The 56,181-nt window shown below is 65.0% G+C and carries 50 protein-coding genes and 2 tRNA genes (1 of these 52 only partly in view); 38 read left to right on the top strand and 14 right to left on the bottom strand.

Features of this window, described 5'->3' with window-relative positions; all coding sequences use genetic code 11:
* Both ligA and E0702_RS14450 read left to right on the top strand, forming a co-directional pair.
* Positions 1–1,033 carry the 3' portion of an NAD-dependent DNA ligase LigA gene (ligA, locus tag E0702_RS14455; protein ID WP_132045055.1) on the top strand. The gene continues 1,037 nt to the left of window position 1, outside the view, so the window shows 1,033 of its 2,070 coding nt (coding positions 1,038–2,070); its start codon lies beyond the left edge, outside the window; the stop codon is at positions 1,031–1,033.
* On the top strand, positions 1,030–1,299 hold the full coding sequence (locus E0702_RS14450) for a YheU family protein (protein WP_132045053.1): 270 nt from the start codon (positions 1,030–1,032) through the stop codon (positions 1,297–1,299). The genes ligA and E0702_RS14450 overlap by 4 nt, the downstream gene beginning before the upstream one ends.
* Positions 1,300–1,371: 72 nt before the next feature.
* On the opposite strand, the gene mnmC is transcribed toward E0702_RS14450, so the two are convergent.
* Both mnmC and E0702_RS14440 read right to left on the bottom strand, forming a co-directional pair.
* Positions 1,372–3,387 (bottom strand): bifunctional tRNA (5-methylaminomethyl-2-thiouridine)(34)-methyltransferase MnmD/FAD-dependent 5-carboxymethylaminomethyl-2-thiouridine(34) oxidoreductase MnmC, encoded by a 2,016-nt coding sequence (mnmC, locus tag E0702_RS14445; RefSeq protein ID WP_132045051.1) that lies wholly within the window; start codon positions 3,385–3,387, stop codon positions 1,372–1,374.
* 157 nt (positions 3,388–3,544) lie between these two features.
* Positions 3,545–3,844, bottom strand: coding sequence for a YciI family protein (locus tag E0702_RS14440; protein WP_132045049.1), 300 nt, complete (start codon positions 3,842–3,844; stop codon positions 3,545–3,547).
* A gap of 110 nt (positions 3,845–3,954) precedes the next feature.
* Between E0702_RS14440 and E0702_RS14435 the strand changes: the two genes are divergently transcribed.
* Together E0702_RS14435 and E0702_RS14430 are read left to right on the top strand one after the other, a co-directional pair.
* Complete coding sequence (locus tag E0702_RS14435; RefSeq protein WP_132045047.1) at positions 3,955–4,860, top strand: PHP domain-containing protein; 906 nt, start codon at positions 3,955–3,957, stop codon at positions 4,858–4,860.
* Between the two features lie 2 nt (positions 4,861–4,862).
* Complete coding sequence (locus E0702_RS14430) at positions 4,863–5,486, top strand: L-threonylcarbamoyladenylate synthase (RefSeq protein WP_132045045.1); 624 nt, start codon at positions 4,863–4,865, stop codon at positions 5,484–5,486.
* Positions 5,487–5,496: 10 nt separating this feature from the next.
* On the opposite strand, the gene E0702_RS14425 is transcribed toward E0702_RS14430, so the two are convergent.
* The gene (locus tag E0702_RS14425; protein WP_132045043.1) at positions 5,497–6,435 is read right to left on the bottom strand and encodes an ion transporter; all 939 of its coding nucleotides are present in this window, start codon (positions 6,433–6,435) and stop codon (positions 5,497–5,499) included.
* Between the two features lie 23 nt (positions 6,436–6,458).
* Entirely contained in the window at positions 6,459–7,325 is an 867-nt protein-coding gene (locus E0702_RS14420; protein WP_132045041.1) for a CYTH domain-containing protein, read from the bottom strand.
* Positions 7,326–7,437: 112 nt separating this feature from the next.
* Here E0702_RS14420 and E0702_RS14415 point away from each other — a divergent pair, with 112 nt between their 5' ends.
* The 6 genes from E0702_RS14415 to glrR all read left to right on the top strand — a co-directional run bounded on the left by E0702_RS14415 (position 7,438) and on the right by glrR (position 15,335).
* The gene (locus E0702_RS14415) at positions 7,438–8,118 is read left to right on the top strand and encodes a TIGR00153 family protein (RefSeq protein ID WP_132045039.1); all 681 of its coding nucleotides are present in this window, start codon (positions 7,438–7,440) and stop codon (positions 8,116–8,118) included.
* A gap of 74 nt (positions 8,119–8,192) precedes the next feature.
* Positions 8,193–9,458, top strand: coding sequence for an inorganic phosphate transporter (locus tag E0702_RS14410; RefSeq protein ID WP_132045037.1), 1,266 nt, complete (start codon positions 8,193–8,195; stop codon positions 9,456–9,458).
* Positions 9,459–9,606: 148 nt separating this feature from the next.
* On the top strand, positions 9,607–10,920 hold the full coding sequence (gene argA / locus E0702_RS14405) for an amino-acid N-acetyltransferase (protein WP_132045035.1): 1,314 nt from the start codon (positions 9,607–9,609) through the stop codon (positions 10,918–10,920).
* 867 nt (positions 10,921–11,787) lie between these two features.
* Positions 11,788–13,332 (top strand): sensor histidine kinase, encoded by a 1,545-nt coding sequence (locus E0702_RS14400; RefSeq protein ID WP_240721768.1) that lies wholly within the window; start codon positions 11,788–11,790, stop codon positions 13,330–13,332.
* A 4-nt stretch (positions 13,333–13,336) separates the two neighbouring features.
* Positions 13,337–13,906 (top strand): hypothetical protein, encoded by a 570-nt coding sequence (locus E0702_RS14395; RefSeq protein ID WP_132045033.1) that lies wholly within the window; start codon positions 13,337–13,339, stop codon positions 13,904–13,906.
* Between the two features lie 58 nt (positions 13,907–13,964).
* A complete protein-coding gene (gene glrR, locus E0702_RS14390; protein ID WP_132045063.1) occupies positions 13,965–15,335 on the top strand; it encodes a two-component system response regulator GlrR in 1,371 nt (456 codons plus the stop codon).
* Between the two features lie 63 nt (positions 15,336–15,398).
* Here glrR and E0702_RS14385 read toward each other — a convergent pair whose 3' ends face one another.
* Both E0702_RS14385 and xseA read right to left on the bottom strand, forming a co-directional pair.
* Positions 15,399–16,055, bottom strand: a complete 657-nt coding sequence (locus E0702_RS14385) for a peroxiredoxin (RefSeq protein ID WP_132045031.1) — start codon at positions 16,053–16,055, stop codon at positions 15,399–15,401.
* Positions 16,056–16,197: 142 nt separating this feature from the next.
* Positions 16,198–17,568 (bottom strand): exodeoxyribonuclease VII large subunit, encoded by a 1,371-nt coding sequence (gene xseA / locus E0702_RS14380; protein ID WP_132045029.1) that lies wholly within the window; start codon positions 17,566–17,568, stop codon positions 16,198–16,200.
* A gap of 134 nt (positions 17,569–17,702) precedes the next feature.
* Between xseA and guaB the strand changes: the two genes are divergently transcribed.
* Complete coding sequence (gene guaB, locus E0702_RS14375) at positions 17,703–19,172, top strand: IMP dehydrogenase (protein ID WP_132045027.1); 1,470 nt, start codon at positions 17,703–17,705, stop codon at positions 19,170–19,172.
* A gap of 177 nt (positions 19,173–19,349) precedes the next feature.
* Positions 19,350–20,927 carry a glutamine-hydrolyzing GMP synthase gene (gene guaA, locus E0702_RS14370; RefSeq protein WP_132045025.1) on the top strand — a complete coding sequence of 526 codons (1,578 nt, stop codon included), beginning with the start codon at positions 19,350–19,352 and terminating at the stop codon, positions 20,925–20,927.
* A 330-nt stretch (positions 20,928–21,257) separates the two neighbouring features.
* On the opposite strand, the gene E0702_RS14365 is transcribed toward guaA, so the two are convergent.
* Complete coding sequence (locus E0702_RS14365; RefSeq protein ID WP_132045023.1) at positions 21,258–21,731, bottom strand: cupin domain-containing protein; 474 nt, start codon at positions 21,729–21,731, stop codon at positions 21,258–21,260.
* A gap of 20 nt (positions 21,732–21,751) precedes the next feature.
* Here E0702_RS14365 and E0702_RS14360 point away from each other — a divergent pair, with 20 nt between their 5' ends.
* The 3 genes from E0702_RS14360 to E0702_RS14350 all read left to right on the top strand — a co-directional run bounded on the left by E0702_RS14360 (position 21,752) and on the right by E0702_RS14350 (position 25,036).
* Complete coding sequence (locus E0702_RS14360) at positions 21,752–22,303, top strand: cytochrome P460 family protein (RefSeq protein ID WP_132045021.1); 552 nt, start codon at positions 21,752–21,754, stop codon at positions 22,301–22,303.
* Between the two features lie 384 nt (positions 22,304–22,687).
* Positions 22,688–23,551, top strand: coding sequence for a putative RNA methyltransferase (locus E0702_RS14355; RefSeq protein WP_132045019.1), 864 nt, complete (start codon positions 22,688–22,690; stop codon positions 23,549–23,551).
* A 198-nt stretch (positions 23,552–23,749) separates the two neighbouring features.
* Positions 23,750–25,036: a dicarboxylate/amino acid:cation symporter gene (locus E0702_RS14350; RefSeq protein ID WP_132045017.1), complete on the top strand. Its 1,287-nt coding sequence runs from the start codon at positions 23,750–23,752 to the stop codon at positions 25,034–25,036.
* A gap of 242 nt (positions 25,037–25,278) precedes the next feature.
* Here E0702_RS14350 and E0702_RS14345 read toward each other — a convergent pair whose 3' ends face one another.
* On the bottom strand, positions 25,279–25,482 hold the full coding sequence (locus tag E0702_RS14345; protein ID WP_027960243.1) for a cold-shock protein: 204 nt from the start codon (positions 25,480–25,482) through the stop codon (positions 25,279–25,281).
* 359 nt (positions 25,483–25,841) lie between these two features.
* On the opposite strand from E0702_RS14345, the gene E0702_RS14340 reads away from it, so the two are divergent.
* The 6 genes from E0702_RS14340 (at position 25,842) to nadA (ending at position 29,995) form a co-directional block, all read left to right on the top strand.
* Entirely contained in the window at positions 25,842–26,753 is a 912-nt protein-coding gene (locus E0702_RS14340) for a segregation and condensation protein A (protein ID WP_132045015.1), read from the top strand.
* A complete protein-coding gene (gene scpB, locus E0702_RS14335) occupies positions 26,750–27,613 on the top strand; it encodes an SMC-Scp complex subunit ScpB (protein ID WP_240721767.1) in 864 nt (287 codons plus the stop codon). The genes E0702_RS14340 and scpB overlap by 4 nt, the downstream gene beginning before the upstream one ends.
* Positions 27,610–28,461, top strand: a complete 852-nt coding sequence (gene rluB / locus E0702_RS14330; RefSeq protein WP_132045013.1) for a 23S rRNA pseudouridine(2605) synthase RluB — start codon at positions 27,610–27,612, stop codon at positions 28,459–28,461. The genes scpB and rluB overlap by 4 nt, the downstream gene beginning before the upstream one ends.
* Before the next feature lie 87 nt (positions 28,462–28,548).
* A tRNA-Lys gene (locus tag E0702_RS14325) sits at positions 28,549–28,624 on the top strand.
* 28 nt (positions 28,625–28,652) lie between these two features.
* Positions 28,653–28,728, top strand: a tRNA-Lys gene (locus tag E0702_RS14320).
* Between the two features lie 238 nt (positions 28,729–28,966).
* The gene (gene nadA, locus E0702_RS14315; RefSeq protein ID WP_132045011.1) at positions 28,967–29,995 is read left to right on the top strand and encodes a quinolinate synthase NadA; all 1,029 of its coding nucleotides are present in this window, start codon (positions 28,967–28,969) and stop codon (positions 29,993–29,995) included.
* A 1-nt stretch (position 29,996) separates the two neighbouring features.
* Here nadA and E0702_RS14310 read toward each other — a convergent pair whose 3' ends face one another.
* A complete protein-coding gene (locus tag E0702_RS14310) occupies positions 29,997–31,463 on the bottom strand; it encodes a M48 family metalloprotease (protein ID WP_132045009.1) in 1,467 nt (488 codons plus the stop codon).
* 134 nt (positions 31,464–31,597) lie between these two features.
* Between E0702_RS14310 and E0702_RS14305 the strand changes: the two genes are divergently transcribed.
* Both E0702_RS14305 and E0702_RS14300 read left to right on the top strand, forming a co-directional pair.
* Positions 31,598–31,846 (top strand): sulfurtransferase TusA family protein, encoded by a 249-nt coding sequence (locus tag E0702_RS14305; protein ID WP_132045007.1) that lies wholly within the window; start codon positions 31,598–31,600, stop codon positions 31,844–31,846.
* On the top strand, positions 31,843–32,943 hold the full coding sequence (locus E0702_RS14300; protein WP_132045005.1) for an AI-2E family transporter: 1,101 nt from the start codon (positions 31,843–31,845) through the stop codon (positions 32,941–32,943). Before E0702_RS14305 ends, E0702_RS14300 begins: the two co-directional genes overlap by 4 nt.
* Positions 32,944–32,971: 28 nt before the next feature.
* Here E0702_RS14300 and E0702_RS14295 read toward each other — a convergent pair whose 3' ends face one another.
* Positions 32,972–33,460 (bottom strand): peroxiredoxin, encoded by a 489-nt coding sequence (locus E0702_RS14295; protein WP_132045003.1) that lies wholly within the window; start codon positions 33,458–33,460, stop codon positions 32,972–32,974.
* Positions 33,461–33,684: 224 nt separating this feature from the next.
* Between E0702_RS14295 and dapA the strand changes: the two genes are divergently transcribed.
* From dapA to purC, 4 genes are read left to right on the top strand one after another with little or no spacing between them, the layout of a single operon-like run.
* Positions 33,685–34,569, top strand: coding sequence for a 4-hydroxy-tetrahydrodipicolinate synthase (dapA, locus tag E0702_RS14290; RefSeq protein ID WP_132045001.1), 885 nt, complete (start codon positions 33,685–33,687; stop codon positions 34,567–34,569).
* Positions 34,570–34,614: 45 nt separating this feature from the next.
* On the top strand, positions 34,615–35,580 hold the full coding sequence (locus E0702_RS14285; RefSeq protein ID WP_132044999.1) for a lipoprotein, NlpB: 966 nt from the start codon (positions 34,615–34,617) through the stop codon (positions 35,578–35,580).
* The gene (locus E0702_RS14280) at positions 35,580–36,383 is read left to right on the top strand and encodes an MBL fold metallo-hydrolase (RefSeq protein ID WP_132044997.1); all 804 of its coding nucleotides are present in this window, start codon (positions 35,580–35,582) and stop codon (positions 36,381–36,383) included. The genes E0702_RS14285 and E0702_RS14280 overlap by 1 nt, the downstream gene beginning before the upstream one ends.
* Before the next feature lie 40 nt (positions 36,384–36,423).
* Entirely contained in the window at positions 36,424–37,137 is a 714-nt protein-coding gene (gene purC / locus E0702_RS14275) for a phosphoribosylaminoimidazolesuccinocarboxamide synthase (protein WP_132044995.1), read from the top strand.
* Between the two features lie 52 nt (positions 37,138–37,189).
* Here purC and tsaA read toward each other — a convergent pair whose 3' ends face one another.
* Positions 37,190–37,915, bottom strand: coding sequence for a tRNA (N6-threonylcarbamoyladenosine(37)-N6)-methyltransferase TrmO (gene tsaA / locus E0702_RS14270; protein WP_132044993.1), 726 nt, complete (start codon positions 37,913–37,915; stop codon positions 37,190–37,192).
* A 103-nt stretch (positions 37,916–38,018) separates the two neighbouring features.
* Here tsaA and E0702_RS14265 point away from each other — a divergent pair, with 103 nt between their 5' ends.
* Positions 38,019–38,558, top strand: coding sequence for a GNAT family N-acetyltransferase (locus E0702_RS14265; protein ID WP_132044991.1), 540 nt, complete (start codon positions 38,019–38,021; stop codon positions 38,556–38,558).
* Here the strand turns inward: E0702_RS14265 and nadC are convergent.
* On the bottom strand, positions 38,555–39,415 hold the full coding sequence (nadC, locus tag E0702_RS14260) for a carboxylating nicotinate-nucleotide diphosphorylase (RefSeq protein WP_132045059.1): 861 nt from the start codon (positions 39,413–39,415) through the stop codon (positions 38,555–38,557). The genes E0702_RS14265 and nadC overlap by 4 nt on opposite strands.
* A 97-nt stretch (positions 39,416–39,512) precedes the next feature.
* Between nadC and ampD the strand changes: the two genes are divergently transcribed.
* The 6 genes from ampD (at position 39,513) to E0702_RS14230 (ending at position 47,861) form a co-directional block, all read left to right on the top strand.
* On the top strand, positions 39,513–40,094 hold the full coding sequence (ampD, locus tag E0702_RS14255; protein WP_132044989.1) for a 1,6-anhydro-N-acetylmuramyl-L-alanine amidase AmpD: 582 nt from the start codon (positions 39,513–39,515) through the stop codon (positions 40,092–40,094).
* A 322-nt stretch (positions 40,095–40,416) separates the two neighbouring features.
* Positions 40,417–43,095: a pyruvate dehydrogenase (acetyl-transferring), homodimeric type gene (gene aceE / locus E0702_RS14250; RefSeq protein WP_132044987.1), complete on the top strand. Its 2,679-nt coding sequence runs from the start codon at positions 40,417–40,419 to the stop codon at positions 43,093–43,095.
* A 58-nt stretch (positions 43,096–43,153) separates the two neighbouring features.
* Positions 43,154–45,157 carry a pyruvate dehydrogenase complex dihydrolipoyllysine-residue acetyltransferase gene (gene aceF, locus E0702_RS14245; protein ID WP_132044985.1) on the top strand — a complete coding sequence of 668 codons (2,004 nt, stop codon included), beginning with the start codon at positions 43,154–43,156 and terminating at the stop codon, positions 45,155–45,157.
* Positions 45,158–45,397: 240 nt separating this feature from the next.
* Positions 45,398–46,054 (top strand): adenylate kinase, encoded by a 657-nt coding sequence (gene adk, locus E0702_RS14240; protein ID WP_132044983.1) that lies wholly within the window; start codon positions 45,398–45,400, stop codon positions 46,052–46,054.
* A gap of 326 nt (positions 46,055–46,380) precedes the next feature.
* A complete protein-coding gene (gene tsaB, locus E0702_RS14235) occupies positions 46,381–47,100 on the top strand; it encodes a tRNA (adenosine(37)-N6)-threonylcarbamoyltransferase complex dimerization subunit type 1 TsaB (RefSeq protein ID WP_132044981.1) in 720 nt (239 codons plus the stop codon).
* Entirely contained in the window at positions 47,097–47,861 is a 765-nt protein-coding gene (locus E0702_RS14230; protein ID WP_132044979.1) for a class I SAM-dependent methyltransferase, read from the top strand. The genes tsaB and E0702_RS14230 overlap by 4 nt, the downstream gene beginning before the upstream one ends.
* On the opposite strand, the gene plsB is transcribed toward E0702_RS14230, so the two are convergent.
* A complete protein-coding gene (plsB, locus tag E0702_RS14225) occupies positions 47,862–50,312 on the bottom strand; it encodes a glycerol-3-phosphate 1-O-acyltransferase PlsB (RefSeq protein ID WP_165927535.1) in 2,451 nt (816 codons plus the stop codon). It lies immediately after the preceding gene.
* Between the two features lie 132 nt (positions 50,313–50,444).
* Between plsB and E0702_RS14220 the strand changes: the two genes are divergently transcribed.
* Entirely contained in the window at positions 50,445–51,566 is a 1,122-nt protein-coding gene (locus tag E0702_RS14220; protein ID WP_132044977.1) for a phospholipase D-like domain-containing protein, read from the top strand.
* Positions 51,567–51,732: 166 nt separating this feature from the next.
* On the opposite strand, the gene E0702_RS14215 is transcribed toward E0702_RS14220, so the two are convergent.
* Positions 51,733–52,386 carry a YecA/YgfB family protein gene (locus E0702_RS14215; RefSeq protein ID WP_132044975.1) on the bottom strand — a complete coding sequence of 218 codons (654 nt, stop codon included), beginning with the start codon at positions 52,384–52,386 and terminating at the stop codon, positions 51,733–51,735.
* A gap of 84 nt (positions 52,387–52,470) precedes the next feature.
* Here E0702_RS14215 and E0702_RS14210 point away from each other — a divergent pair, with 84 nt between their 5' ends.
* From E0702_RS14210 to E0702_RS14200, 3 genes are all read left to right on the top strand, one after another.
* The gene (locus E0702_RS14210; RefSeq protein ID WP_132044973.1) at positions 52,471–53,010 is read left to right on the top strand and encodes a SprT family zinc-dependent metalloprotease; all 540 of its coding nucleotides are present in this window, start codon (positions 52,471–52,473) and stop codon (positions 53,008–53,010) included.
* A gap of 182 nt (positions 53,011–53,192) precedes the next feature.
* Complete coding sequence (gene acs, locus E0702_RS14205; RefSeq protein ID WP_132044971.1) at positions 53,193–55,145, top strand: acetate--CoA ligase; 1,953 nt, start codon at positions 53,193–53,195, stop codon at positions 55,143–55,145.
* A gap of 201 nt (positions 55,146–55,346) precedes the next feature.
* Positions 55,347–56,009: a LuxR C-terminal-related transcriptional regulator gene (locus tag E0702_RS14200; protein WP_132044969.1), complete on the top strand. Its 663-nt coding sequence runs from the start codon at positions 55,347–55,349 to the stop codon at positions 56,007–56,009.
* Positions 56,010–56,181 lie beyond the last annotated feature (172 nt).

Genomic DNA, 56,181 nt, shown 5'->3' with positions numbered 1-56,181 from the left:
CCGCCTGGCGCCGGTCTCGGTGGCGGGAGTTACCGTCTCCAACGCCACCCTGCATAACGCCGACGAGATCGCCAGGCTCGGGGTGATGATCGGCGATACCGTCGTTATCCGGCGTGCCGGTGATGTCATCCCGCAGGTGGCACGGGTGATCGAGGAGAAGCGACCGGCGGATGCCTGTGCGATTGTCTTCCCCGAGCGCTGCCCGGTGTGCGATGCGCAGATCGAACGCCTGGAGAACGAGGCGGTGGCGCGCTGCTCCGGGGGGCTCTACTGCCCCGCCCAGCGCAAGGAGGCACTCAAGCATTTTGCCTCACGCCGGGCGCTGGATATCGATGGTCTCGGGGAGAAGCTGATCGATGGCCTGGTCGAGCGGGACTGGGTCGCCACCCCAGCGGACCTCTTTCGCCTGCAGGCCGAGACGCTGGCCACGCTTCCGCGCATGGGCAAGAAGTCCTCCGAGAACCTGGTCGCGGCCCTGGAGAGGGCCAAGGCGACGACCCTGACTCGCTTTATCTACGCCCTGGGCATCCGCGAGGTGGGCGAAGCCACCGCGGCCAGCCTCGCGCGGCATTTCGGCACCCTGGAGGCGCTGATGGCGGCTGAACGGGAGGCCCTGGAGGGAGTCGATGATGTCGGGCCCATCGTTGCCGCCCATGTCCACACCTTCTTTCGCCAGCCGCACAACCGCGCGACCATCGATGACCTGGTCGCCTGTGGTCTGCACTGGCAGGAGCAGGCCGTCGTCGAGCGTCCTCAGCCCCTGGTCGGGCAGACCTGGGTGCTGACCGGCACCCTGGAGAGCATGACCCGCGATCAGGGCAAGGAGCGCCTGCAGGCGTTGGGGGCCAAGGTGGCGGGCAGCGTGTCGAAGAAGACCGCCGGCCTGGTAGCAGGCGAGGCCGCCGGCAGCAAGCTCGACAAGGCGCTGCAGCTGGGTGTGCCGGTACTGGATGAGGCGGCCTTCCTGGCGCAGCTGGCCGCCTGGGAAGCCGGCGACGTCGCCACGGATGAGAACGAGGAGGGCGAGACATGAGCGGCGACCGCTTTATCGAGGTGCCCTACCGGATGCTGCCGGGGGAGACCCTGGATGCCCTGCTGGAGGCCTTCGTCACTCGCCAGGGCTACGACACCACCGACACCGGCGAGGGCATGCGTGGCTGGGTGGCCGAACTCAAGCGCCAGCTGGAACGCAGCGAGCTGATCATCGCCCATGACCTCAGAACGGAGAGCACCGAGGTGATGACCCTGGCCCAGTGGCGGGCCTTCGGTCGAGATCTCGCCGACGACGAGGAGGGATAGTCTCCGACTCTAGGTGCTGCCCTCCATCGGCGAGGGCCTTGCGAGGCCCCCGGCGTCCAAGAGGATGGGCGATCACTTTCCACGAATCAGGTCGCGTATCAGGCGCCGGCCGGGATGTAGATGGTCCGCCAGCGGCTGCTCCAGGGGTAGTGGCTCGTCGCAGATCCGCGAGGCCAGTAGCTCGGCACATAGCGGGGCACTGGCCAGGCCGCGAGAGCCGTGGGCGGTGCTGATCCAGAGCCCCGCATGGTGCCGTCCGAGTGCCTCGGGAATGCGGGTGGCGTCCTTGGCCAATACTGCATACTCCTCCCGCCAGGCATCGGCGTCGGGCACTGGGCCGCAGTAGGGGGTCTTGTCCGGGCTCGCCGCACGCACCCCCACCAGGGCACGGAGCCGCTCCGGGGAGAGGTCGGTGCCGGCGTCGCGCAGGGCGGCGACGAAGTGGGGCAGGCCACGCTCCAGCTCCTCCAGGTTGGCGCGATGGTCGCCCTCGCGAGGTGTCGTGTCGGTATCGTCAGGAGCGAAGGTGGCGCCGATGTTGAGCACGCCATCCGCTGCCGGGGGCACATAGCCTCCGGCGCAGACCACACGCCCCAGCCTGGGTGCCCCCGGGGGCAGTTGGAGCTGGCTGAGCTGCCCGCGAACCGGCTGCAGGGGGAGAGGGGCGGTCTGCTCGAAGGCGACGGTTTCCGCAGCGCCGGCGACGATGACCTGGTCGGCCTCGATGGGATCGCCGTCGCGCATCTCCAGTCTCCAGCCGGTTTCCAGTCGCCGCAGTGCCGTGACCTCTCCCCGAAGGAAACTGACACCCGGCGTTTCCGCCAGTCGTATGCAGAGCTCCATGGGTCTGACCCAGGCGGCATTGGGGTAGTCCAGGGCCGGGGCATCGACACTGACGCCGGCGGCAGCGCTGGCTCCCGCGGCGTCCACCCCTCTCACCACGCTCTCCGGTAGGGGGTGGTTGGCCAGGAAACGCGTCTGGCGCGCCTGCTCCTTGTCGTTCAGGGCCAGCTGCAGCACGCCGCTCTTCCGCCATAGCGACTGCCGCGGGTCGAGCCAGGCCAGCCAGCGGCGGCTATGCAGCAGCCCGGCCAGGTAGATACGGCTCTGCCGATTGGTGTCGGCAGCCAGCTTGACGTAGAGCGCACCCTGCAGATGGGTGGCTTCCAGGTCGGCACGCTCGAGGCGGTCGATCAGGGTCACGGCGATGCCGCGCCTGGCCAGGGCGGCGGCGGCGCTGGCGCCGGCGATGCCGGCACCGATGATCGCGACATGGCGAGGTGGCCGGGGCGCCGGTGGGGTGAACCAGGGAGTCTGTCGCCGGCGTTCATCGCGGGGGGGCTCGGCGATCTCTCCGCAGAGCATCTCTCGCTTGCGCCCGAAGCCCGGTGACTTGTGCCAGGTGAAGCCGGCCGCCGCCAGGCCGCGCTTGACCACGCCGGCGCAGCTGAAGGTGGCAAAGGTAGCCCCTGGTCGGGAGCGAGCCGCCATCGCCTGGAACAGTGCCGGCTGCCACATCTCGGGGTTCTTCGCCGGGGCGAAGCCATCCAGGAACCAGGCGTCGACCCGGCCGTCGAGCAGTGACAGCCGCTCGGCGGCATCGCCCAGGTGCAGGTCGAGGGTGACGCGCTCATCGAGCCAGAGCCGGTGCACGCCGGTCACCGGCTCGGGCCACTGCGCCACCAGGCTCTCGCTGCGCCTTGCCAGATCGGGCCAGGCGGCCAGCGCCCGGGCCAGATCGGCGCGGTCGAGTGGGAACTTCTCGGTGGACACCAGATGCAGTCGAGCCTCCGGCGCCGCGTGGGCATCGAAGCAGGCCCAGGCACACAGCATGTTGAGCCCGGTACCGAAGCCGGTTTCGCCAATCACGAAGGGGCGCGGCTCCTGCCACTCCCTGAAGCGCTCCGTCAGGCGATTGCCGGCGACGAAGACATGTTCGGTCTCGGCGCGTCCATCATGGCGAGAGAAGTAGACATCGTCGAAGGCGGAAGAGTGAGGGGCTGCCTCGCCGCTTGCGTCGTTTCGCCAGTCGAGACAGGCGTTATCGAGAGCGGCGAGAGGCGGCAGGCCATCGGGGGCGGCAGTCACGGGAAGCTCCGGAGGCGTGTTCAATATTTGATCGATTGCGCCGCGGAGCCGGTATCAGGGGGCTGGCGACAGGCATCCGCGGCGTTTCAACAGGGTTGTCCACAGTGATTGTGTAAAAACCGGCTGTTGATAAGTTGGCTGGTTCAGAAAGCCTTCTTCAGGGGAGAACCTTCTTGAAAGGCTTCACCGCCACCCTGGCGTAGACGCCGGCGATCACATAGGGATCGGCATCGGCCCAGGCCTGGGCCGCCTTGAGGCTGTCGAACTCGGCGACCACCAGGCTGCCGGAGAAGCCGGCCTCGCCCGGGTCTTCGCTGTCGACCGCCGGGTGGGGACCCGCCAGGACCAGGCGACCCTCGTCACGTAGCGCCTCCAGGCGCGCCAGATGATCGGGGCGGGCGGCGAGACGGCGCTCCAGGCTGTTGTCCACATCTTCACTGATGATCGCGTAGAGCATTGGCTGGCTTCCTTCTATGGGGCGGCAGGGTCGGGTAGTGGCGCCATTGACCGGCATTGGCCAGAGGCGCACCATGATAGACCATTCTGACAAAGTCGCCGATCGGCGTCATGCCAATGTCTCCACTTCCCCTGCGCTTCGAGGGCGACCCCGCGCCGCTCAGCATCGACCTGCATATGCACTCCACCGCCTCGGATGGAGCCCTGTCCCCCATGGATCTGGTGGCGCTCTGCGCCGCCCAGGGTCTGACGCACATGGCGCTGACCGACCATGACACCCTGGACGGTGTGGCAGAGGCGGCCGAGGCGGCCCGCCACGAGGGCCTCGTACTGATTCCCGGTACCGAGCTCTCCACCCAGTGGCGCGGCATCGGCATCCATGTGGTAGGCCTGCTGCCCGAGGGCGTGAAGGGGGCGCTGGTCGAGGGGCTCGAGGCCCAGGCCGTGGCTCGCGTGAAGCGCGCCAGGACCATCGCCTCCCGCATGGAAAAAGTTGGTCTCGATGATGCCCTTGCCCGGGCACGGGAGCAGGCCGGTAGCGAGCGCCCCCTGGGCCGTCCCGACTTCGCCCGCGCGCTGGTAGCGGCGGGCGTGGTGCCCGACGTCGCGACCGCCTTCAAGAAATACCTGGGGGCCGGCAAGCCGGGTGATGTCAAGGCGCTATGGCCGGATATGGCTGAGGCGGTGGGCTGGGTGCTTTCGGCGGGGGGCGTGGCGGTGCTGGCGCATCCCCTTCGCTACTCCCTCACGCGGCGCAAGCGTGGCCTGCTGCTCGACGACTTCAGTGTCGCCGGCGGCCAGGCCGCCGAGCTGGTCAGTGGCTTCCAGAATCCCGATGTGACCCGCGACCTGTCGCGTCAGCTCCAGGAGCGCGGGCTCTATGCCTCGCTGGGCAGCGACTTTCACTTCTCCGGCGGCCACCTGGCGCCGGGCAGCATGAGCCTGGTGCCGCGCACCGCCACGCTGCCGGTATGGACCCATCCGCGGCTGGCGCCGCGGTTCAATTCAGGAGCGTGACCATGAGCCAGTTCTTCCAGATTCACCCCGAAAACCCCCAGAAGCGCCTGGTCGAGCAGGCGATCGGCATCATCCGTTCCGGCGGTGTGGTGGCCTATCCCACCGACTCGGGCTACGCCCTGGGCTGCCACCTGGGCGAGAAGAAGGCCATCGACAGGATCAAGCGGCTGCGTGCCCTGGATGACAAGCACAACTTTACCCTGGTGTGTTCCGACCTCTCCGAGATCGGTACCTATGCCAAGGTGGACAACGCCGTCTTTCGCCTGCTCAAGGCGCATACCCCTGGTGCCTACACCTTTATCCTCAATGCGACCACCGAGGTGCCGCGGCTGCTGCTGCACCCCAAGCGTCGCTCCATCGGGGTCCGCGTACCGAACCATGCCATTACCTACGCCCTTCTCGAAGCACTCGGCGAGCCGCTGATGAGCGTCACCCTGATCCCGGTGGGCGAGGAGCTGCCGATGACCGATGCCGAAGAGATCCGTGAGCGCTTCAGCGCCGACCTCGATCTGATCATCGACGGTGGCGCCTGTCATCTGGAGCCTACCAGCGTGGTGGACCTGCGCGAGCTTCCGCCGGTGGTCCTGCGCGAGGGTCGAGGCGACGTCGCTCCCTTCCGCGACTGACCTCGACGGCTTAGCCCGACGGCGGCGCCTTGTCGGTGTCGCCATCCTCCTCCTTGCCGCCATGCTCCTCCCACCAGGCCTCCTGCTCCTCCTCGGAGAGCTGCGGGTCGGGGGTGTCCTCGTCGAGCCAGGTGCCGCACAGCAGGCAGTACTTGGCGCGCTGCTCGTGGCGGTCATGGCCGCACCCCGGGCATGCCTCGTCGGAGTAGCGGTCGGCGCGGATCGAGCGGATCACCTCGGCGGAGAAGACTCCGGTGGGCACGGCGATGATCGAGTAGCCGATCAGCATCACCATTACCGAGATCGCCTGACCCAGAGGGGTCACCGGCACGATATCGCCGAAGCCCACCGTGGTCAGGGTGACGATGGCCCAGTAGATTGCCGTGGGGATGCTGGTGAAGCCGGCCGAGGCGGGCTCGATCAGGTAGACGATCGAGGCAAAGATCGAGACCAGCATGAAGACGGTAAACAGGAACAGAAAGATCTGATGACTGCTGCGTTTCAGCGCCCCTATCAGCAGGCGTCCCTCGCCGACGAACTCCATCAGCCGCAGAACCCGGAAGATGCGCAGGGTGCGTAACAGACGCACCATCACCAGCGTCTGGGTCCCGGGGACAATCAGTGCCAGCCAGGTGGGCAGGATGGCGATCAGGTCGACCATGCCGTAGAAGCTCCTGAGGTACTGCAGGGGGCGCTCCAGGCAATAGAGGCGCACCGCCAGTTCCACGGTGAAGGTGATGGTGAACCCCCACTCCAGCCAGAAGAACAGGGTGCCGTAGTCGGCACGAAGGCTCTCGATGCTCTCCAGCATCACCACCAGCACGCTGGCGAGTATCGCCACGATCAGGGCGATATCGAAGCCCTTGGCCAGCGGGGTGTCGGACTCGAAGATAACCTGGAAGACCCGAGTGCGCAGGCCCGCGCCGGCGGGTTTGGGGAGGTAGTTCACGGACGGTTTCCTTGTGATTGAGATCAGGCCAGGCGTATCCGGCCCGACAGACGGTGCGCTAGCCACAACAGACATCGGCCGTTAGAGGGCGTCAACCAGGCTTCGTTTGTCAGGGCCCTCGCAAGTGAATGTGCTGCCTCTCTCGTAGGAGTGTCGCCCAGGTCTGCGAGTTGGCGAAAGGCGTCGGCTGCCGCTTCTCGCCAGGCGCCATGGCCGCTATCGGTGTGAGCATCCAGTGCCACCACGGCGCGGTGCAGCCACGAAGACGGTGAGTCGCCCGGGGGGAGCCGCCATTCGCCCGTCAGCAGTGCTCCGCCGCGAGCCGCCTTGCTGGTATCCGAGGGGCGCAGCGCCACATGCTCGGCCAGCGTCTCGGCCAGCGGCCATAGCGCCGCCGGCTCGCCCTCCACGAGCTCCAGCTCCAGCTCACGAATCGCGACATGACGACACGCCGCCGAGATCTCACCCTCATCCAGGGCCAGCTCGATACGGGCCCCGCGATGCTCGAGGTGCCAGGTTTCGCGGCGGAAGTCCGTGGTAAAACGTGCCTCCAGTCGCGTCAGCACGTCCTTGCCCAGTTCGGCCGGTGGCAGCCCCTCCAGACCGGCCAGATCGAGTCCCGGCCCCGGGACTCGCCACTCCCACTCGCCGCGTCGTGACAGGCCGCCGCTGCCCTCGCCGCTGGTCTTTACCGTCTGCAGCAGGCGGTCGTCGACCCGACGCAGGCGCAGCGCCATGCGTGCCGCCTCGAGCTCACCCCTGGCAGTGTCGAAGTAGGTGTTGCCGAGGAGGGTGGCACTTGATGAAGACTCATTCAGCAGGGGATGACGACGCAGGGCGTCGGGGCCTTCGGGGCCCAGGGCGAGTTTCAGTTCGATCTCTTGACTCATGCGTCGACAGCCTCGATCAGGTGGGGATTCGCAAATTGGATGAATAGTCCATGACGATGGCGGCAGGGGTCACTATACTGTCGCCGCCATTTTCAAGGTTTCGAGATGCCCTATGGTGACATCCAACCCCTTCTCCGCGATGTTCGGTCGTTCGCCATTCGAGCCGTTGCTGACCCATATCGTCAAGACGAGCGAGTGCGCCGACCAGCTGCTGCCTTTCTTCGAAGCGACCCTCGTGGGTGACTGGGAGGCGGCCGCTGCTCACCGCGAAACGGTGACTCGCCTCGAGCACGAGGCCGATGAGCTCAAGACCGAGCTGCGTCTGAATCTTCCCAACACCATGTTCCTGCCAGTGTCGCGCTCGGATCTGCTCGACTTGATCAGCGTGCAGGACAAGATCGCCAACAAGGTTCGCGATATCACCGGCATCATGCTCGGCAGGCGCATGCAGGTGCCCGAGGAGCTGGCCCAGCCGATGCGCGACTACATGCATACCGCTGTGGCTTGCGTGGCCCAGGCACGTCACGCCCTGGAGGAGCTCAGGGATCTACTTGACTCCGGCTTCGGGCGAAACGTCAGCGATGTGATGCAGAAACTGATTCGTGAACTGGACCGCCTGGAGCATCAGGCCGATGCCCAGCAGGTCGCCATTCGCCGTCAGCTGTTCGGTCTCGAGGATCGTCTGCCCCCGGTCGATGTCATGTTCCTCTACACCATCATCGACTGGGTCGGTCAGCTCTCCGATCGTGCCGAGCGTGTGGGAAGCCGCCTGCAGATCATGACTGCCAACTGAGTGCCACGGCCCTGGCACTGCCAGGGCCGTTGTGAACATGCTATCAAACGACCGCAACGAGGGGACGTATCCTCATGTCGATCATTGCGCAGCACGGCGAGATCTTCATCATCCTGGCCTGCCTATTTGGCTTCTTCATGGCCTGGGGGGTGGGGGCCAACGATGTCGCCAACGCCATGGGCACCTCGGTGGGCTCTCGCGCCATCACCATCAAGCAGGCGATCCTGATCGCCGTCATCTTCGAGTTTCTCGGCGCCTGGTTAGCCGGCGGCGAAGTGACCAATACGATTCGCAAAGGGATCATCGACCCCGAGCTTCTCCAGAGTGACCCGCAGCTGCTGGTCTATGGCATGCTGGCAGCGCTGCTGGCGGCCGCTACCTGGCTATTGATCGCCTCCCTGAAGGGCTGGCCGGTCTCCACCACTCACTCCATCGTCGGTGCCATCGTCGGCTTCTCCGTGGCTGGCCTGGGAGCCGCGGCGGTGGACTGGGGCAGTGTCGGCAAGATCGCTGCCAGCTGGATCGTCTCGCCGCTGCTTGCCGGCACCATCGCCTTCACTCTGTTCAAATCGGTACAGCATCTGATCTTCGAGGCCCGCGACCCCTTCGCCGCCGCCAAGCGTTACGTACCGATGTACGTCTTCCTGGTGGGCTTTTCGGTCACCATGGTGACCCTGACCAAGGGGCTCAAGCATGTTGGTCTGGATCTTAACTTCGGCACCAGCCTGCTGTTGGCGATACTCGCCGGCCTGCTGTTTGCCGTAATGGGCGTTCTTATGGAGCGGCGGGTGCAGGCCAGTAGTCGCAAGACCGATCATTTTGGCTTCAGCGGAGTCGAGCGGGTGTTCGGAGTGCTGATGATCTTCACCGCCTGTGCCATGGCCTTCGCCCATGGCTCGAATGATGTGGCCAACGCGGTGGGTCCCCTGGCGGCGGTAATCGGCGTGGTAAATAGCGGCGGCGAGATCGAGGGGGCCGCCCTGGTGCCCTGGTGGGTGCTGGTGCTGGGCGGCGGCGGTATCGTTGTCGGCCTGGTCACCTATGGCCACAAGGTGATTGCCACCGTCGGTACCGGCATCACCGAGCTCACGCCCAGCCGTGGCTTCGCGGCTACCCTGGCCGCCGCTGTCACCGTGGTGCTGGCGTCGGGTACCGGCCTACCGATCTCCACGACCCACACCCTGGTGGGGGCCGTGCTGGGTGTTGGCCTGGCCCGCGGCATGGCGGCCCTCAACCTGCGCGTGATCGGTACCATCGCGATGTCGTGGCTGATCACCCTGCCTGCCGGTGCGGGGCTGGCCATCCTGTTCTTCTTCATGTTCAAGGGCATGTTCGGCTAGCTCATATGGGGGGGCGGGGCCACGAGCCCCAGGCCATCCTCTGCACGGAGCCCCGAGCGGCGGCACCACGTTAGTGGTGCCGCCGTTTCCGTTGCTCTGCTATAGTCGTGGACCCCCCTTTCGATCACCCGCAGCCGGAGAGCGGCTCTTGGATAAACGCTTCCCCTTCGTCGACTGGTTTCGCAACTCCTCTCCCTATATCAATGCTCATCGCGGACGAACCTTCGTCATTCTGATCGAAGGCGAGGCGATGGCGCGGGGGCGTGGTGAGCAGTTGATCCAGGATCTGGCGCTACTGCATACCCTGGGGGTACGGCTGGTGGTGGTGTTCGGCATTCGTCCTCAGGTACGCCAGGCTCTGGATGCGGCAGGGATCACGCCGGGCCAGCATCAGGGACGCTGTGTTGCCGAGGGTGAGGTGATGGCCTGCATCGAGCGTGTGGCCGCCGAGCAGCTGCTATGGCTGGAGGCGCGCTTCTCGCTGGGCCTGCCCAATACGCCGATGCATGGCGTGGAGCTCTCCGCGATCTCCGGCAACCTGGTGATGGCAAAGCCGCTTGGGGTGCGGGAGGGAGTCGACTTCGATCATAGCGGAGAGGTGCGCCGGGTGCGTACCCAGGCCATCGAGGGGTTGCTGGAGCAGGGAGCGCTGGTGGTGCTGCCTCCACTGGGCTTCTCCAGCACCGGAGAGGTCTTCGACCTCGACGCCTCGGATGTGGCCCAGCATGCTGCCATGGCGCTGTCGGCCGACAAGTTGATCCTGCTCGGCGAGGCCAGTGGCCTCTGCGATGCCAGTGGTCAGCTGCAGCGTCAGCTGACGCCCGCCGAGGCCGGGCCGCTGCTGAATCAGGCTCCCCCCGGCAGCGAGCTTGCACGTCATCTGGAGGCCGCCTGTCAGGCCGCCCGTCACGGGGTGGCGCGTACGCACCTGCTCTCGTGGCATGACCATGATGCCCTGCTTGGCGAGCTCTTCACCCGCGACGGGGTCGGCACCATGATCACCCGGCATCGTTACGAGCAGCTGCGCTCGGCGGAGCTGGCGGATATCGGAGGCCTGCTGGAGCTGCTCGAACCGCTGGAGCAGCGCGGCATGCTGGTGCCTCGCTCCCGTGAACGGCTGGAGCACGAGATCGACGATTATCTGGTGATCGAGCGCGACGGCATGATCATCGGCTGTGCCGCCCTGCATCGGTTCGATGATGCCGAGATGGGCGAGCTGGCCTGCGTGGCGGTTCACGATGACTATCGTGGCGGTGCTCGCGGCGAGCTACTGCTCGCTGAGCTCGAGCGACGTGCCCGGCGGCAGGGGCTGTCTGCGTTGTTTGCCCTCAGCACCCACACCACTCACTGGTTCTTCGAGCACGGCTTTCGCCTGGCCGACCTCGAGGCGCTGCCTCCGTTGCGCCGGGACACCTATAACCATGCCCGCAAGTCCAAGGTGCTGATCAAGTCACTCGGCTGATCATGCCGGCGTGTTATCGCAACGATCTCGCCTGCCATTTGCAACGATGTGGCAAGCCATGTCCTGTCGCCGTGAGGTGTCACCTCCTGTGCGGTCGTCGCGGTTTGGCGACTCTCTAAGCTATTGATAAGTATGGCTGTTTAGAGATCCTCTCCGCTTGTGTCTTTTTCTTGCGACATAATCCCGGTCGCAAGCCTCCCCGCCGCCCGGGTTGTAACACATCCTGAGTAAAGGCGAGTCTGTAAGTGATTGAATTTTAGCTATTTATTTAATTTTGGCACGAAGTTCGCAATATGTGAAGTGAGCGACGGGAGTGGTTCATTACGGCTCGAGCCATTTCGATCGCGGCGGGGGCGGAACGACACTGCCCTGTGCCTCGCCTCCAAAGCGATCAACGTCTGCTCCTAGCGATGTGTGACTTAGGTTGCGATGAGACGGGTACCGACATGGTCAGGGATGTGTACCCAAGGGCAAGGATGCCCCGGCATGGATGCCTCTCCCCCTTGCGGGGGATAGAATCGCGCAGTGGCGCCGCGGCCACATTGGTTACGACCAGGCCGGGCGACACCGCCAGAAACGAAGCGGGATGGTCGGCCCTCGAAGGCTTGCCATCCGCATGAGGAGGGCCAGCCCCTGGTGGCAGATGGCTCGCCCATGGCTTCGAGGGCCTTCCCCGGCCCGTTTGGAAGGGTGGGCGTTGGCTGGACCAGGCCGCCACCGGTGATCCTTCCAGACCCTTCAGTTCCCTGCGTACTTGGGCCGGCTCTGCCGGCCTTTTTTTTACCACTCGCATGTTTTTTACCGCTCGCATGCCGCGATCTAGAGGGCACGGCGCCCAGGCAAACTCTGGTATCCTGAAGGTTCGACATGATGGCAACCCCATCCGCCACCCCGCCCCTTGGTTATCTGCAAAGAACGCTGGACATGGCCACCCGAGTCGCCCGTCGCTGGCGCCCCCGCTCCCTGCTGCAACTCGTGCTGATCGCCTTCGTGGTGGTGATGCTGCCGTTGGGCGTGCTGATGTTCCAGGCGGGTCAGGCCCTCTCCGAGCTCACCCGTTTGGCCGACATCAGCGCACGCCAGGCGGTGGAGGAGACGCGGCGCGCCCGGACCCTGGGGGTATTGGCCCTGGAGATGGAGCGTAGTGCTCGGCAGTATGCCGTCCTGGAGCAGGAGAGCCTGCTGGAGATCTATGCCGCCCGGCTCGAGGAGTATCGTCAACTGCTGGGTCGGCAGCAGGAGCTGCTGCCGGAAGCTCCTGTCATGGTGGAGCTGGAGGCGCTTCTCGAGCGCCTGAGCGATCTGCCCGGCCTGGAGCTGGCCGCGTTCAAGGATCGGCTCGAGGCTTTCCCGGCACTCGCTGAGCATACCGAAGCGCTGCGCCAGGCCACCAATCAGCGCATCGATACGCGCATTGATGCGATTCGTGAAGGGGCGCGAGGGGTACAGAGACAGCTGTGGTGGCAGACCGGGGCTCTGGTGTCGGCCAGCCTGGTGCTGATGCTGCTGTTCTCATGGCTAATCATTCGTCCGGTGCGCCAGCTGGAACGCCGTATCCTGGGGATCGGCAGTGGTTCCCGTGATGCGCCACCCCGCCCAGTACAGGGCCCCGCCGAGTTGATTCAGCTGGATGAACGCCTCGACTGGCTCGCCTCGCGTCTCGATGAGCTTGAGGCAGAAAAGCAGCGCTTCCTGCGCCATATGTCTCATGAACTCAAGACCCCGCTGGCCAGCGTGCGTGAAGGCTCTGCGCTGCTGGGCGACGGAGTGGCCGGGAAGCTGACCCCACAGCAGCAGGAGATTCTCGAGCTGATCGATGGCAGCGGCCGCGAGCTGCAGCGGCTGATCGAGCAGCTGCTCGACTACAATCTGCTGCAGCAGAACCGCCGAGTGAAGATTGAGCGGCTCGACGTTGCCACCCTGCTGCACGAAGTGCTGGCCAAGCACCGTCTAGCGCTGGCCAACAAGGGGATGCGGGTCGAGGGCTTCAATGGCCCGGTGGTGTGGCCACTGGATCGTGCCGCGACTGAGCATATCCTCGATAATCTGGTCTCCAACGCCATCGCCTATGGTGAGGACGGAGGTGTGCTGGAGATCCGGGCTCGACAGCGTCGAGGTCGTCTTGAGTTGGAAGTGGCCAATAGCGGCGAACCCATCGCCGAGGCGGATCGCCCGCGGTTGTTTGAGGCCTTCTATCAGGGCGGCACGCGTCGCAAGGGGCCGCTCAAGGGCTCCGGCATCGGACTCTCGGTAGCGGCGGATTGCGCCCGCCTGCAGCAGGGCGAGCTGGCGCTGGTGACAGATCCACGCCTGGCAGTCTGCTTCCGCTTGACGCTGCCGCACACTGCCCCCTCGAGGGGTGATCCTACTGACACGCCTGCCGAATTGGCAGACCCACAAGCAAGGAGCTGATGTGATGACGCTGCGTCCCCTGTTGACCTGTCTACTGGCCACCTGGTTGGTCGGTTGCGAGAGTCTGTCGCAGGGGCTGATGGAGCACTCCGCCGAGCCGACCAGTGTCGTGGAGTCTGCCGCCCACTGCCGCTCCGAACTGCCGAGCTTCACCAACGAGGCGTGCCTGCTGAGGGAGTGGGTCGACTTCGGGCTGGCGTCGCAGCGCGGTGATCGCACCTGGCGTGATGCCATGCTCAAGCGCCTGGAAGGTGAGGAGGCGGAGCAACGCCTGGCCCGCGCCGTGGCGCTCTCATGGGGGAACCACCGGCAGTGGGTGCTTGCCTCGGAGCTTTACAAGGCCGACCTGGGTGCCGCGCCTGTGACCCTGCAGCCGCTGCTACGCTACTGGCTCAACGAGCTGGAGCGTCGCCGCGCCATGCTTGGGCGACTGAATGCCGCGCACTCCTCCCAGCTGGATAGCGAGGCCCGGATCACCGCCCTGGAGGGGGAGAAGGCCGCCCTGACGGAGAAGCTCGAGGCGCTGACCGCCATCGAACGAAGTATCAACCTGCGACAGCAGAACGAAGAGTGATGGAGGCCTCGATGTGAAGACCCTGCCCCCCCTGCAAACGCGTGCTGAATCGACCCGGATGGCAGCCGCCGGGAGTGCCGGGCGCCGGCAGCCTGCCCATATCCTGCTGGTGGATGACGACGTCAGCCTGCTGAGGCTGCTGGGCATGCGACTGGAGAGTCGCGGCTACCGGCTGACCACCGCGGCGAGCGGCCGTGAGGCGCTCAGGTCGCTGGAGGTCAATCGTCCCGACCTGGTGATTACCGACCTGCGCATGGACGAGATGGATGGTCTGATGCTGTTCCGCGAGGTGCAGCGGGCGGCGCCGGGGCTTCCGGTCATCCTGCTCACCGCCCACGGCTCGATACCCGATGCGGTCGCGGCGACTCGCGAGGGCGTGTTCAGTTTCCTGACCAAGCCGGTGGATCGAGACGAACTGTTCGCTGCCATCGAGGATGCCTTGACCCAGGTCCCGGGCGGGCTGACGGATGGCGATGAAGCCTGGCGTGCCGAGATCATCACCCATAGCCCCGAGATGGAGCGCCTGCTGGAGCAGGCGCGCATGGTCGCCGCCTCCGATGTCAGCGTGCTGGTCAGCGGCCCCTCAGGCTCGGGCAAGGAGCTGATGGCCAGAGCCATTCATCGTGCCAGCCCGCGGGCCGAAAAGCCCTTCGTGGCGATCAACTGTGGTGCCCTGCCTGAACAGCTGCTGGAGAGTGAGCTGTTCGGGCATGCCAAGGGAGCCTTTACCGGGGCGATCAGCGAACATCGTGGCCTGTTTCAGGCCGCCGACGGCGGCACCCTGTTTCTCGACGAGATCGGCGACATGCCGTTGCCGCTTCAGGTCAAGCTGCTGCGTGCCCTCCAGGAGCGTCACGTTCGCCCGCTGGGCTCCACTGTTCAGGTGCCGGTGGACGTGCGAATCATCTCGGCAACCCACCGCGACCTCGATCGTGCCATGGGCGAGGGCGAGTTTCGCGAGGACCTCTACTACCGCCTCAATGTGGTCAACCTGCGTCTGCCATCGCTCAAGGAACGCCCCGAGGATGTGCCGTTGCTGGCCAAGCACCTGGTGGTCCAGGCCGCCGAGCGTCACAAGCCCTTCGTCAAGGGCTTCTCGCCGGAGGCCCTGAAGCTGCTGGCGGCCAGTGCCTGGCCGGGTAACGTGCGTCAGCTGGTCAATGTGGTCGAGCAGTGTGTGGCCTTGACCGGGACCGCGATCATCCCCGAGGCGCTGGTGGCCCAGGCGCTGGCGGCCGAAGAGAGCGTGTTGCCGACGTTCAACGATGCTCGGGCGGCCTTCGAGCGTCGTTACCTGATCAAGGTGCTGAAGCTCACCGCGGGCAACGTGACCCAGGCGGCGCGTATCGCCGGGCGCAACCGTACCGACTTCTACAAGCTGCTGGGGCGTCACGATCTGGAGCCGGCTACCTTCAAGCCGGAGCGCTGAGGGCTAACGAAATGACTGGCCCCCGCCAGGGGGCGGGGGCCAGGGGATCGCATCGTGCTCCGTTTACTGCTGGGGAAGCTTGGTGCGACGCAGGTAGGGGAAGACGGTCTCGAACTCGCCGAACTTGGCCTTGGCATCCTCGTCGGAGACCGTCGGGGGAATGATCACGTCCTCGCCCACGGTCCAGTCCGCCGGGGTGGCGACGCCTTTGCCGTTGGCGGTCTGCAGGGCATCCAGGGCACGCAGTACCTCGGCGAAGTTGCGACCGACGTTCATCGGGTAGGTCATGGAGAGCTTGAGCTGCTTGTCCGGACCGATGATGAACACCGAGCGGACCGTGGCGCTGTCGGCGGGAGTTCGGCCATCGGGCAGGTAAGCCTCGGCGGGCAGCATGTCGAACAGTTTGGCGACCTTGAGGTCCTCGTCGGCGATGATCGGGAAGCCGACATCGCTGCTGGCAAAGCTCTCGATGTCCTTGATCCAGCCCTTGTGCTCCTCCACGCCATCCACCGAGATGCCGATGACCTTGGTATCGCGCTTTTCCCACTCATCGCTGAGCTTGGCCACGGCGCCGAACTCGGTGGTGCAGACCGGGGTGAAGTCCTTGGGGTGGGAGAACAGGATGGCCCATTTGCCGTCCAGCCACTCGTGGAAGCGAATGGCACCCTGGCTGGTGTCGGCCTCGAAGTCCGGTACGAGGTCATTGATGCGCAGAGACATGTGTGACTCCTTTATACATGCTGATGAAGTCCCGCCCATGGCGGGAGTGTCGCAAGAACAGTCGACGAAACGGCATCTGGCCCGGAACGTCAAGACGACTTGCGACTAAGCTTAGATAGCGCAGGGGCGTGAGCTTCCTGCACTATCGGTTAGACCGCTTGCCGGTCGGAATATCGGCGTCATAAGGAAGTACCTCGAGTGTCAGGCGTCCATCCCCCAGGCGGGCGGACAGACGGTCGCCGGGGGCGGCGTCGTCGGCTCGTCGTACCACGCGCGCCTGTTCATCCTCGAGTATCGCATAGCCACGGCCCAACACCGCCAGGGGACTGACGGCATGCAGCTCCCTGGCGACTGCTGTCAGACGCTCGCGATGACGCGCCAGCACCCGCGGTGCCGCGATGCTCAGACGCTGGCTTGCCGTCTCGAGGCGGCGTTCGGCCAGTGCCAGTTGGCGGCCGGGCGGGTGTGCCGTCAGGCGGCGCTGCAGTTGGGCCTGGTGCCGGCTGGCCTCGGTCAGGCGCGCCTGAAGGGCTCGCGTCAGTCGTCCGGTCAGTTGTGCCAGCGCCTGGCGCCGGTGCTGCAACTTCTCGCCAGGATGACGCAGTCGCGCCCGCTGGTGATCCAGGCGCTGACCCTCGCCATCGAGGCGAGACTGGATCGCGCGCATCAGGCGAGCCTGGAGCATCGCCAGACGGTGGCCGAGATCGTGGCGATCCGGCACCAGTCGTGCCGCTCCCGCAGAGGGGGTGGGGGCGCGTGCATCGGCGGCAAAGTCGGCAAGGGTCGCATCCACCTCGTGGCCCACCGCCGACATGATCGGCAGTCGCGAATGGAAGATCGCCCGGGCCAGGTGCTCGTCGTTGAAGGCCCACAGGTCCTCAAGGCTGCCGCCGCCCCGGGTGAGGAGGATGACGTCGCGGTCCGGGTCGAGATTCGCTTGGCGATTGAGTAATCCTAGCGCCGAGATCATTGTCGGCACCGCCTCGCGCCCCTGTACCGCCACTGGAATCAGCGTCACGTTCACCATGGGCCAGCGTGCGGCAAGCACCGCCAGTACGTCGCGAATCGCCGCACCGGTAGGCGATGTGATGATCAGCAGGTGGCGTGGCGGGCAGGCCAGAGGGCGGGCGTTGGCGAACACGCCTTCGCTGTCGAGTCGTGACTTGAGCCGTTCATAGGCCGCCAGCAGCTCGCCCAGGCCGGCGGCCTGCACCGCTTCCGCGATCAGCTGATAGTCGCCTCTCGGCTCGAAGACCGACAGCCGCCCGCGTACCTTGACCCGGTCACCGTCGCGCATCGTCGCCCCGACGAAGCGTGCACGGCTCCGAAACAGGGCGCCGCGCAGCTGGGCATGCTCATCCTTGAGGGTAAAGTAGACATGACCGGAGCTGGGGCGCGAGACCCCGGAGAGCTCGCCCTCGACCCAGATATCGCCGAAGCGCCCCTCCAGCAGCTGCCGGGCGCTATGGTTGAGTTCGCTGACGGATAGGGGTGGGGCATCGGGGTGGCTCATGGCGCGGGCTCCTCGGATATCAGGGGCAGGGTAGCATGGAGTCGTGTTGGTTCGTGACGTGGCCCGCCTTCGCCCGTTATAATGGTGGATTAACTTACCTCCCTTCTCCCACCAGCTCACTGGGTGTTGCCGATATGCTACGTATGGCCCAAGAAGCTCTTACGTTCGATGACGTATTACTCGTCCCCGGGTATTCCGAGGTCCTGCCCAACGACGTCAGCCTACGGACCCGGCTGACACGGGATCTCCACCTGAACATCCCGCTGGTCTCCGCCGCCATGGACACGGTGACAGAGGCGCGACTGGCCATCGCCATGGCCCAGGAAGGGGGCATCGGCATTATTCACAAGAGCATGACCATGGCGCAGCAGGCCGCCGAGGTGCGCAAGGTCAAGAAGCACGAGAGCGTGATCGTCAAGGATCCGGTCACCGTTGGCCCCAAGGCCAAGCTGGCCGACCTGCTGGCGATGGCCGAGGAGCACGGCTTCTCCGGCTTCCCGGTGGTGGAGGGGGAAACCCTGGTGGGCCTGGTGACCGAGCGCGACATGCGCTTCCAGCCCAACCACGGCGACAGCGTCGCCGACATCATGACCCCCGGCGAGAAGCTCGTCACCGTGCCGGTGGGCACCACCCTCGACGTGATCAAGGGCAAGATGCAGGAGCACCGCATCGAGAAGATGCTGGTGGTCGATGACGAGAACCGCCTGCGCGGCCTGGTCACCTTCCAGGACATCGAGAAGGCTCGCACCTTCCCCAACGCCGCCAAGGACGCCGACGGCCGCCTGCTGGTCGGCGCCGCGGTGGGCACCGGCCCCGAGACGCCGGACCGCGTGGCCGCCCTGGCCGAGGCCGGGGTCGATGTGGTGGTGGTTGACACCGCCCACGGCCACTCCAAGGGCGTGATCGAGCGCGTGCGCTGGGTGAAGGAGAACTTCCCGCAGATCCAGGTGATTGGCGGCAACATCGCCACCGCCGAGGCCGCCAAGGCGCTCGCGGAAGCCGGCGCCGACGCCGTCAAGGTCGGCATCGGCCCGGGCTCCATCTGCACCACTCGCGTGGTGGCCGGCGTCGGCGTGCCGCAGATCACCGCCGTCTCCAACGTCGCCGCGGCGCTTGAACCCTACGATATCCCGCTGATCGCCGACGGCGGCGTGCGCTACTCCGGCGACCTGGCCAAGGCCGTGGCGGCCGGTGCCAGCACCGTGATGGCCGGCGGCCTGCTGGCCGGCACCGAGGAGGCTCCGGGCGAGATCGAGCTTTTCCAGGGCCGCACCTACAAGGCCTACCGCGGCATGGGCTCCATGGGCGCCATGTCCCAGACCCAGGGCAGCGCCGACCGCTACTTCCAGGACAAGGACGCCGGCGCCGAGAAGCTGGTGCCCGAGGGCATCGAAGGCCGCGTGCCCTACAAGGGCATGATGAGCGCCATCGTCCACCAGCTGATGGGCGGCCTGCGGGCCTCCATGGGCTACACCGGCTGCCGCGACATCCAGGAGATGCGCACCAAGCCGCAGTTCGTGCAGATCACCGGGGCCGGCTTCAACGAGTCCCATGTGCACGATGTGCAAATTACCAAGGAAGCCCCCAACTATCGGGCTGGTTAAAAAGCGCCGCTGGAATGGCGCCATGCGTTGTTGAAAACGGCCTCGGCATGCTCATTGACAGACTCGTCAACTCCGCTGCCTCGGCCGTTTTCGCCTAGCCTGACGCTCATCCAGCAACGCTCGCAGGATTTTCTACGTATTTTCAGCCTTGGCCTAGATGCCCTAGCGGATGCTTTCATGACCGATATTCACGCCCACAAGATCCTGATCCTCGACTTCGGCTCCCAGTACACCCAGCTGATCGCCCGCCGCGTGCGCGAGATCGGTGTCTACTCCGAGGTTCGCGCCTTCGATATCAGCGAGGCCGAGATTCGCGAGTACGCCCCCAACGGCATCATCCTCGCCGGCGGCCCCGAGTCGGTCACCGAGCTGGATTCGCCCCGTGCCCCGCAGTGCGTGTTCGAGATGGGGCTGCCGGTGCTCGGCATCTGCTACGGCATGCAGACCATGGCCGAGCAGCTTGGTGGTGCCGTCGAGGGCTCTCATGTTCATGAGTTCGGCTATGCGCAGATTCGTCTCGACGCTGAAACGGCGCTGTTCAAGGACATCTCGGATCACATCGATCACGACACCGGCAACAGCCTGCTCGATGTCTGGATGAGCCACGGTGACAAGGTATCACGGGTGCCCGACGAGTTCATTGTGACCGCCTCCACCCCGAGCTGCCCGATCGCCGCCATGGCCTGGGAGGAGAAGCGCTTCTTCGGAGTGCAGTTCCACCCCGAGGTGACCCATACCCTGCAGGGTCAGCGTATCCTCGAGCACTTCGTGCTCGACATCTGCGGCAGCGAGCGCAACTGGACCCCGGCGCAGATCATCGAGGACCAGATCGCCCGCGTGCGCGACCAGGTAGGCGATCGTCACGTGCTGCTCGGCCTCTCCGGCGGCGTCGACTCCTCCGTGGTCGCCGCGCTGCTGCACAAGGCCATCGGCGACCAGCTGACCTGCGTGTTCGTCGACAACGGCCTGCTACGCAAGGCCGAGGGCGACCAGGTGATGGAGACCTTCGCCAAGCACATGGGCGTCAAGGTGATCCGCGTCGACGCCGAGGACCTGTTCCTCGACAAGCTTAAGGGCGTCGACGAGCCCGAGGCCAAGCGCAAGATCATCGGCAACACCTTCATCGACGTGTTCGATGCCGAGGCCGCCAAGATCGAGGGCGTGGACTTCCTGGCCCAGGGCACCATCTACCCGGACGTGATCGAATCCGCCGCCGCCAAGACCGGCAAGGCGCACGTGATCAAGTCGCACCACAACGTGGGCGGCCTGCCCGAGACCATGAAGCTCAAGCTCGTCGAGCCGCTGCGCGAGCTGTTCAAGGATGAGGTGCGCAAGCTCGGCGTCGAGCTCGGCCTGCCCTACGACATGGTCTACCGTCACCCCTTCCCGGGGCCGGGCCTGGGCGTGCGCATCCTCGGCGAGGTGAAGAAGGAGTACGCCGACATCCTGCGCGAGGCCGACGCCATCTTCATCGAGGAGCTGCACAACGCCGGCTGGTACCACAAGACCAGCCAGGCCTTCGCCGTCTTCCTGCCGGTCAAATCGGTTGGCGTGGTAGGCGACGGCCGCCGCTACGAGTGGGTGATCGCCCTGCGTGCCGTGGAGACCATCGACTTCATGACCGCCCGCTGGGCGCACCTGCCCTACGAGCTGCTGGAGAAGGTCTCCAACCGCATCATCAACGAGATCACCGGCGTCTCCCGGGTGACCTATGACGTGAGCAGCAAGCCGCCGGCCACCATCGAGTGGGAGTGATCGCCGGGGCAGGGCGGATAAGAGTCGCCTAGCCCCGCCGCATCATCCGGGTCATACGAAAGCCTGCCGTTATCGGCTAATGCCAGTCAGTTAACGCTGACCGGCATTACAATTAGACCCCGTTCCCGTTCCCGTTCCCGTTCCCGTTCCCGTTCCCGTTCCCGTCCCTCGCGGCGTCGGCGCTGCGCCATTCCCGCGGCGAGCAGCCGGTATGCCGGCGGAATACCTTGGTCAGCGCCGAGGGGCTGCTCTAGCCCACCTGGCCGACGGTGTCGCGAAACAGGCTGGCGAAGCGGGCCCGGGACATGCCCGCCTCGCGGGCCAGCCCGTTCAGCGTCCAGTCGTCCTCGGCCGGTCGTGCAGGGCGATCAGCGCCTTGGCCAGCTTGGGGTGAGCCATCCCCGCCAGCAGCCCCGATTCCACTTCGCCGGCATCCATCAGATAGCGCAGTAACTGGATTACCAGCAGTTCACATAGCCGATCCAGAACGGCCTGTCGGCCGCAGCGCTCCTCCCGCATCTCCGCCAGCATCAGCCCCAGCAGGCCGTCCATGCCGCTCAGCCGCTCCAGGGGCGTCACCAGCAGCGAGGGAAGGGCGCGATGGATGGGGCAGATATTGCCAGCGCCGAAGCGGAACGAGCCGCACAGGGTCTCGGCGCCCTCCGGGCCCGGCCCGAGGCGGTGCGCGTCGCCGGCGGCCAGCAGGATCAGCACCGGGGCCGTGAAGCGGCGTGGCGGACCGTCCGCCAGCGTCAGTTCCAGCGTGCCGCCTACACTGTCAATTGCCGGCGATCGTTCCGGCACCCGAACAGGAGGAGCGGATCATGACAACCATCAATGCTTTTGGGCTGGCGACGCTGCTGGCGCTGACCGGCCTTCCCGCCCTCGCCGCCGATCTGGCGACGACGACCTACCGCGAACACGTGGACGGCGAGGGCGGCATCTCGCTCCCGGCGGAGGTCCGGGGCCGCTGGGTTCACCTCGGCTCCTGGGTGATCAATGACGCCGAGGCCCCCGGGGCCGGCTTCCACGACGTCTATACCCAGCCCGAGGCCGCGCGGGCCTATCAGGAGAGCGGTGAGTTCGCCGATGGCACCGTCCTGGTCAAGGAGATCCGCAGCGTCGAGGCCGGTGACAAGACCACCGGACCGGCCCTGTGGGCCGGCGAGCCGCAGATCTGGTTCGTGATGGTCAAGGACAGCCGGGGGCGCTTTGACGGCCCCCACTGGGGCGAAGGCTGGGGCTGGGCGCTGTTCAAGGCCGACGCGCCGGAGCAGAACGTGTCCGAGAGCTTCGAGGGCACCTGCAAGGGCTGCCACGTACCGGCGCAGCAGACCGACTGGGTATTCGTCGAGGGCTACCCGACGCTGCGCTGAGCGGCGCCGAGGCTACCAGCGAACCGCACAGCGGTTTCTGCCTGCGTGCTTGGTCCGGCACATGATGGCATCGGCCCGCTGGGTCGCGTCCTGGGCGTTGGCATCATTCGGCCGAAGCGGGTGGCGCCGATGCTCACCGTGTAACGGAAGGGGAGATCGTCGGCGTCGATCGAGGTCTCGGCGGCGGTGTCGACAAAAGAGCGGCGGTTGGCCAGACCGACTAGTGGATCGTTACTGGCCTGGTCACCCGCGTATAATGTCCTCACTTGGTACGGCATTGGGCAGGGCTCGATGGAGCGACCGTGAATACAGCCGCGGTGTAGGGGCACCATGCATCGTGGAATGAAGCATCGCGGAATGAATGTAGCAGAGGAGGGGTGACCCATGAGCACCACATCGTTCGAGGCGCTGGCCTGCCCGCTGGACGGCAATGTCCTGCACAAGGGCGTCAGCACCTGGTGCTGCGCGGCCGGACACAGCTTCGATATTGCCCGCCAGGGTTACGTTCACTTGCTGCCGGTGCAGAACAAGCGCTCCGGGGATCCCGGCGACAGCAAGGCGATGGTGTCGGCGCGGCGGCGCTTTCTTGAGGCCGGCCACTATCGGCCCATCGCCGAGGCCGTCGCTAGCGCCGTGCTGGCCGAAGTGCCGGGTGAGGGTACTCTTTGCTGCCTGGATGCCGGTTGTGGCGAAGGTTACTACCTGCGCAAACTGGCCGATGTCGCATCCGGGATCGAGGGGGTGCCAGGCAAGGCGCCGGCGCTAGCGCTACTGGGCGTAGATATCTCCAAGTGGGCGGTGCTCGCCGCCGCCAAGCGCCAGGGGAGCGCCACCTGGGTGGTGGGTACCAACGCCCACCTGCCGGTCCAGACTAGCTGCGTTGATCGCGTGCTGTGCCTGTTCGGCTTCCCCGTCTATGCCGAGTTCGCCCGCGTGCTGAGGCCGGGCGGCGAGCTGCTGATGGTCGAGGCCGGGCCGAACCATCTGCGTGAGTTGCGCGAGATCATCTACCCGAGCCTCAAGCCACCCCGAGAGGGCGGCGAGATCGTGCCCGAGGGGTTCGCCCGGCGACTCGGCGAGACGCTGCGCTTCGCCATCGAGCTCGAGGGTGCCGAGCCCATTGCCGATCTGCTGGCGATGACGCCGCATCTGCATCGTGCCAGTGCCGAGGGGCGCGAGAAGGCCGCGGCCCTGACCTCGCTCGCCCTCACCGTGGACGTGCGACTGACACGGCTGGTGCGAGAATGATGTGATTCAGGTGTTCGGCCCCGTCCCGATCTTGCGCTACCTGGTGCATGCTTCGGCGAGCCTTGGGTCCATCGCCACGATGCCAGTGATGTCGAGCACAAGGCGCATAGCGTTATAAGCTATTAACTTTACAGTCTTTGCACGCCGGGCTCTGTGTGTCTATGGTCCGCGGCGCTCTTTCATTTTGACGAGGTCCCCATGTCGACGCTTTTGACATCCCTGTGGCACGGCTATCGCGATACCTCGCTGATCCTGCGCGTGAGCATCGCCCTGGTGCTGGGCGTGGTGGTCGGCCTGGTCGGCGGGCCTGCCGTGGCTGAATGGCTGGCCCCACTGGGCGAGCTGCTGATGCGACTGCTGAAGTTTATCATCCTGCCCATCGTGCTATTCACCCTGATGTCGGGGGTCAATCAGGGCGCTTCCGGTAGCCTCGGGCGCATCGGCCGCAAGGTGTTTCTCTACTACCTGGCCACCTCGGCCTTGGCTATCGCCGTGGGACTGGCCGTGGCGACCCTGCTGTCGCCGGGGGAGGGGATGTCACTGCAGGGGGCCGGTTCCGTCTCGGTGCCCGACAATCCCGGTATCCTCTCGGTGGTGCTCGGCATCGTGCCGAATAATATCGTTGCCGCCTTCGCCGAGCAGGATCTACTGGGTATCATCTTCATCGCGTTAGTCTTTGGTCTAGCCGTGTCGAAGATGCGTCAGTCTGAATCCCAGGCGGAACTGGGTGAACGGCTCTACGGCCTGAGCGAGGCGCTTAACACCGCCACGCTCAGGGTGATGGATGGAATTCTTCACGTCGTGCCGGCCGGGGTCTTCGCCATCGTGGCCAATACCGTCGCCGACCAGGGCCTCGCGACCCTGCTGTCGCTGGGCGATATGGTGGTGGTGCTCTATCTGGCGCTGGGTGCGCAGCTACTGGTCTATCTCGGCCTGCTCAAGGGCTTCGGTGTGCCGGCTCGCGCTTTCTTTCGCGAGGCGCGCACCCCCATGGCCACCGCCTTCGCCACCCAGAGCAGCGCCGGCACCCTGCCGCTGACCCTGGGCGCCGCGAACCGCCTGGGCCTGCCGCGTAGCCTCTACGGCTTCAGCCTGCCACTGGGTGCGACGCTGAACATGGATGGGGCGGCGATCCGCATCGCCATCTCGGCGGTGTTCGCCGCCAACGTGATGGGCGTGCCACTGGATTGGGCGAGCATGCTGCAGATCGTTGTAGTAGGCACGCTGATCTCGGTGGGTACCGCCGGGGTACCGGGGGCCGGTATCGTGATGATCGCGACGGTGTTCTCTCAGGTAGGCTTGCCTATCGAGGCCGTGGCGCTGCTGACCGCCATCGATGCTCTGGTGGGCATGGGCTGTACCGCACTCAACGTGACCGGCGACCTCGTTGGTACGGCGGTCATCGACCGCAGCGAACGTAGTCGGAGCCCCTCGTTGATGGCTTCACAGGCAGTCAAAGCTACCGACCCTGCCCAGCATCGCTAATCTCGGCTCAGGTTTGCCTCCGCGTTTCACAGGCCTGCCAGTGTGATGCTGGTGGGCTTTCTTGCTATTGTGGGCTGGTCACTGCGGAAGAGTCGGAAGGGTGTCAGCCTGGAAGAGGGGTATCTGGAAAAGGGCTACATAAGCCCGAAGAAACCTTGAGGAGGGCAACAACGAAACAGGGCTCGCCGAAGCGAGCCCTGTTACACGAACCGTGAGGTTCGTGCGCGTTCATGATCCGGAGATCAGAGCGGCTTGATGTTGGAGGCCTGGAGGCCCTTCTTGCCCTGGGTCACGTCGAAGGAGACGCTCTGACCTTCCTGCAGGGACTTGAAGCCTTCAGCCTGAATCTCGGAGAAGTGGGCGAACACGTCATCACCGCCGTCAGACGGAGAGATGAAGCCAAAACCCTTGGAGTCGTTGAACCACTTTACGGTACCAGTCGTCATAATAAATCCTTTCGCGCTTAGCGCCTTGCAAAGTTCCTGGTGTCACCCAGATGTATAGCGGGTAAAACAAGAATGATCTGACAGGCGGTCGAAAGAATTCGAATGCTGCTGAAACCATGCTGCTTGCCAACCAACTGGCGCTACGGTCTCATTGTTGTGGCTCCGGGTCAAAGACTTTCGTGATTTATTTTTGGTGGGCTCGTCGAAGGAGCCGGCCCAGCCGGTTCCGCAGCCGTTGAGGGACGGCGCGGATGGCGCCATCACCGCGCGGGCTGTGGGCAACCTCAAGACGCTGTTTCCATGGGTGCGCTCTTGCTAGACTGCGCCGTTGATTCTGCGTCCCCGGAGAGGCACGCCGCGTGAGTGCTACCCCCGATACCTCCAGCCTCGAACAGACCCCCGCCGGCCAGGCCGAGGTGCTCGGCAGGCTGTTCGATGAGCCGATTACCGAGCTGCCGGAGGACCTCTATATCCCGCCGGAGGCGCTGCGGGTCTTTCTCGAAGCCTTCGAGGGGCCGCTCGACCTGCTGCTCTACCTGATTCGCCGACAGAACCTGGATATTCTGGCCATCGATGTGGCCGCCATCACCCGGCAGTACATCGAGTACGTCGAGCTGATGAAGGCCATGGAGATCGAGCTGGCGGGCGAATATCTGCTGATGGCGGCGATGCTTGCCGAGATCAAGTCGCGCACCCTGCTGCCGCGCCCACCGAAGGAGGGGGGCGACGACGAGGAGGAGGATCCGCGCGCCGAGCTTATTCGCCGCCTGCAGGAGTATGAGCGATTAAAGAGTGCCGCCGAGTCGCTGGCCGAACTGCCTCGGCTGGGGCGGGACTGGTTCCCGGCTCGGGCGGCACTGCCGCCGCTGGAGAGCCGGGTGATCCACCCCGATGTCGGACTGGATCAGTTGCTGGGTGCCCTGGCCGGTATCCTGCGGCGTGCCGAGCTCAGCCAGACCCACCAGATCAGCCGCGAGGTGCTGTCGACCCGCGAGCGCATGCTGGCGATCATGGAGCGGCTCGAGGGCGGTCGCTTCGTGCCCTTCGAGGCGCTGTTCGCGCTGGAGGAAGGGCGCGCCGGTGTCGTGGTGACCTTCATGGCGATTCTCGAGTTGGCCAAGGAGTCGATGATCGAGGTCGTGCAGAACGCACCATTGTCGCCCCTTCATGTCCGCGCCCGAGTCGCCCCAGTCGAGGGTGTCGAACAGGGTGATCTCGAAGATGGGGGAGAGAGTCCCTTCGAGGAGGAAGACGGGGAGGTTGGGCCATGATGGCCGAGGAAGCGCCCGGCGGGCTGGATGAGATCCTCGAGGCTGCACTGTTGGCCGCCGGTGAGCCATTGGCGGTGGAGCGCCTGGAGGCGCTGTTCGACGACCATGAGCGGCCACCTCGCCGCGCCCTGCGCGAGGCGTTGGAGCGTCTGCGTAGCCGCCATGAACGGGGAGCCATGGAGCTGATCGAGACGGCCTCGGGCTATCAGCTGCGCATCCGCCCACGGCTCTCTCCCTGGGTGTCGCGACTATGGGATGAGCGGCCCCAACGCTACTCCAGGGCCCTGCTCGAGACCCTGGCGCTGATTGCCTACCGCCAGCCGGTTACCCGTGGCGATATCGAGGAGGTGCGTGGGGTCTCGGTGAGCGGCTCGATCATGCGCACCCTGCTCGAGCGTGGCTGGGTTCGCGTGGTGGGCCATCGTGACGTGCCGGGGCGCCCCGCGGTCTATGCGACCACTCGCAGCTTTCTCGACGACTTCGGTCTCAAGACGCTCGATGAACTACCCCCCATGCATGAACTCAAGGCGTTCGAGGGGGCGGAACAGATGGATGCCTTCGATGAGGAGGCGTCGCCGCCCGACCAGACCGATATTCTCGCCCAGGCGGATAGGGTGCAAGATGAGGGTGACGGTGAGGCGTCCGAGGGCGCTACACTATCCGAGGCGTCGATCGCGACCGATTCCTCCCACGAGGCCGCCGAAGAGGGCGGCCTCGATCACGCCGAGAAGGCGTCCGAGCGGGCAGATCTGAGCTTCGCCGATCTCGAGGCGCGTCTGTCCGAACGTGCCCGGAGCCGCGTCGCTGATGACGCTGCTGCGGGGACGGAATACACATCCAGTGAGAACGAAGATTCATGAGCAATACCAGCGAAAAACTGCAGAAGGTCCTGGCACGAGCGGGGCTTGGCTCGCGCCGCGAGATGGAAGCTGCCATCGCCGCCGGCCGCGTCCAGGTCAATGGCCAGGTGGCGACTCTGGGCGATCGTATCGAGACCCGCGACAGGGTGCTCTTCGATAATCGGCCGGTGACCCTGCGTGCCGCCGAGGAGGTGCCGCGGCGAGTGATCATGTACAACAAGCCCGAGGGTGAACTGTGTACTCGCAAGGATCCCGAGGGGCGTCGTACCGTGTTCGACCGGCTCCCGCGCCTCAAGGGTGAGCGCTGGATCGCCATCGGTCGCCTGGATATCAACACCAGTGGCCTGCTGCTGTTTACCACCGATGGTGAGCTTGCCAACCGCCTGATGCACCCCTCCACTCAGGTGGAGCGGGAGTATGCGGTGCGGGTGATGGGAGAGGTAACCCGGGAGCATGTGGTGGCCATGGTCGAAGGCGTGATGCTTGACGACGGCCCGGCGCGCTTCACCGACGTTCAGGAGTTTGGCGGTGAGGGCATCAACACCTGGTTTCACGTGGTGATCATGGAGGGGCGCAATCGCGAAGTGCGTCGACTCTGGGAGTCGCAAGGCCTTACCGTCAGTCGGCTCAAGCGGGTGCGCTACGGCAATATCTTTCTCGACAAGCGCGCCAAGGCCGGTGAGTGGGTGGAGCTCTCTCAGGAAGAGGTCGATGATCTGGCTGAGCTGGCAAGCCTGCCGGCCCGCAAGGTGCCGGAGCTGACGCCGGACGAGAAGAATCGCTGGAGCCGCGACAAGCACAAGCGCAAGCCGGTTCAGGCGATGCGCAAGCCGAGGGCGCGTCGCTGACGGGGGCTCAGTCAGCAGAGGCCAAAAGAAGTCAAAAAAGTCTTGCCAGGCCGCAGGTGTATCAGTATTATCTGCCCCCGTTCGGAAGGGTCGTTAGCTCAGTTGGTAGAGCAGTTGGCTTTTAACCAATTGGTCGTAGGTTCGAATCCTACACGACCCACCACTCCGGACACTGGCTTGCATGCAAGCTCGGGTCGTTAGCTCAGTTGGTAGAGCAGTTGGCTTTTAACCAATTGGTCGTAGGTTCGAATCCTACACGACCCACCAATTCAGACGCCCCGGTCTCCTCGAGATCGGGGCGTTTTCGTGCCGGTGTCGAGGGGCTGGCGAGAGGTTTTCGGCCGGCGCTGGTCAATACACCAGTGATATGGTCTAGAATAGAGGGCGAGCCGGCAGGCGACAGACGCGGCCGAGCTCATTGGCGCATCTCGCCACGCGGAGGGCGTGGAAGAGATGCTCCCATCCTCTGCAGGGGGAGCCCCTGCCGGTCACAGTGGTAGACACGATGACGATCATGACTTCCCGTGCCGAGGTGCGTGAGCACCTGGCCCGCACCTATTGTCCCACCCGTATTCCCGCCCAGGACCAGGCGCGCATCGAGGAGATCAAGCGGCTTCTCGAGGCCAACAACGCCGTTCTGGTGGCCCATTACTACACCGACGATGCCATCCAGCAGCTGGCCGAGGAGACCGGGGGCTGCGTGGCCGACTCCCTGGAGATGGCTCGCTTCGGCGCCCGGCATCCGGCCGATACCCTGGTGGTGGCCGGTGTACGCTTCATGGGAGAGACCGCCAAGATCCTCTCCCCGGAGAAGCGAGTGTTGATGCCGACCCTGGAGGCGACCTGTTCGCTCGATCTGGGGTGTCCGGCCGATGAGTTCAGCGCCTTCTGCGACCAGCACCCCGACCGCACCGTGGTGGTCTACGCCAACACCTCGGCGGCGGTAAAGGCGCGTGCCGACTGGGTGGTGACCTCCTCCATCGCCGTGGAGGTGATCGAGCACCTCCAGGCCCGTGGCGAGAAGATCCTGTGGGCGCCGGACAAGCACCTGGGGGGCTATATCCAGAAGCAGACCGGTGCCGACATGCTGCTGTGGGACGGTGCCTGCATCGTCCACGAAGAGTTCAAGTCCAAGGGGGTCGAGGACCTCAAGGCGCTCTATCCGGAGGCCGCGGTGCTGGTGCACCCGGAGTCGCCGGCGGCGGTGGTGGAGCTGGCCGATGTGGCGGGCTCGACGTCTCAGCTGATCCAGGCGGCCAAGGAGCTGCCCAATGACAAGCTGATCGTTGCCACCGATCGTGGCATCTTCTTCAAGATGCAGCAGGCGGTGCCGGAAAAGACGCTGTTCGAGGCACCTACGGCTGGCGATGGTGCCACTTGCAAGAGTTGTGCCCACTGCCCCTGGATGGCGATGAACGGGCTGGATAACCTGGCCGATGCCCTGCGTCATGGGCTCGGTGAAATCCAGGTCGATACAGGGCTCCGCCATGCGGCGCTGAAGCCGCTGGAGAGGATGCTCAACTTCAAGCGCTAGGCTACTGAAACTTCTCGAGCGTTTCGCGATAGCCGAGGAATGCCTCGTAACGCTGCTCGATGCGTGCCGCCGCGGTCATATTGCCTTCTCGTTCGGCTACCCTACGAGCCACGCCCAGCTGGCGGATGGCATCGGTGATGCGTCCGGTAAGCTGCTGGTATTCGGCGCGGGCCAGGTGGCCCAGGGCCTCGCGGCCGCTACGTCCCGCCGCCTCGGCGAGTAGTGCAAACACGCGATGGTCCTCGGGGCGCCTCTCGGCCAGGTCGCGCAGGAGTCGCCAGGCCGCCTCAGGATCACGCTGGAGTTGTGCTTCGGCGAGGGTGAGGCTGGTCGGCACATGACCCGGAACCAGGCGCAACAGGCGCCGGCTGCGTTCAATGGCGTCATCGGTGCGTCCCGCGGCGAAGGCCGTTTCGGCCGCTGTAGCGGGGATCAGGGTGAGGTCAGGCTGCTCTCGCGCCAGGGCATCGAGCTGGCGCAGCGCCTCATCCGTATCGCCGTGTTCGGCGCTGATCAAGGCCGCCAGATAACGCTCCGCCAGTCGTGGAGCGCCGTCCTGGCTCAGTCGAGTTTGCGCCCGGCCGGGGTCCCCCTGATGGATCGCCAGCAGGGCACGGGCGCGCACCAGGTGGTACTGCAGGCCATCTCGTTGTCCCTGCACCGAGAGCTTGGCGGCGCGAGAGGCGGTATCACTGATGCGTGACTCGGTCAGCGGGTGGGTGAGCAGGAACTCGGGAGGAGTGCCGCCCTGCAGGCTGGCCAGTTGCTGCATGGCGCGAAACATCGAGACCATGGACTCGGGGTCGTAGCCGGCTTCCGTCATGATCTGCAGGCCCAGCCGGTCGGCTTCCTGTTCATAGCGTCGCGAATAGGTCAGCTGATCCTGGATAAAGGCGGCCTGGGAACCCATGGCGACGCCAATGCCCGCACTTCCCCCGCCGGCGGCGGCGATCAGCATGCCAGCCAGCATGGCGGCCATGGCCGGAACCTGGGTCTGTTCGGCGCGAGCCTGGCCGCGCGCGAAGTGGCGTTGGGCCAGGTGACCGAGTTCATGGGCAAGCACCGAGACCAGCTCCGCCTCCTGTTCGGCGAAGGCGAACAGTCCGGCATTGACGCCGACCACCCCGCCCGGCACCGCGAAGGCATTGAGGCGATGGCTGTCGACCAGCGTCACAATCAGCTCATTGGTCCCGATTCCGCCATGGGAGGCGAGGCGAGCGAGCAGCGCCTCGACATAGCCCTGGGCGATGGGGTCCTGCCATTCGGGGACCCGGGCGCGAAACTGGCGCAGCCAGGCACGCCCCAGTCGATACTCTTCGCTGCTGGCGGCCCGATGGTCCGGAGCTGACAGGCTGGGCAGGTCGGCGCTGCCTTCCCAGCCGGGCTCGATCCACTGGCCGCTGGCAGGCAGTGCCAGGCACAGCCCCACCAACAGGGTGATAGCACGAGGGAAGGGGCGTGACGGCATGGGCAAGCTCTCCTTGGGGCGAGGCGGGCCCACACTCTGACATTGATTCGCCTCGCAAAGTGCCTTTAAATCCTAGGGTTTCCCGCCGCTGGTCAAGCCAGGTGGCGATATCCCGCATTCTTCAGGGAGTCTACATGTCTCTGCAACCCGACCAAGTACTCGATGTCTGCGGACTGCCTTGCCCGCTCCCCCTGCTCAAGGCCAAACAGGCGCTCTCCCGGCTCGAGGTTGGTCAGCTTCTCGAGGTAAGGGCCACCGACGCCGGCTCCTGGGGGGACTTTGCCACCTATATCGCGCAGAGCGCTCACGAAATGCCCGCCAGGGAGGAGCGCGACAGTATTTACCACTACTGGATCCGCAAGGGCGAGGGGCGCGCTTCATGACCCTGCGTTCCGTGCTCAGGGGGTGGGTCGATCGCTATCTATCCGATGAGGAGGCGGTAATCCTGCTGCTGGTCCTGGTGCTCGGCATCGCGGTGGTGGTCTTCCTGGGGCGTATGCTGGCACCTTTCCTGACGGCGCTGGTGATCGCCTTTCTGCTTCAGGGGGCGGTGAGCTGGCTCGAACGGCGACACGTTCCCCATCTTCTGGCCGTGATCCTGGTGTTCCTCTTCTTCCTTGGATTGTTGCTGGCAATGGCCCTTATCCTGATGCCGTTGATCTGGAATCAGCTGGTAGGGCTGGTGCAGGAGACGCCACGGATGTTCGCTAGTGGCCAACAGCTGCTCGACGATCTGCAGGAGCGTTACCCCCAGCTGGTCACCCCGGATCAGATACAGAACTGGATCGCCGTGGCCGGCCGCGAGATGACCCAGTTCGGGCAGCGCGCATTGACCCTTTCTCTGGCTTCGCTGGGTAACGTCCTGGCGCTGATCATCTATCTTGTGCTGGTGCCGATTCTGGTGTTCTTCCTGCTCAAGGATCGTGAGCGACTGGTCGACTTCATCCTGTCGCTGCTTCCTCGCAAACGCACCCTGATGACCCGTATCTGGCATGAGATGGACAGCCAGATTGCCAACTATGTGCGCGGCAAGTTTATCGAGATCATGATCGTGGGCACGACGGCATTCCTGACCTTTGCCTTTTTCGGGCTGCCATATACCGCATTGCTGGCGGTACTGGTGGGGTTCTCGGTGTTGGTGCCGTATATTGGCGCTGCGGTGGCGACCCTGCCGGTGGCCGCCGTGGCGGGCTTTCATTTCGGCATGAGCGACCAGTTCCTCTATGTGCTGATCGCCTATGGCGTCATTCAGGCGCTGGATGGCAATGTACTGGTGCCGGTGCTGTTTTCCGAGGCGGTCAACCTGCATCCGGTATCGATCATCGTGGCGGTGCTGTTCTTCGGCGGCGTCTGGGGGTTCTGGGGTGTCTTCTTTGCCATTCCGCTGGCAACTCTGATCAAGGCGCTGGTCTATGCCTGGCCCCGTGGAGTCAAGCGTCTTCGGCAGGACGAAGGGGGGGAGGTGATGGCAGGGGAGTGAGGGCCGCTCCAGGCGGCCCTGCCCGCTGTTACTCGGTGTCGCCGGTGCTCTTGTTCAGGGCCTGGGCCCTTTCCAGGACTTCCTGGGCGTGGCCCTTGACCTTGACCCCGCGCCACTCGTGAGCCAGCTTGCCCTCGCTGTCGATCAGGAAAGTGCTGCGCTCGATGCCGAGGTGCTCCTTGCCGTACATCTTCTTGAGCTTGATTACGTCGAACAGCCGGCAGAGTGTCTCCTCCTTGTCGGAGATAAGGGGGAAGTTGAATGCCTGCTTTGCCTTGAAGTTCTCCTGAGCCCTAATGCCGTCCCGGGAGGCGCCGAGCACCACGGTATTGGCAGCCTCGAACTCCTCCAGGCGATCGCGGAAGTCACCGCCTTCGGTGGTGCAGCCGGGGGTGCTGGCCTTGGGGTAGAAGAAAATTACAACCTGGCGGCCTTTGATCTCGGACAGGGTAACGCTCGTGTCCCCGGTGGCGAGGGCCGTGAAGTCGGGAACCGGCTGACCGATGCTGACGCTCATGAAGATCTCCTGGGTGAGTAAGTCACGGAGCGTCGATTACACGCAACCCCCGATCGTCTGTCAAAGAGGTCGGTGGAATCTGGTTGCGTCGCTGTACAGGCCTGGGCCGCCTGAGTACCATTTGAACCTTGGGGGCAGCGACCTGCCCTTTTTTGGGCGCCGCTAGGGCCGGGGCGCCGAGAGGCAATCGAGCCGGCAGCAGTCGAACCGAGAGGATAGAGAGGATGGTCACGGGAAGCATCGTCGCCCTGGCGACGCCGATGAAGGTCAATGGCGATATCGATTGGGAGGCGCTGCGTCGCCTGGTGAACTTCCATCTCGACCATGGCACCGATGGCATCGTCGCCGCCGGTACCACCGGCGAGCCCACCACCATGTCATTTGCCGAACACTTCGATGTGATTCGGGCGGTGGTGGAAGAGGTTGACGGACGGATTCCGGTGATTGCCGGTACCGGTGCCAATGCTACCTCCGAGGCCGTGGAGCTGGCTCGCTATGCCAGCGAGGTTGGTGCAGACTACTGCCTCTCGGTCTGTCCCTACTACAACAAGCCAACCCAGGAGGGGCTCTACCGCCACTTCAAGGCGGTTGCCGAAGGTAGTGAGCTTCCGGTGATCCTTTACAATGTACCAGGCCGCACCTGCTCCGACCTCTACAACGAGACCGTGCTGCGTCTCGCCGAGGTCGACAATATTGTCGGGCTAAAGGATGCCACCGGTAATCTGGAGCGTGCCGAGGACCTGATCAATCGTCTAGCGGGCAGTGGCTTCATGCTCTACTCGGGTGATGATGGCACCGCCTGCGACTTCATGCTGATGGGCGGACACGGAGATATCTCTGTGACGGCCAATGTGGCGCCCCAGGCCATGCACGACCTATGTGTCGCCGCGGTGGCTGGAGATGCCGAGCGAGCGCATCAGCTCAATACCCGCCTGATGCCGCTGCATACCAATCTCGGCATTGAGGCTAACCCGATTCCGGTTAAATGGGCGCTCAATCGCATGGGGCTGCTCGAGCCGGGTATTCGTCTGCCGCTCACCTGGCTATCCGAGAAGTACCACTCCACCATCAGCGAAGCCCTGCAGCTGGCCGGTCTGATCGACGACTGATCGGCGCTGCGCCGGCCCTTGGACAACTGGATGCAAGGTAGACCCATGAACTCAGCGCTGAAATGGCTGCCGCTGGCGATGCTCGTCGCCTTGGCTGGCTGTGCCCGTGATGGCGGTTATTATCACGATCGTAATATCGACTATGCCGATGCCCGTCAGGCGGCGCCTCTAGCGCTGCCCAAGAGTCGTGCGGCCGAACGCTATCGCGATGTCATGCCGATACCCGAGATTGCAGGCGACTTTCGCGGCTCGACGGAAGGCTTCGAGGCGCCGGCACCACAGCCACTGGGGATGGGGCGCATTCAGCGAGAATTCGTAGAATCCCGCCGAGTGGGCGATGACGCCTGGCTGGTGGTGGGAGCCGCGCCAGACAGCGTCTGGCCACAACTGGAGAGCTTCGCGCGTAGCCGTGGCCTGGGAGTGGTCACGAGCGATTCGAGTCGCGGGGTGGTCGAGACACGCCAAGGGCGATTGAGTGTTCGGCAGGGGCTGCGCGCCGGGGACAGCGAGGTGCGCTGCGACCAGGCAGGGCGATCTGTGGAGGCCTGCCTGGATGCTCTCGAGCAGTATTTCAGTGCACGTAGCGCCACGGCGTCGAGCACCGCCTCGTTGCAGGCCCAGCGATTGGCCGGCGGGGAGCGTCTGCGCCTGGTTCAGCGGGGCGACGAGTGGATGGTCGATGTGCCATTGGATATCGATCGCACCTGGGCCGAGCTCAACCACCAGCTCGAGCAGGACTTCACCGTCGAGGATCGCCGTGAGCTGCTGAACAGCAACTCGAGAGACTACAGCTTTCTCGTGAGCTACATGACGGTGACGGAGCGAAACCGTAACCCGCTTCAAATCGTCTTCAGTGCCGACGTTCGTAAGATGCATCAGCAGATTCGCCTGGAGCTGGAGCGCGAGGACTCCGATAGGACCCTACTGCGGGCGATAAATGTCAGCGAGCGTGACTTCAGTGCCGAGGACCGGCGTGAACTGCTGGAGCGGGTGGCGAGCCTGCTGCGCTGATGGGAGAGGCCGATAACACCGTCGCGCGGCACCGCGGGCGGCTGCATTTTGCATCGCTGGGCAGTGGCAGCAAGGGTAATGCGACCCTGGTCAGCGACGGCGAGACTCACCTGCTGGTGGACTGTGGCTTCACGCTGCGCGAAGCAGAGCATCGCCTGGCCCGTATGGGCCTGCACCCACGGCAGCTCGATGCCCTACTGGTGACCCATGAGCATGGCGACCATATTCGTGGAGTTGGCCCCCTGGCTCGTCGCTATGGGGTGCCGGTATGGTTGACACCAGGTACCTGGGGCAGCGGCCGTCTGGGTGAACTGCCCAAACGCCACTGGATCACTCCCCAGGCGCGCTTCGCCGTGAAGGGGCTGTCTATCGACCCGGTGACCGTGCCGCATGATGCCCGCGAGCCGGTACAGTTTCGTATCCAGGGCGGTGAGCGACACCTGGGGCTGCTTACCGACCTCGGACACCCCACCGAGCATGTCGCCCAGGCCTTTGCCGGCTGCGATGCCCTGGTGCTTGAGTGCAACCATGATGTCCGGATGCTTGCCGAGGGCCCCTATCCACCACGCCTCAAGCGGCGAGTGGGAGGCGACTGGGGGCATCTGGCCAATACTCAGGCGGCAACACTGCTGACCCGGCTCGGCCTCGACCGCCTGCAGCGAATCGCCTGTTCGCATCTATCTGAACACAACAATCGCCCCGAGCTGGCGCTGGAGGCTTTGACGCCACTGCTCGACGGTGACACATCGCGGTTGATGGTAGCCTGCCAGGACGATGGCCTGGCATGGCAGGCCATCGCCTGAGCTGCAACCTGCCAACTGACCAAGCCCTCCGGAGGCTTCCATGGAAAAGCGTCAAGAACTCTACGCCGGCAAGGCCAAGTCGGTCTTCACCACCGATGACCCGGATCGCGTCATACTGCAATTCCGCGATGACACCAGCGCCTTCGACGGCGAGCGCATGGAGTCGCTGGACCGCAAGGGGATGGTCAACAACCGCTTCAACGCCTTCATCATGGAGACGTTGACCGCAGCGGGGGTGCCCACCCACTTCGAGAAGCGCCTCTCCGACACCGAAAGCCTGGTCAAGACGCTGGAGATGATTCCGGTGGAGTGCGTGGTGCGCAATATTGCCGCGGGCAGCCTGGTCAAGCGGCTGGGCGTGACCGAGGGGGAGGCGCTCTCGCCGCCCACCTTCGAGCTGTTTCTCAAGAATGACGCCCTGCACGATCCCATGATCAACGAGTCGTTGGCCGAAACCTTCGGCTGGGCGACCGCCGACCAGCTGGCCGAGATGAAAGCACTGACCTTCAAGGTCAACGCGGTGCTCAAGCAGCTGTTTGCCGATGGCGGCCTGCTGCTGGTGGACTACAAGCTGGAGTTCGGTCTCTTCAAGGGGCAGCTCGTGCTGGGCGATGAGTTCTCCCCGGACGGTTGCCGTCTGTGGGACGCTAAGACGCGCGAGAAGCTCGACAAGGATCGCTTCCGCCAGGGCCTCGGTGGCGTGATCGAGGCCTACGAGGAAGTCGGTCGTCGTATCGGGATCAGCTTCGACTGAAGCAGAGCCGTCACATTGGCGTCACCAGGGGCCCTGCGGGGCCCTTGATCGTTCATTCAGGCACGATCTCCAGTACCTCCAGAAGACTGCTGCCATCGGGTGTAGCCACAACACGAAAGCGTATATCCAGCTCGCGCAGGCGAACGCCATAACGGCGTGTCTCATCGTCGTCTCGATAGGCCGGTCGTGGGTCCTGGCTCAGTACCTCCTCGATCAGTGAGCGCAGCGAGGCCGCGTCATCACGCTTGGCTAGCGTCGCTTCGGCTGCGTGAGCGAAGCATACTGGAAGCTGGAGAGGAGCCTCGGGAGCGAAGCCGGCGCGGGCCTCAGGCCTGGCTTCTGCCCAGGGCAGGTAAGGCTTGATATCCAGCACCGGAGTGCCGTGCACCAGGTCGGCACCGGCGAGCCGCAGCCTGACACCGTCCCGGGTGTCGACCCCGATCAGTTCGACAAGCGAGAGCCCCAGGCGGTTGGGCCGATGCGTGCTGCGACTGGCGAAGACTCCGACCCGACGATTGCCGCCAAGGCGTGGCGGCCGCACCAGTGGTGTCCAGCGTTCGGGGCTGTGGTGGAAGAGAAAGGTGAGCCACAGGTGGCTGAAGGCCTCCAGCCCCCTGACCGTCAGCGGGTCGTCATAGGGCGGGAGTAGCTGGAGGGCGGCGCGTGCCGATGGGGCGAGACCGGGCTGCCGGGGTACGCCGAACTTGTCGGGGAAGTCGCTCTCGATAATGCCGATGGGCGACAGGCTGATGGCCGGGGGGGAGGAGTGATCGCTCATGGAGGTCATTATGCCTGGCCCCGCACAGGCCGGCGACCGTGGTTGGCCTGTCGGCTCTGGGTTGTGTAGTCTCTCGGCAGTCATCAACGTTGCGAGACATCCCATGGGTGAAACGGCTGCTGTGCCGAAGAGCGAGGCCCCGCGCTGCCCCGCACCGCGAATACGCTACCGCGAGGCCCTGGCGCGAGACGCCGGCGACCAGGCCGAGATCTTTCATCATGCGGTGATGCAGGGTGCAGCCGCGCACTACACCAGGCCACAGCGTGACGCCTGGGTCTCGGCGTTGCCGCGAGAGGCGTGTGCCTGGGCGGCGCGACAGGCCCTCTATACCACTCTGGTGGCGGAGTGTGACGGCCGCTGCGTCGGCTTTCTCGAGCTGGAGCCCCTTGCCGGCCGCATCGTGACGCTCTATGTGTGGCCTTCGCTGGCGCGTCGCGGCATCGGTTCAACGCTATTGATTCACGCCGAGCGACTGCTGATCGAGCGCGGAGTGTCTCGTGCCAGCATCGAGGCGAGCCTGATGCTGGCCGTGGGGCTGGAACGGCGCGGCTGGCGCGACCTTGGTCATGAGTATGTGGAGCGCAACGGTGAGCGGCTGTCTCGCCATCGGCTGGAGAAGTCGCTGGTCGCGCTGCAGACCTAGTCTTCCAGGCGCATGGAGAGGTCGATCGCCTTGACATCCTTGGTCAGGGCGCCGCTGGAGATGCAGTCGACCCCGGTGTCGGCGATGGCGCGCAGCGTACTCCTGTCGACGTTGCCGGAGGCCTCCAGGGTCGCCTTGCCGGCGTTGCGGCGTACGGCCTCCCGCAGCTCGTCGAGGCCGAAATTGTCGAGCATGATGATGTCGGCATCGGCCGCCAGGGCCTGGTCAAGCTCGTCGAGGCTCTCCACCTCCACCTCTACCGGCAGGTCGCTCGCGATGCGGCGGGCCTCGCTCACCGCCGCCTCGATACCACCACAGGCGGCGATATGGTTCTCCTTGATCAGGAAGGCATCCCATAGCCCGATCCGATGATTGTGCCCTCCGCCGCAGGCCACCGCATACTTCTGCGCCAGGCGCAGGCCGGGCAGGGTCTTGCGGGTGTCGAGCAGGCGTACGCCGGTGTCGGCGATCAGGTCGACATAGTGGCGGGTGTGAGTGGCGGTAGCGGATAGCGTCTGCAACAGGTTGAGTGCCGCGCGCTCGCCGGTCAGCAGGCTGCGCGCCGCCCCCTCCAGCTCGAGGAAGCATTGGCCGGCCTTCAGGGTGTCTCCGTCGGCGGCCAGCCAGCGCAGGGTCACCGTGGCATCGAGGCGGCGGAACAGTTCATCGACCCAGGCCACCCCGCACAGCACGCAGTCATCGCGGGTGATGACGCGAGCCCTGGCGAACTGCTCGGCAGGAATCAGTTGGGCGGTGATATCGCCCGGGCCAACGTCCTCGGCCAGCAGGCGGGCGGCGGCATCGCGAATCTCTTCGACGAGCTTGTTGTGGTAAGGCAGGGCGTCCTGGAAGTCCATGCGGGTCACTCGTGGGGTTGGCGCCGGCGCGGGGTGGCCGGAGTGGTCAAGGAGGTCCATTATAGGGAATCCACACCGGCGACGTCAGGGGAGACGCATGGCGATTGAAGAGGGTTGGCTTGCCGAGGCGCGGCGAGTGCCATCGCCCAACTGTGACGAGCGGCCGCATGATGAAGTGTCGCTGCTGGTGCTGCACTCCATTAGCCTGCCGCCGGGTGAGTATGGTGGAGCGCATATCGAGCACCTCTTCACCAACCGGCTGGACCCCGAGGCGCATCCCTTCTTCGTTTCCCTCCAGGGGCTGCGCGTGTCGGCTCACCTGCTGATTCGTCGCAGTGGCGAGTGCGTACAGTTCGTGCCTTTCCAGCGCCGGGCCTGGCATGCCGGGCGTTCCAGTTGGCACGACGGTGCGCGTTTGCGCACCGCGCTCAATGACTTTGCCATTGGCATCGAGCTGGAGGGTAACGAGGTCTCTGCCTATACCGGTGCCCAGTATCAGCGCCTGGTCGAGGTGACGCTCGACCTTTTCGGCGCTTACCCTCAACTGGACGCGTCGCGTATCACAGGACATGCTCAGGTGGCTCCGCTGCGCAAGAGTGACCCGGGGCCCGCCTTCGACTGGGCCTACTTTCATCAGCGGCTACACGAGTGCCAAGCTGCCGGTCTGATCGTAGGCTAGCGCCAACGCTAGGGCGCTCGCTTGCTTCATACGGTAGTTTAACTACATCCCCTTGACCTTCGTCGATTTTCTTTCTGGTTCAAATGCTAACTCCTTGTGCTGCGGTGCAGTATGGTTGACTTGGAAACCATTTCCATTTGTGCTTGCTTTGGCAGTTGGCGAGGTTTACTGTATCTTTCGCAAAGAAACGACGGTTTTTTCGCGTCGTGACGTAATAAAATTACACAAAATCCCGGGGTGTGATGCCTCTCTGGCAGTAGAACGCCCTGCCTTCCGCGCAGCAGCGGGCATGCAACATCCATCGTCATTCGGAGAGACGTCTATGAGTCTGGAGGCAAGAGAGGATCTCGACCCGGTCGAGACCGCAGAGTGGTTGGAAGCCCTCGAATCAGTCCTGGAGTACGAGGGCGAGGAGCGTGCCCGGCACCTGCTGACCCGCCTGGCCGACCGCCTGCGCCGTGACGGTACCCAGCCCCCTTTCTCGGCGACCACGCCTCATCGCAACACGATTCCTGTGCATCGCGAGGCGCCGATGCCCGGGGATCTCTTCATGGAGCGCAAGATCCGCTCGATGATCCGCTGGAACATGGCGGCGATGGTTACCCGGGCGAACCGCAAGCACAAGGGTATCGGTGGCCACCTGGCCAGCTACATGTCCAGCGCGACTCTCTATGAAGTGGGATTCAACCATTTCTTCCGCGCTGCCAACGGCGATTTCAAGGGCGACCTGGTCTTCATTCAGGGCCACAGCTCCCCGGGCATCTACGCCCGCGCCTTCCTCGAAGGCCGCCTTACCGAGGAGCAGATGGACCGCTATCGCCAGGAGGTTGACGGCAACGGTCTCTCCTCCTACCCGCACCCCTGGCTGATGCCCGACTTCTGGCAGCTGCCCACGGTTTCCATGGGCCTGGGCCCGATCATGGCCATCTATCAGGCCCACGTGATGAAGTATCTGGATCAGCGTGGCCTGCAGCCGATGCAGGACCGCAAGATCTGGTGCTTCCTCGGCGATGGCGAGTGTGACGAGCCGGAATCCCTGGGCGCGATTCACCTGGCCAGCCGTGAAAAGCTCGATAACCTGATCTTCGTGGTCAACTGCAACCTGCAGCGCCTCGACGGTCCGGTGCGGGGTAACTCGCGCATCATGGACGAGCTCGAGGGTGTGTTCCGAGGTGCCGGCTGGAACGTGATCAAGGTGGTCTGGGGGCGCCTGTGGGATCCGCTCTTCGAGAAGGACAGGAAGGGGGTGTTGCAGAAGGTCATGGATGAGACCGTCGATGGCGAATACCAGAACTGCAAGGCAATGGGTGGCGGCTATACCCGGGAGCACTTCTTCGGCAAGTACCCCGAGACCGCCGAGATGGTCAAGGACATGTCCGATGACGACATCTGGAAGCTCAACCGTGGTGGCCATGACCCGTTCAAGGTCTATGCGGCCTACCATGAGGCGGTGAACAACGCCAACGGGCGTCCCACCGTGGTGCTGGCGCATACCGTCAAGGGCTACGGCCTGGGTGTCGATGGCGGCGAGGCGGACAACGAGGCGCACCAGGTCAAGTCCATCGACGACCCCGAGGTGCTCAAGCGCTTCCGCGATCGCTTCGGCATTCCCGTTTCCGACGAAGCGATCGAGCACGAGATCCCCTATTACAAGCCGGCCGACGACACCCCGGAGATGAAGTACATGCATCTCCAGCGTGAGCGCCTCGGTGGCTATCTGCCGGCACGCCAGTACGACTTCGAGCCGCTCGATATCCCTGGCCTGGACGACAAGATCTTCGCCAGCCAGCTGGGTGGCTCGAAGGGGCGCGAGGTCTCCACCACCATGACCTTCGTGCGGATTCTCAATGGTCTGGTGAAGCACAAGTCGTTCGGCAAGCAGGTGGTGCCGATCGTGCCCGACGAGGCCCGCACCTTCGGCATGGAGGGCATGTTCCGCCAGCTGGGTATCTACAGCCCCGGCGGTCAGAAGTACGAGCCCATGGACAAGGGCCAGCTGATGTTCTATCGCGAGGACAAGGCCGGTCAGGTCCTCGAGGAGGGCATCAACGAGGCGGGCGCCATGTCTTCGTGGATCGCCGCGGCAACCTCCTACGCCAACAATGGCTTGCCGCTGCTGCCGTTCTATATCTACTACTCGATGTTTGGTTTCCAGCGCATCGGGGACCTGGCCTGGGCCGCCGGCGACATGCAGGCACGCGGCTTCATGGTCGGGGGAACCGCCGGGCGCACCACGCTCAATGGCGAGGGGCTGCAGCATCAGGATGGCCACAGCCATCTGCAGGCGGCGATGATTCCCAACTGCCGCAGCTACGACCCGACCTATGCCCATGAGCTGGCGGTCATCGTACAGGATGGCCTGAAGCGCATGTTCGTCGACAAGGAGAACTGCTTCTACTACCTGACGGTGATGAACGAGAACTACGAGCATCCCGAGATGGAGGAGGTACCCGCCGAGGACATCATCAAGGGCATGTACCTGCTGCGCGAGACCCAGGGAGACAAGGCCCGGGTTCAGCTGATGGGCTCCGGCACCATCCTGCGTGAGGTGGAGGCCGCCGCCGAGCTGCTGCGCGACGACTGGGGCGTGGGCGCCGACATCTGGAGTGTACCCAGCTTCAACGAGCTGCGCCGTGAGGCGCTGGCGCTGGACCGCCAGGCCTTCCTCAACCCCGAGGCCGAGCCGGCCAAGCCCCATGTGACGCGCTGTCTCGAGGGGCGTCAGGGGCCGGCCATCGCCTCTACCGACTATATGCGCCTGTTCGCCGATCAGGTGCGAGCCTGGGTGCCCACCGACTTCCATGTGCTGGGTACCGACGGCTTCGGGCGTTCGGACACTCGGGAGAAGCTCCGCGAGTTCTTCGAGGTTGACCGTCACTTCGTGGTGGTGGCGGCGCTCAAGGCGCTGGCCGAGCGCGGCGAGCTCGATCGCAAGGTGATCGGCGAGGCGCTGAGCAAGTACAACATCGATCCGGCCAAGCCGAATCCGCTGACCGACTGATCCGGTGGGGCGGGCGGATGCCCGCCCCTTCCAGGCACGATTTGGAAGGAGCGCGACCTTGAGTAGCGAAATCATCAAAGTACCGGACATCGGCGGCGATACCGATGTGGAGATCATCGAGATCGCGGTGTCGGAAGGCGACGTCATCGAGGCCGAGGACACCCTGATCACCCTGGAGTCCGACAAGGCCAGCATGGATGTGCCGTCGCCCAAGGGCGGCAAGGTGGCCAAGGTGCTGGTCAAGGAGGGCGATACCGTTTCCGAGGGAGACGCTATTGTCGAGTTGGAACTCGAGGGTGGCGGCGAATCGGAGCCGGCCGCCGAGAGCGAGAAGCAGAGCGATCCGGCGCCCGAGAAGGAGCCGGAACCCGCCGCCGAGAAGCCGGCGGGCAGCGGCGGTGGCAAGCGCATCGTGGACATCACCGTGCCCGACCTGGGAGGTGACAGCGATGTCGAGGTGATCGACGTCGCCGTGTCCGAGGGCGACGAGATCGACCTGGAGGCACCGCTGATCACCCTGGAGTCCGACAAGGCCTCCATGGATGTGCCCAGCCCGCACCAGGGCAAGGTGGTGTCCCTGACCGTCAAGGAGGGGGATACCGTCTCGGAGGGCGATGTCATCGGCACCATGGAGATCGCCGGCGAGGCGGGCGATGCGGCAGCGGACTCATCCCGTGATGCCACTCCGACGGCCGCGGCTAGCGAGACTGCCGAAGAGCCGGAGGAGTCGGAAGAGCAGGCCTCCTCGGGTGAGCCCGAGCGTCAGGAGGTCCGCGTTCCGGATCTGGGCGGTGCCAGCGACGTGCCGATCATCGAGGTGGCCGTGGCCGCCGGCGATGAGGTGGAAGAAGAGGCGCCACTGATCACCCTGGAGTCCGACAAGGCCTCCATGGATGTGCCGAGCCCGTTCAAGGGCAAGCTGGTGGAGCTCGTGGTCAAGGAGGGCGACAGCGTCTCCGAGGGCGACCTGATCGGCTATATCGAGACGGCTGCCACCAAGCCCGCGACCAGCCAGGCGTCCAGGAAGAGCCCCGAGTCCACCCGGAGCGAATCGCCCAAGGCCGAGAAGCCCGCGACGACGGCGCCAGGCACGCCGAGCCCGGAAGCCGAGATGGCGGCCCACCAACCCCGCGATGGCAAGCTGGTACATGCCGGTCCCGCGGTGCGTATGCTGGCCCGCGAGCTGGGCGTCGACCTCGCTCTGGTCAAGCCTAGCGGACCCAAGAAGCGGGTTCTCAAGGAGGATGTCCACGCCTACGTCAAGCAGGTGATGGCCAACCAGGGCAAGGCCGAGGCAGGCAGCGCCGCCCCGGCGGCGGCTGGTTCAGGCATTCCGCCGATTCCTGATCAGGACTTCAGTCAGTTCGGCGAGGTGGAAGAGAAGCCCATGGGGCGCCTCATGAAGATGGGGGCCACCAACCTCCACCGCAGCTGGGTCAATCTGCCCCACGTCACTCAGTTCGACGAGGCGGATATCACCGAGCTGGAGGCCTTCCGCAAGTCGATGAAGGCCGAGGCGGAGGCCCAGGGGGCCAAGCTCACGCCGCTGCCCTTCCTGATCAAGGCGTGTGCCTTCGCGCTGCGTCAGTACCCGCAGTTCAATGTCAGCCTGAAGAGCGACGGTGAGACCCTGGTGCACAAGAAGTATGTGCATATCGGCATCGCCGTGGACACCCCGGATGGTCTGATGGTGCCGGTGATTCGCAATGCCGACCAGAAATCGCTGATCGACCTGGCCAAGGAGTCGGTGGAGCTGGCGGGGAAGGCGCAGTCGAAGAAGCTCAAGCGCGAGGAGATGACCGGCGGTTGCTTCACCATCTCCAGCCTGGGTTCCATCGGTGGTACCGCCTTTACCCCCATCGTCAATGCGCCTGAGGTGGCTATCCTGGGGGTCTCCAAGGCATCGATGAAGCCGGTCTGGGATGGCGCCAGCTTCCAGCCGCGACTGATGATGCCGCTGAGCCTCTCCTATGACCACCGGGCCGTCAACGGTGCCGATGCGGCGCGCTTTACCGCACTGCTGGGACAGCTCTTGACCGATATCCGTCGACTGCTGCTGTAGGGCGGGGACTGCGACCCGCCACACGACGGCGCCTGCGGGCGCCGTCGTCATTTCCGCTCTCTGCAGGAATGCCAAGACCAAAGTGCAACTTGAGTCGATGCCCTTGAAATAAAAGGCGCTTTCCTGTGGCGAAGGGGGCTCGGCAATGTCCGGCGCTTGTGCTGGCCGTGGGCCGCGGTTATCGTTCCTCCCCCACTATTTCTTCAAATCTGACAACCACTTGAACACGAGGACACTAACATGCGTTTGATCCTGTTGGGCGCCCCCGGTGCCGGCAAGGGCACCCAGGCCCAGTTCATCTGCGAACGCTTCAAGATTCCGCAGATCTCGACCGGTGACATGCTGCGTACTGCCGTCAAGGAGGGCAGCGAGCTGGGCGTCAAGGTCAAGGAGATCATGAACAGCGGCGGCCTGGTTTCAGACGATATCATCATCGCCCTGGTCAAGGAGCGCATCGCTCAGCCGGACTGCGCCAACGGCTTCCTGTTCGACGGCTTCCCGCGCACCATCCCCCAGGCCGACGCCATGAAGGAGGCCCGGGTGAAGCTCGATCATGTGCTCGAGATCGCCGTGGATGACGAGGAGATCGTCAGCCGCATGGCCGGTCGTCGTGTGCACCCGGGCTCGGGACGCGTCTACCACGTCGACCATAACCCGCCCAGGGAAGAGGGCAAGGATGACGTGACCGGCGAGGCACTGATCCAGCGTGAGGACGATCGCGAGTCAACCGTGCGCAACCGTCTGGCGGTCTACCATGAGCAGACCGCGCCGCTGGTCGACTACTACCAGGCCTGGGCCGAGCAGGATGCCGAGAGCGCGCCGACCTACCATCGGGTGGAAGGCGTCGGCAGCGTCGACGAGATCAAGGCCCAGGTGATCAAGGCACTCGAGGGCTGATCGAGCTACCCACAGCGGCGCGCCGGGGGCAGGTCGAAAGGGAGGTCCGAGGACCAGGGGTGAGGAGCACTGCTCCGAACGGGCTGGCCAAGGAAGGCCAGCACCGGACCTGCAAGCGGAGCGGGACGCGAGAGTGCCGCAGGGCCGAGGTAGCGTCCAGGGAGGGATTCACAGCGCCTCCCTGTAGGCCTGTCGCCGGGAAAGCGTCGCACACGTTGTAGGTGATGGGTGGTTTCCGCCGAGAGATGGCCCGCGTAAAGCGGGCCATCGTCGTCTAGGGCCCAGCCGCGTATAATGACGGCCCGTTTACCCGAGATGGTGGTGCCATGTCGATCCTGATGGCCCTGGATGCTTCCTCGAGCGCCTGCTCTGCTGCCCTGTTGCGTCGGCGCTCCGGTGCCGATGATGAGCTGATTTCCCGTTTCGCCCTGACTCCCCGAGAGCACACCCGGCGCCTGTTGCCCATGGTCGACGAGGTGCTGGCCGAGGCGGGGGTGCGTCCCGGCGAGCTCGACGCCGTGGCCTATGGGCACGGTCCTGGCTCCTTTACCGGCCTGCGCATTGCCGCTGGCGCCGCCCAGGGACTCGCCTTCGGCCTCGACCGCCCGCTGATCGGGGTCTCGACCCTGGCGGCCCTGGCGCTGGGCGCTTATCGTCGCTACCAGTTTCGCAGCGTGGTTACCGCCCTGGATGCCCGCATGGGCGAGATCTACGTGGCCGCCTGGCAGTGCGTCGAGGGGCTGCCGGAGCCGCTTCTCGACGAGGCCGTGATGGCCCCCGAGCGGCTCTGCCTGCCGGTGAGGGAAGATGACCATGGCTGGGTCGGCGTGGGGTCCGGCTGGAGCCTGAGCGAGCGGATGCCTGCCCAGGTGCAGGCAGGGGTCAGTCGGCAACTGCCCGAGATGGAGGCAGATGCCGCCGATATGGCGCTGCTGGCCATGCATAAGCTGGAGGCGGGAAGGGGGCAACCGGCCCACCTCGCCCAGCCGGTCTACCTGCGCAACGAGGTGGCCTGGAAGAAGATGGATGCAGGCGCGGCGAAATGAGTGAGCGCTTGCCGGTGGCGGTAAGTGACCCGGCGCTGGCAACGCTGGCCGAGCGCCTGGGCCTTCCCTTCGCACAGGATGCCGAGCTCCTGCTGGCGCGGCGAGAGGCGTGCCTGGTCCTGGAGGGCGATCCCGGGCGCTTCGGCCAGCCGCTGGCGGTCGACTTCACCGCCGGGCGCGCCGCCCATCGGCGACGCTTCGGCGGTGGGCGCGGACAGCTGATCGCTCGCGCCTGCGGGTTCACCCAGGGCGTGACGCCGGCGGTGGTGGATGCCACCGCAGGCCTGGGCCGTGATGCCTTCGTGCTGGCAAGCCTGGGCGCCCGGGTACTGATGATGGAGCGAGTCGCGGCGATCTTCGCCCTGCTCGAGGATGGCCTGGCCAGGGCCCTGGCCGATGCCGATACCGCCGAGATCGCCATGCGCATGCAGCTGGTGCATGGCGATGCCGCCCGTGATCTCGAGGCCCGGGTAGCCGAATCGGGCTTCGCGCCTCAGGTCATCCATCTGGATCCGATGTTTCCCCATCGCGAGAAGTCGGCGCTGGTCAAGAAGGAGATGCGCCTGTTCCGCACCCTGGCGGGCGACGATGCGGATGCGCCGCGTCTGCTGGAGGCGGCGCTGGATGTCGCTACCCACCGGGTGGTGGTCAAGCGGCCCAGGAAGGCACCGCCGATCGAGGGTCCCGCCCCGCGCCATGTGATCGAGGGCAAGACCAGTCGCTATGACCTCTATGTGCATCGCAGCCTGAAGACAGGGTGATCACTCCGTGCGGCGGGTGATCAGCTGCAGGCGGTGGCGCAGGGCCGGGTCGAACAGCTTGCTTGAGCGCCTGGCCGCGTCGCGCAGTCGATCATCGAAGATGAGTCGGTCTTCGGTGTCGCGCCACAGCCAGCCCTCCAGCTCCAGGCTCTCCACCAGGCTGACGAACAGCCGGGTATCGAAGAACTCCGGTGCGTCTAGCCCCGACAGCACCGCCAGTCGTTCGGCGAGCAGCCGGCCGTGTTCGGCCAGCGACTCGGCCGTCAGATGGCCCGAGCCCGTGTGGATCAGCACCGCCAGCAGCAGGTAGCCACGCTCCAGTGATGGCTGCATCAGTTGACCCAGCAGGTCGAGGCTTTCGCCCGCCTCCAGGCGCTCCTCGAAGCGCTGCCAGCCCCCCTCGCCATCCGGCTCCAGCAGTTCCTGTTCGACCAGCACCTCGAGCATCGCCGCCAGCGCCTCGCGCAGGTCGAGGGGCGGGGTCACCATCAGCTCGCGGGCGAGAATCGGCCAGCCGGGGGCCAGCAGGGCCTCGAGCTCATCGAGGGAGTGTCTCGGCTGGTGGCGAAAGGCGAAGGCGGTGAGCCCGGCAAGGGCGAAGAGGTGCAGCACGTTATTGCGATACCAGCCCAGCTGGCTGGCCTGGTGGGTGTCGGCAAGCAGGATATCGCCGAGGGACTGATCACGGCGCTGGATCATCCCCAGCGCCAGTGCCTGAGCGATCCAGGCCTCGGGGTCGCCCTCCGGCAGGCTGGCCCGTGTGGGAGCCGGCATGCGCCGCTGCAGCGCGGCCAGCAGTGAAAGCTGGCGCACCAGCAGGCGCTCCTCGATGGCATGGTGAGGAGTGGCCAGTAGCACCAGGGCTACCATATTGACCGGATTGAGGACGGCGGCGGCATTGATGCGTCGATTAAGGGTTTCCCCCAGCCGGGGTACCAGGTCGTTGAGCCACACCGGCTGAGGTCCGATCTCACCTCGCCACTGCCTGCCCAGCTCATGATCCAGGTAGTCGGCCAACCGCAGTGGCTCGCCGATGTTGAGGCTCACGCGACCGAAGGGCTGGCGTAGCTTGCCAAGGACCCGAAGCAGGGAGAGCGGGGTCTCCTTGCGCTTCCTGCCGCCGCGCAGCTCGCGCTGGTAGCTGGCACTTTCGATCACCCGTTCGTAGCCGATATAGACCGGAATGAAAGCCAGCGGCTGGGCCTGGCCGGCGGCGTGGCTGCGCAGGAAGGAGCGCAGGGTCATGGCCAGCATGCCGGGACGCGCGGGCAGCATGCGACCGCTGCGGGAGCGACCGCCCTCCATGAAATACTCCAGCGGATGCCCACGGGCGATCAAGCGATGCAGGTATTCATTGAATACCGCGCCATAGAGCCGATTGTCGCGGAAACTGCGGCGCAGGAAGAAGGCGCCGCCACGCCGCAGCAGTGGTCCGACCAGGGGCATGTCCAGGTTGCGTCCGGCGGCGATATGCGGCGGCATCAGGCCCTCCTGATAGAGCACATAGGAGAGCAGGAGGTAGTCGATATGGCTGCGGTGGCACGGCACATAGACCAGGGTGTGGTCCTCGGCCAGCGGCTTGATCGCCTCCAGGCCGCGCACGTCGACACCATCATAGAGGCGGTTCCACAGCCGGCGCAGCAAGCCATCCATGAACCGTAGTACCGGATAGGTCATGTTGGAGGCGATCTCGCGACCGTAACGACGGGCGCGACGCTCCAGGCGAGGCCGCGACTGGCGCCCTTCGCCGGCGAGCTCATTGATCACCTGGCCAACGTGGGGGCTCGATGCCACGCCTTCGATCAGGGTGCGGCGGTGGGAGAGGTCCGGGCCCAGCACCCGGCTACGCACCCGGCGGAAGTGCACACGCAACAGCCTCGCCGCCTTGCGATTGGTAAGGGCCGGGTCGCGGCCGTCACAGATGTCGCGCAGCATCAGTGGGGCGCCGAAGTGGATCTCCACGCTGCGACGATTGACCAGTATCGCCAGCAGCCGGCGCAGGCGTCCGGTCAGCTGCCAGCTGTCGGCGGCGACCATGCGCCAGAAGCCGAATCGCTTGCCGGGAGCACGCCCCCAGAAGATGCTGACCGGCACCAGCTGCACCGCAAGCGCCGGATCGGCCTCGAGGCGTTCGATCAGCCCCTCGAAGGGGGGCGCGTGGCCCGCGGTATGACGCTGGCGTCGGCGTGGCAGTGCCAGACAGCCAGGGAGATTCAGGCCCGAGAAGCGGCGGCGGCTGTCGGCGGCGGGCAGGCCATGGCGGGAGGTGAGGGAGCCGAGCAGCCAGGTATCGCTCCAGGCGGTGCGAGGCAGTACATAGAATACCGGCAGCTCGGCGGCGATCCCCAGTTCGGCGGGAGGCGGCTCGATCAGACGCGGCCGGACCCAGGCGGCGATCATGCGGGTCATCACCGCACGCAGGGGAGTGGTCAGGGTGTGCAGCAAGGCCATCCGTTTGCCTCGGACGCAGGAAAGAAGAAGGAAAGGCCAGTATAGTCGTCGCGAGGCCTCGGGTCAGTGGCGACTCGGTGCCACGGCACCCGTTTCAGGAGGGGATGTAGTGACGCGGACAGGGATATGGCCATGCACGGGAACTGGCGAGACGGCAACCACTTCGAACTGCTGCCGGAGGCGAGCCGCTTCCTTCCAGCCATGTTTGAGGCCATCGAGCAGGCACGCGCCTCGATACTGATCGAGCTCTACTTGATGGAGTCGGGACGGCTGGCCACGGCCCTGATCGATGCCCTGGTCAGTAGCGCCCAGCGCGGTGTGACGGTACTGCTACTGCTCGACGGCTATGGCGCCATGGGCCTTTCCCGTCATGATCGCGAGCGCCTGCAGGAGGGCGGGGTTGCCCTGCGTTTCTTCAATCCGCTGGGGCTGCACTCCCTGACCCGAAACCTGACTCGCGACCACCGCAAGCTGGTGGTCGTCGATGGTCGGGTCGCCTTTACCGGCGGTTTCGGAGCCGTGGACGAGTTTCTCGATGCCTGGTACGAGGTGGCGGTGCGTATCCAGGGGCCCGTGGTGGCCGACTGGGTACGTCTGTTCTGCCGCCTGTGGGACTCTCCCCTCACACGGGGCCGAGGTCCCGCGTCGCTGGTGCGCGGACTCTCCACCGCGGCTCATGCGGAGAGCGGTTATCGCGGCATGCGCGGTCGGGCGATCTGTGGCCAGGGTTACCGCTACCAGGCGATTCGCCACTCGTTGCATGATCGTGTGGCATCCGCTCGTCAGCGCATCTGGATCTGCACCCCCTATTTCGCGCCCACCTTCAGCCTGCGCCTGCGTCTGGCACGGGCGGCGCGCCGGGGCGTCGAGGTACGCCTGCTGCTGCCCGGCAAGCGCCATGACCACCCTGGGGTACGCTATGCAGGGCAGCGTTTCTACGGTCGTCTGCTCAAGGCCGGGGTGCATATCCATGAGTTCCAGCCGACCTTTATCCATGCCAAGTTCTCGCTGGTCGATGACTGGGTCAGTCTGGGGTCCTGCAACTTCGACCACTGGAGCCTGCACTGGAACCTTGAGGCCAACCAGGAGGTGAGTGATCGGCGTTTTGCCGGCGAAGTGGCGCTGCTGTTCGAGCAGCACTTCGCCGATAGTCACGAGATCGAGCCCCGGATGTGGTCACGGCGCCCCCTGTTGCAGCGCCTCAAGGAGTGGCTGTTCGGCACCCTCGACGGCATGCTGACCCGGCTCAAATAGCCCGGCTTCCCCGGGAGCTATAAGCTTTAAGCTGTAAGAAAACCCCGGCCGAGCTGCGCCCGGAGCTGTAAGCTATAAGCTTTAAGCTATAAGAAAACCCCTTGCCGCTGGGCTTGGCGTCGACAGCTGGCTTACGGCTTACGGCTTACGGCTTACGGCTTACGGCTTACGGCTGTCGCTTACTGCCTTTTCTGCGACCGGCGGGCTTCTTCTTGCGTGGCATCGGCTTGGGGGTTTCCGGGGGGACGCGATAGTGAAGGTAGAGGTCCAGCACCAGCTCCGGCAGCTGGCGGACGAGCCCCTCTAGCCGGGCGGTATCGGTCGTGAACTCGGCCATGTCCGGCTCATCGTCGAACAGCCCCGAGAGCGCCATAAAGGGCAGCAACAGGGTGGCGGCGGCCTCCTCGTCCTCCTCGAACCAGCCAGGCTCATCGAGGAATACCCCCTCCATGAAGCCGGCACACCAGTCGCCGATGGGAGTCTCCTCCGGGGAGATATCATCCAGGCTCAGCTCGAAGGGCAGCTCCGGCAGCAGACCCTGCTCCAGAGCGACGATGGCGTTATGACGCAGTTGCTCCAGCAGCCCGAGGATCGACTCGCGCTCACCGTCGTCGGTGAAGGATGGCTCCCCCTGAAACAGCTCCGCCACCCAGGTCGCCGGCGGCACTTCACGAGGACTGACGGCCAGGGCTACCAGAAAGCCATGGGTGCCGATCAGGTCCAGGGCATCCTCGGAAACCCGCTCCGAGGCCAGGAAATCGTCGAGACGGTCGAGCTGGTCATCGTCGAGCAGGGGTTCGGGCAGTGGGGTGTCGGACATCGTGGCTCTCTCACGCTGATTCACGGGCTTAGGCTGGTAGCCAGGGGCTTTACGCTCCGGGGACAAGGCGCCATTCTATCACTCATGAAGCATGCCGCATTGCCCCACCCCGACCCCGAAACATTGGCCTCCCTGGCTGAGCCTGATCTCGCGTGCGCCCTGAAGGAGCGGGTCGAGGAGGCCTATTCGCTGTGCCGCGAGGTCCACCCCGAATTGCCCAGGCCCCGGGTGTGGCTCGATCTGCGCGGCAGAAGTGCGGGTCAGGCGCACTTCGGTCGCGGTGGGCTTCGCTTCAACCCGGTGCTGTATGCCGAGAATCGTGTCGAATTTCTGGTCGAGGTGGTGCCTCACGAGATGGCCCACTGGCTGGTTCATCACCTGAAGGATGGCCGACGGGCACGGCCTCACGGCCGGGAATGGCAGACAGTGATGCGTCGTCTCTTTGGGCTCGAGCCGCGCACCACCCATCGCTTCGATACCGGACGGGCGAGCCCCGCTCCCCATCGCTATGCCTGTGCTTGTCGTGAGCATCGCTTCACGCCTCGGCGTCATGCCCTGGTACGTGGCGGACGGGTATATCGCTGTCGCCACTGTGCTCAGACGTTGGTCTATCTTTCGGGTTGATCGTCCAAAACTTTAAGTTAAGCCAATGTAATTAAAGGGTTTTTTATTTCTACCAAGGTCTAAATGGAAGGCCGCGCCGAGACCTATATGCTGGAAGTGGTTTTCATGGAGCCGGCACGCCCAACTCGCATGCGATTGGAGACGGTTCGCCCGACTCTCTCCCTGATCAAGAGGTCTTTTGTATGACGGAGCTGCACAAGAACACCTACCCGGTTCCCGAGGCGCTGGCGAAGAATGCCTGGATCGACAAGGCAAAATATGAGGCGCTCTATCGCCAGTCGATCGAGGATCCCGAAGGCTACTGGGCGGAGCAGGCCAAGCGCCTCGACTGGATCAAGGCGCCGACCAAGATCAAGCACTCCTCTCTGGATCCCAGGAACGTCGATATCCGCTGGTTCGAGGACGGGACCCTCAATGCCAGCGCCAACTGTCTCGATCGTCATCTGGAGACGCGGGGGGATCAGACCGCCATCATCTGGGAGGGCGACGACCCCAGCGAGTCCCAGAACATCACCTATCGTGAGCTGCATGCCAGAACCTGCCAGCTGGCCAATGCCCTCAAGGCGCTTGGCATCGGCAAGGGGGATGTGGTCACGCTCTACATGCCGATGATCCCCGAGGCAGCCGTGGCCATGCTGGCCTGTGCGCGTATCGGGGCGGTGCACTCGGTGGTGTTCGGCGGCTTCTCTCCGGATGCCGTGGCCCAGCGCGTGATCGGGGCGCAGTCCAAGCTGATCATCACCGCCGATGAGTCCGTGCGGGGCGGCAAGCAGGTGCCGCTCAAGGATAATGTCGATGCGGCCCTCACCCGCCAGGGCGCCGAGGTTTGCGAGAAGGTGCTGGTGGTCAAGCGCACCGGGGGCGAAATTGACTGGCACGAGGGGCGCGATCTCTGGTACCACGAGCAGGTCGACGGCCAGCCCACCGAGTGTGCCGCCGAGGAGATGGGGGCCGAGGATCCGCTGTTCATCCTCTATACCTCCGGCTCCACCGGTGCCCCCAAGGGCATGAAGCACACCACCGGCGGCTACCTGACCTACGTCTCCCTGACCCACCAGTATGTCTTCGACTATCACGACGGCGATATCTACTGGTGCACCGCCGATGTGGGCTGGGTCACCGGGCACAGTTATATCGTCTACGGACCGCTTGCCAATGGTGGTACTACCCTGATGTTCGAGGGGGTGCCCAACTATCCGACACCCGGCCGGATGGGGGAGATCGTCGACAAGCACCAGGTCAATATCCTCTATACCGCCCCCACCGCGATTCGTGCCCTGCGCGCCCATGGCGATGATGTCATGGCCTCGAGCACTCGGGAGAGCCTGCGTCTGCTCGGTTCGGTGGGTGAGCCCATCAACCCCGAGGCATGGGAGTGGTACTACCGCGTGATCGGGAACTCCAGGTGTCCGGTCGTTGATACCTGGTGGCAGACCGAAAATGGCGGCATCCTGATCGCGCCGCTGCCCGGTGCCACCGACCTCAAGCCCGGCTCCGCCACGCTTCCGCTGTTCGGTGTACGACCGGGGATCGTCGATAACGATGGCAACCTGCTGGAGGGGGCGGCCGAGGGTAACCTGGTGATTCTCGACTCCTGGCCGGGCATCGCGCGCTCCATCTGGGGGGATCACGAACGCTTCACCCAGACCTACTTCTCCACCTACCCCGGGATGTATTTTACCGGGGACGGCTGCCGTCGCGACGAGGATGGCTACTACTGGATCACCGGTCGTGTCGATGATGTGCTCAACGTCTCCGGCCACCGAATGGGGACGGCCGAGATCGAATCGGCGCTGGTGGCCCATGATGCAGTCGCCGAGGCGGCGGTGGTCGGCTTCCCCCACGATATCAAGGGGCAGGGAATCTACATCTACGTGACCCTCACCGAAGGACACGAGCCCAGCGAGGAGTTGCAGAAGGAGCTCGTCAAGTGGATTCGCACCGAGATCGGCCCCATCGCCTCTCCCGACGTCATTCAGTGGGCCGCCGACCTGCCCAAGACCCGCTCAGGCAAGATCATGCGGCGTATCCTGCGCAAGATCGCCGCCAACGAGACCGATGGCCTGGGTGACACCAGTACCCTGGCGGATCCGAGTGTTGTCGATGAGCTGATCGAGCATCGCGCCAACCGCTGAGGCATTGCGACCCAGCCGACACCATATGAACCACCGAGCCGGCCCCGAGGGGTCGGCTTCTTTTCGAGTTGGGGAAGAGTTGTCGACAATATTCGTGTGGCGCTTGGGGAACCCCGCTACCATGGGGTAACATGCGATGAAACGCAGATGAGCCCGAGTGGCGGCCCTTGACCCGCTGCCAGAGGAACCGGAGGAGAATCCATGGCCTTTGCCCAGAAATTCATCGTTGCCGATGACCATCCGCTGTTCCGTGCAGCCCTGACCCAGGCACTACGGCAGCTGGCGCCCCAGGCCGAGATCGTCGAGTCCGATACCATGGAGGCAACGGCCGAGGTGGTGACCCGCCACCCCGACGCCGACCTGATCCTGCTCGACCTGCATATGCCGGGGGCCCACGGCTTCTCGGGGCTTATCCAGCTGCGTGGTCAGACCCCGGATATCCCGGTGGCGGTGGTCTCGGGCAGCGATGAGCCCCATGTGGTTCGTCGCGCCATCGACTACGGTGCCTCGGGATTCATTCCCAAGTCCTCCTCTCTTCAGCTGATTGCCGAGGCGGTAGGCGAGATTCTCGACGGGGAGGTGTGGCTGCCGGCGGAGCTGGCCGATGTCATCGGCGATGCCGACGAGGAGGAGACCCGCTTCGCCGAGGCCATCGCCTCGCTGACGCCCCAGCAGTTCCGGGTGCTCAACATGCTGACCGAGGGGCTGCTCAACAAGCAGATCGCCTATGAGCTCAATGTCTCGGAGGCCACCATCAAGGCTCACGTCACCGCCATCCTGCGCAAGCTCGGTGTGCACTCGCGCACCCAGGCGGTGATCGCCGCCCAGAAGCTCGAGGTCGAGCCGCCCAAGGTCCACTCCTGAGCCGGCTCAGGAGCTGCAAGCCTTAAGCTGTAAGCTATAAGAAAAGAGCCCCACGGATCATACGATCGTGGGGCTTTGCTATTCATGTCATGACGTCATGCTGTGTTGCTTACGGCTTACGGCTTACGGCTTACGGCTTACGGCTTACGGCTTACGGCTTACGGCTTACGGC

The organism is Halomonas marinisediminis, from assembly GCF_004347715.1.
GTDB classification, from domain to species: domain Bacteria; phylum Pseudomonadota; class Gammaproteobacteria; order Pseudomonadales; family Halomonadaceae; genus Halomonas; species Halomonas icarae.
Note: the sequence above shows the minus strand (reverse complement) of the source record. Positions and strands in the feature narration are given on the sequence as shown.

What these genes read in the sequence shown, in the direction of transcription:
- E0702_RS14450 (WP_132045053.1), top strand. Translation starts at nt 1,030, where the DNA reads ATGAGCGGCGACCGCTTTATCGAGGTGCCCTACCGGATGCTGCCGGGG.
- E0702_RS14440 (WP_132045049.1), bottom strand. Translation starts at nt 3,844, where the DNA reads ATGCTCTACGCGATCATCAGTGAAGATGTGGACAACAGCCTGGAGCGC.
- E0702_RS14435 (WP_132045047.1), top strand. Translation starts at nt 3,955, where the DNA reads ATGCCAATGTCTCCACTTCCCCTGCGCTTCGAGGGCGACCCCGCGCCG.
- E0702_RS14430 (WP_132045045.1), top strand. Translation starts at nt 4,863, where the DNA reads ATGAGCCAGTTCTTCCAGATTCACCCCGAAAACCCCCAGAAGCGCCTG.
- E0702_RS14420 (WP_132045041.1), bottom strand. Translation starts at nt 7,325, where the DNA reads ATGAGTCAAGAGATCGAACTGAAACTCGCCCTGGGCCCCGAAGGCCCC.
- E0702_RS14415 (WP_132045039.1), top strand. Translation starts at nt 7,438, where the DNA reads ATGGTGACATCCAACCCCTTCTCCGCGATGTTCGGTCGTTCGCCATTC.
- E0702_RS14410 (WP_132045037.1), top strand. Translation starts at nt 8,193, where the DNA reads ATGTCGATCATTGCGCAGCACGGCGAGATCTTCATCATCCTGGCCTGC.
- E0702_RS14400 (WP_240721768.1), top strand. Translation starts at nt 11,788, where the DNA reads ATGATGGCAACCCCATCCGCCACCCCGCCCCTTGGTTATCTGCAAAGA.
- E0702_RS14395 (WP_132045033.1), top strand. Translation starts at nt 13,337, where the DNA reads ATGACGCTGCGTCCCCTGTTGACCTGTCTACTGGCCACCTGGTTGGTC.
- glrR (WP_132045063.1), top strand. Translation starts at nt 13,965, where the DNA reads ATGGCAGCCGCCGGGAGTGCCGGGCGCCGGCAGCCTGCCCATATCCTG.
- E0702_RS14385 (WP_132045031.1), bottom strand. Translation starts at nt 16,055, where the DNA reads ATGTCTCTGCGCATCAATGACCTCGTACCGGACTTCGAGGCCGACACC.
- xseA (WP_132045029.1), bottom strand. Translation starts at nt 17,568, where the DNA reads ATGAGCCACCCCGATGCCCCACCCCTATCCGTCAGCGAACTCAACCAT.
- guaB (WP_132045027.1), top strand. Translation starts at nt 17,703, where the DNA reads ATGCTACGTATGGCCCAAGAAGCTCTTACGTTCGATGACGTATTACTC.
- guaA (WP_132045025.1), top strand. Translation starts at nt 19,350, where the DNA reads ATGACCGATATTCACGCCCACAAGATCCTGATCCTCGACTTCGGCTCC.
- E0702_RS14360 (WP_132045021.1), top strand. Translation starts at nt 21,752, where the DNA reads ATGACAACCATCAATGCTTTTGGGCTGGCGACGCTGCTGGCGCTGACC.
- E0702_RS14355 (WP_132045019.1), top strand. Translation starts at nt 22,688, where the DNA reads ATGAGCACCACATCGTTCGAGGCGCTGGCCTGCCCGCTGGACGGCAAT.
- E0702_RS14350 (WP_132045017.1), top strand. Translation starts at nt 23,750, where the DNA reads ATGTCGACGCTTTTGACATCCCTGTGGCACGGCTATCGCGATACCTCG.
- E0702_RS14345 (WP_027960243.1), bottom strand. Translation starts at nt 25,482, where the DNA reads ATGACGACTGGTACCGTAAAGTGGTTCAACGACTCCAAGGGTTTTGGC.
- scpB (WP_240721767.1), top strand. Translation starts at nt 26,750, where the DNA reads ATGATGGCCGAGGAAGCGCCCGGCGGGCTGGATGAGATCCTCGAGGCT.
- rluB (WP_132045013.1), top strand. Translation starts at nt 27,610, where the DNA reads ATGAGCAATACCAGCGAAAAACTGCAGAAGGTCCTGGCACGAGCGGGG.
- nadA (WP_132045011.1), top strand. Translation starts at nt 28,967, where the DNA reads ATGACGATCATGACTTCCCGTGCCGAGGTGCGTGAGCACCTGGCCCGC.
- E0702_RS14310 (WP_132045009.1), bottom strand. Translation starts at nt 31,463, where the DNA reads ATGCCGTCACGCCCCTTCCCTCGTGCTATCACCCTGTTGGTGGGGCTG.
- E0702_RS14305 (WP_132045007.1), top strand. Translation starts at nt 31,598, where the DNA reads ATGTCTCTGCAACCCGACCAAGTACTCGATGTCTGCGGACTGCCTTGC.
- E0702_RS14300 (WP_132045005.1), top strand. Translation starts at nt 31,843, where the DNA reads ATGACCCTGCGTTCCGTGCTCAGGGGGTGGGTCGATCGCTATCTATCC.
- E0702_RS14295 (WP_132045003.1), bottom strand. Translation starts at nt 33,460, where the DNA reads ATGAGCGTCAGCATCGGTCAGCCGGTTCCCGACTTCACGGCCCTCGCC.
- dapA (WP_132045001.1), top strand. Translation starts at nt 33,685, where the DNA reads ATGGTCACGGGAAGCATCGTCGCCCTGGCGACGCCGATGAAGGTCAAT.
- E0702_RS14285 (WP_132044999.1), top strand. Translation starts at nt 34,615, where the DNA reads ATGAACTCAGCGCTGAAATGGCTGCCGCTGGCGATGCTCGTCGCCTTG.
- E0702_RS14280 (WP_132044997.1), top strand. Translation starts at nt 35,580, where the DNA reads ATGGGAGAGGCCGATAACACCGTCGCGCGGCACCGCGGGCGGCTGCAT.
- purC (WP_132044995.1), top strand. Translation starts at nt 36,424, where the DNA reads ATGGAAAAGCGTCAAGAACTCTACGCCGGCAAGGCCAAGTCGGTCTTC.
- tsaA (WP_132044993.1), bottom strand. Translation starts at nt 37,915, where the DNA reads ATGAGCGATCACTCCTCCCCCCCGGCCATCAGCCTGTCGCCCATCGGC.
- E0702_RS14265 (WP_132044991.1), top strand. Translation starts at nt 38,019, where the DNA reads ATGGGTGAAACGGCTGCTGTGCCGAAGAGCGAGGCCCCGCGCTGCCCC.
- nadC (WP_132045059.1), bottom strand. Translation starts at nt 39,415, where the DNA reads ATGGACTTCCAGGACGCCCTGCCTTACCACAACAAGCTCGTCGAAGAG.
- ampD (WP_132044989.1), top strand. Translation starts at nt 39,513, where the DNA reads ATGGCGATTGAAGAGGGTTGGCTTGCCGAGGCGCGGCGAGTGCCATCG.
- aceE (WP_132044987.1), top strand. Translation starts at nt 40,417, where the DNA reads ATGAGTCTGGAGGCAAGAGAGGATCTCGACCCGGTCGAGACCGCAGAG.
- adk (WP_132044983.1), top strand. Translation starts at nt 45,398, where the DNA reads ATGCGTTTGATCCTGTTGGGCGCCCCCGGTGCCGGCAAGGGCACCCAG.
- tsaB (WP_132044981.1), top strand. Translation starts at nt 46,381, where the DNA reads ATGTCGATCCTGATGGCCCTGGATGCTTCCTCGAGCGCCTGCTCTGCT.
- E0702_RS14230 (WP_132044979.1), top strand. Translation starts at nt 47,097, where the DNA reads ATGAGTGAGCGCTTGCCGGTGGCGGTAAGTGACCCGGCGCTGGCAACG.
- plsB (WP_165927535.1), bottom strand. Translation starts at nt 50,312, where the DNA reads ATGGCCTTGCTGCACACCCTGACCACTCCCCTGCGTGCGGTGATGACC.
- E0702_RS14220 (WP_132044977.1), top strand. Translation starts at nt 50,445, where the DNA reads ATGCACGGGAACTGGCGAGACGGCAACCACTTCGAACTGCTGCCGGAG.
- E0702_RS14215 (WP_132044975.1), bottom strand. Translation starts at nt 52,386, where the DNA reads ATGTCCGACACCCCACTGCCCGAACCCCTGCTCGACGATGACCAGCTC.
- E0702_RS14210 (WP_132044973.1), top strand. Translation starts at nt 52,471, where the DNA reads ATGAAGCATGCCGCATTGCCCCACCCCGACCCCGAAACATTGGCCTCC.
- acs (WP_132044971.1), top strand. Translation starts at nt 53,193, where the DNA reads ATGACGGAGCTGCACAAGAACACCTACCCGGTTCCCGAGGCGCTGGCG.
- E0702_RS14200 (WP_132044969.1), top strand. Translation starts at nt 55,347, where the DNA reads ATGGCCTTTGCCCAGAAATTCATCGTTGCCGATGACCATCCGCTGTTC.